General features: G+C 74.0%; 54 protein-coding genes and 1 pseudogene (2 of these 55 cut by a window edge). 26 read left to right on the top strand and 29 right to left on the bottom strand.

The genetic code is table 11. The features are described from left to right. On the bottom strand, window positions 1–917 hold the 5' portion of the coding sequence (locus tag ND486_RS28200) for an acyl-CoA synthetase (protein ID WP_251787345.1). It extends 622 nt beyond the left edge of the window; the window shows 917 of its 1,539 coding nt (coding positions 1–917); its start codon is at window positions 915–917; its stop codon lies beyond the left edge, outside the window. A gap of 137 nt (window positions 918–1,054) precedes the next feature. Between ND486_RS28200 and ND486_RS28195 the strand changes: the two genes are divergently transcribed. Continuing rightward, window positions 1,055–2,248, top strand: coding sequence for a TetR/AcrR family transcriptional regulator (locus ND486_RS28195; protein ID WP_251787344.1), 1,194 nt, complete (start codon window positions 1,055–1,057; stop codon window positions 2,246–2,248). A gap of 23 nt (window positions 2,249–2,271) precedes the next feature. Here ND486_RS28195 and ND486_RS28190 read toward each other — a convergent pair whose 3' ends face one another. Next, window positions 2,272–3,552, bottom strand: coding sequence for a cytochrome P450 (locus ND486_RS28190; protein WP_208823327.1), 1,281 nt, complete (start codon window positions 3,550–3,552; stop codon window positions 2,272–2,274). A gap of 1 nt (window position 3,553) precedes the next feature. Then, entirely contained in the window at window positions 3,554–3,964 is a 411-nt protein-coding gene (locus ND486_RS28185) for an SCP2 sterol-binding domain-containing protein (protein ID WP_224393046.1), read from the bottom strand. Between the two features lie 125 nt (window positions 3,965–4,089). Here ND486_RS28185 and ND486_RS28180 point away from each other — a divergent pair, with 125 nt between their 5' ends. The 7 genes and pseudogenes from ND486_RS28180 to ND486_RS30100 all read left to right on the top strand — a co-directional run. Continuing rightward, a complete protein-coding gene (locus ND486_RS28180; RefSeq protein ID WP_251787343.1) occupies window positions 4,090–4,632 on the top strand; it encodes a TetR/AcrR family transcriptional regulator in 543 nt (180 codons plus the stop codon). Between the two features lie 65 nt (window positions 4,633–4,697). Further along, window positions 4,698–5,192 (top strand): nuclear transport factor 2 family protein, encoded by a 495-nt coding sequence (locus tag ND486_RS28175; RefSeq protein ID WP_251787342.1) that lies wholly within the window; start codon window positions 4,698–4,700, stop codon window positions 5,190–5,192. 44 nt (window positions 5,193–5,236) lie between these two features. Next, window positions 5,237–5,998, top strand: coding sequence for an enoyl-CoA hydratase/isomerase family protein (locus ND486_RS28170; RefSeq protein ID WP_251787341.1), 762 nt, complete (start codon window positions 5,237–5,239; stop codon window positions 5,996–5,998). A gap of 82 nt (window positions 5,999–6,080) precedes the next feature. Beyond that, window positions 6,081–7,721, top strand: coding sequence for a class I adenylate-forming enzyme family protein (locus ND486_RS28165; RefSeq protein WP_251787340.1), 1,641 nt, complete (start codon window positions 6,081–6,083; stop codon window positions 7,719–7,721). Next, entirely contained in the window at window positions 7,718–8,647 is a 930-nt protein-coding gene (locus ND486_RS28160; protein WP_251787339.1) for an SDR family NAD(P)-dependent oxidoreductase, read from the top strand. The genes ND486_RS28165 and ND486_RS28160 overlap by 4 nt, the downstream gene beginning before the upstream one ends. Window positions 8,648–8,676: 29 nt before the next feature. Beyond that, window positions 8,677–9,471, top strand: coding sequence for an enoyl-CoA hydratase/isomerase family protein (locus ND486_RS28155; RefSeq protein ID WP_251787338.1), 795 nt, complete (start codon window positions 8,677–8,679; stop codon window positions 9,469–9,471). After that, window positions 9,468–9,764: pseudogene (locus ND486_RS30100) on the top strand (nuclear transport factor 2 family protein); the annotation flags it as partial. The gene ND486_RS28155 and the pseudogene ND486_RS30100, both read left to right, overlap by 4 nt. Window positions 9,765–9,835: 71 nt before the next feature. Here the strand turns inward: ND486_RS30100 and ND486_RS28150 are convergent. Together ND486_RS28150 and ND486_RS28145 are read right to left on the bottom strand one after the other, a co-directional pair. Then, entirely contained in the window at window positions 9,836–10,918 is a 1,083-nt protein-coding gene (locus ND486_RS28150) for a phosphotransferase family protein (protein WP_251787337.1), read from the bottom strand. Next, a complete protein-coding gene (locus ND486_RS28145; RefSeq protein WP_251787336.1) occupies window positions 10,915–12,162 on the bottom strand; it encodes an acyl-CoA dehydrogenase family protein in 1,248 nt (415 codons plus the stop codon). Before ND486_RS28145 ends, ND486_RS28150 begins: the two co-directional genes overlap by 4 nt. 138 nt (window positions 12,163–12,300) lie before the next feature. Between ND486_RS28145 and ND486_RS28140 the strand changes: the two genes are divergently transcribed. Both ND486_RS28140 and ND486_RS28135 read left to right on the top strand, forming a co-directional pair. Then, a complete protein-coding gene (locus tag ND486_RS28140) occupies window positions 12,301–13,131 on the top strand; it encodes an IclR family transcriptional regulator (protein WP_251787335.1) in 831 nt (276 codons plus the stop codon). After that, window positions 13,128–14,318 carry an aminoglycoside phosphotransferase family protein gene (locus tag ND486_RS28135; protein ID WP_251787334.1) on the top strand — a complete coding sequence of 397 codons (1,191 nt, stop codon included), beginning with the start codon at window positions 13,128–13,130 and terminating at the stop codon, window positions 14,316–14,318. Before ND486_RS28140 ends, ND486_RS28135 begins: the two co-directional genes overlap by 4 nt. A 16-nt stretch (window positions 14,319–14,334) precedes the next feature. On the opposite strand, the gene ND486_RS28130 is transcribed toward ND486_RS28135, so the two are convergent. Continuing rightward, a complete protein-coding gene (locus ND486_RS28130; protein ID WP_251787333.1) occupies window positions 14,335–15,309 on the bottom strand; it encodes a nitronate monooxygenase family protein in 975 nt (324 codons plus the stop codon). Between the two features lie 105 nt (window positions 15,310–15,414). Here ND486_RS28130 and ND486_RS28125 point away from each other — a divergent pair, with 105 nt between their 5' ends. Then, window positions 15,415–16,206, top strand: a complete 792-nt coding sequence (locus ND486_RS28125; protein WP_251787332.1) for a coniferyl-alcohol dehydrogenase — start codon at window positions 15,415–15,417, stop codon at window positions 16,204–16,206. On the opposite strand, the gene ND486_RS28120 is transcribed toward ND486_RS28125, so the two are convergent. Beyond that, window positions 16,203–17,438 carry a bifunctional 3,4-dihydroxy-2-butanone-4-phosphate synthase/GTP cyclohydrolase II gene (locus tag ND486_RS28120; protein WP_251787361.1) on the bottom strand — a complete coding sequence of 412 codons (1,236 nt, stop codon included), beginning with the start codon at window positions 17,436–17,438 and terminating at the stop codon, window positions 16,203–16,205. The two genes, ND486_RS28125 and ND486_RS28120, sit on opposite strands and share 4 nt — an antisense overlap. 192 nt (window positions 17,439–17,630) lie before the next feature. Between ND486_RS28120 and ND486_RS28115 the strand changes: the two genes are divergently transcribed. Then, entirely contained in the window at window positions 17,631–18,134 is a 504-nt protein-coding gene (locus ND486_RS28115; protein ID WP_062396876.1) for a flavin reductase family protein, read from the top strand. On the opposite strand, the gene ND486_RS28110 is transcribed toward ND486_RS28115, so the two are convergent. After that, window positions 18,123–19,118 (bottom strand): helix-turn-helix domain-containing protein, encoded by a 996-nt coding sequence (locus ND486_RS28110; RefSeq protein ID WP_251787331.1) that lies wholly within the window; start codon window positions 19,116–19,118, stop codon window positions 18,123–18,125. The genes ND486_RS28115 and ND486_RS28110 overlap by 12 nt on opposite strands. A 224-nt stretch (window positions 19,119–19,342) precedes the next feature. Here ND486_RS28110 and ND486_RS28105 point away from each other — a divergent pair, with 224 nt between their 5' ends. Then, complete coding sequence (locus tag ND486_RS28105) at window positions 19,343–20,821, top strand: aldehyde dehydrogenase (protein WP_251787330.1); 1,479 nt, start codon at window positions 19,343–19,345, stop codon at window positions 20,819–20,821. 53 nt (window positions 20,822–20,874) lie between these two features. Continuing rightward, window positions 20,875–22,053, top strand: coding sequence for an LLM class flavin-dependent oxidoreductase (locus ND486_RS28100; RefSeq protein WP_251787329.1), 1,179 nt, complete (start codon window positions 20,875–20,877; stop codon window positions 22,051–22,053). 112 nt (window positions 22,054–22,165) lie between these two features. On the opposite strand, the gene ND486_RS28095 is transcribed toward ND486_RS28100, so the two are convergent. The 10 genes from ND486_RS28095 to ND486_RS28050 are packed head-to-tail and all read right to left on the bottom strand — an operon-like array spanning window position 22,166 to window position 29,974. Further along, complete coding sequence (locus ND486_RS28095; RefSeq protein WP_251787328.1) at window positions 22,166–23,554, bottom strand: aldehyde dehydrogenase family protein; 1,389 nt, start codon at window positions 23,552–23,554, stop codon at window positions 22,166–22,168. 6 nt (window positions 23,555–23,560) lie between these two features. Continuing rightward, window positions 23,561–24,424 carry an SDR family oxidoreductase gene (locus tag ND486_RS28090; RefSeq protein WP_251787327.1) on the bottom strand — a complete coding sequence of 288 codons (864 nt, stop codon included), beginning with the start codon at window positions 24,422–24,424 and terminating at the stop codon, window positions 23,561–23,563. A gap of 43 nt (window positions 24,425–24,467) precedes the next feature. Next, a complete protein-coding gene (locus tag ND486_RS28085; RefSeq protein ID WP_251787326.1) occupies window positions 24,468–25,280 on the bottom strand; it encodes an enoyl-CoA hydratase/isomerase family protein in 813 nt (270 codons plus the stop codon). Then, a complete protein-coding gene (locus ND486_RS28080; protein WP_251787325.1) occupies window positions 25,277–26,050 on the bottom strand; it encodes an enoyl-CoA hydratase/isomerase family protein in 774 nt (257 codons plus the stop codon). Before ND486_RS28080 ends, ND486_RS28085 begins: the two co-directional genes overlap by 4 nt. Beyond that, window positions 26,047–26,265 carry a hypothetical protein gene (locus ND486_RS28075; protein ID WP_251787324.1) on the bottom strand — a complete coding sequence of 73 codons (219 nt, stop codon included), beginning with the start codon at window positions 26,263–26,265 and terminating at the stop codon, window positions 26,047–26,049. The genes ND486_RS28080 and ND486_RS28075 overlap by 4 nt, the downstream gene beginning before the upstream one ends. Beyond that, a complete protein-coding gene (locus ND486_RS28070; RefSeq protein WP_251787323.1) occupies window positions 26,265–26,753 on the bottom strand; it encodes an aromatic-ring-hydroxylating dioxygenase subunit beta in 489 nt (162 codons plus the stop codon). The genes ND486_RS28075 and ND486_RS28070 overlap by 1 nt, the downstream gene beginning before the upstream one ends. Further along, window positions 26,750–28,030 (bottom strand): aromatic ring-hydroxylating dioxygenase subunit alpha, encoded by a 1,281-nt coding sequence (locus ND486_RS28065; protein ID WP_251787322.1) that lies wholly within the window; start codon window positions 28,028–28,030, stop codon window positions 26,750–26,752. The genes ND486_RS28070 and ND486_RS28065 overlap by 4 nt, the downstream gene beginning before the upstream one ends. A 26-nt stretch (window positions 28,031–28,056) precedes the next feature. Continuing rightward, window positions 28,057–28,512, bottom strand: coding sequence for a MaoC family dehydratase (locus ND486_RS28060; RefSeq protein ID WP_251787321.1), 456 nt, complete (start codon window positions 28,510–28,512; stop codon window positions 28,057–28,059). Between the two features lie 3 nt (window positions 28,513–28,515). After that, a complete protein-coding gene (locus ND486_RS28055) occupies window positions 28,516–28,707 on the bottom strand; it encodes a ferredoxin (RefSeq protein ID WP_251787320.1) in 192 nt (63 codons plus the stop codon). A gap of 13 nt (window positions 28,708–28,720) precedes the next feature. Further along, window positions 28,721–29,974, bottom strand: a complete 1,254-nt coding sequence (locus tag ND486_RS28050) for a cytochrome P450 (RefSeq protein ID WP_251787319.1) — start codon at window positions 29,972–29,974, stop codon at window positions 28,721–28,723. 149 nt (window positions 29,975–30,123) lie between these two features. Here ND486_RS28050 and ND486_RS28045 point away from each other — a divergent pair, with 149 nt between their 5' ends. The 4 genes from ND486_RS28045 to ND486_RS28030 all read left to right on the top strand — a co-directional run bounded on the left by ND486_RS28045 (window position 30,124) and on the right by ND486_RS28030 (window position 34,516). Continuing rightward, the gene (locus ND486_RS28045; protein WP_208823282.1) at window positions 30,124–30,921 is read left to right on the top strand and encodes an SDR family NAD(P)-dependent oxidoreductase; all 798 of its coding nucleotides are present in this window, start codon (window positions 30,124–30,126) and stop codon (window positions 30,919–30,921) included. Window positions 30,922–31,002: 81 nt separating this feature from the next. Further along, on the top strand, window positions 31,003–32,169 hold the full coding sequence (locus ND486_RS28040; protein ID WP_251787318.1) for an acyl-CoA dehydrogenase family protein: 1,167 nt from the start codon (window positions 31,003–31,005) through the stop codon (window positions 32,167–32,169). Between the two features lie 4 nt (window positions 32,170–32,173). After that, window positions 32,174–32,815: a TetR/AcrR family transcriptional regulator gene (locus ND486_RS28035; protein WP_251787317.1), complete on the top strand. Its 642-nt coding sequence runs from the start codon at window positions 32,174–32,176 to the stop codon at window positions 32,813–32,815. Between the two features lie 72 nt (window positions 32,816–32,887). After that, the gene (locus ND486_RS28030; RefSeq protein WP_251787316.1) at window positions 32,888–34,516 is read left to right on the top strand and encodes a class I adenylate-forming enzyme family protein; all 1,629 of its coding nucleotides are present in this window, start codon (window positions 32,888–32,890) and stop codon (window positions 34,514–34,516) included. 55 nt (window positions 34,517–34,571) lie between these two features. On the opposite strand, the gene ND486_RS28025 is transcribed toward ND486_RS28030, so the two are convergent. Next, on the bottom strand, window positions 34,572–36,260 hold the full coding sequence (locus tag ND486_RS28025; RefSeq protein ID WP_251787315.1) for a class I adenylate-forming enzyme family protein: 1,689 nt from the start codon (window positions 36,258–36,260) through the stop codon (window positions 34,572–34,574). Between the two features lie 85 nt (window positions 36,261–36,345). Next, window positions 36,346–37,509 (bottom strand): CaiB/BaiF CoA-transferase family protein, encoded by a 1,164-nt coding sequence (locus ND486_RS28020; protein WP_251787314.1) that lies wholly within the window; start codon window positions 37,507–37,509, stop codon window positions 36,346–36,348. A 53-nt stretch (window positions 37,510–37,562) separates the two neighbouring features. On the opposite strand from ND486_RS28020, the gene ND486_RS28015 reads away from it, so the two are divergent. Together ND486_RS28015 and ND486_RS28010 are read left to right on the top strand one after the other, a co-directional pair. Continuing rightward, window positions 37,563–38,207: a TetR/AcrR family transcriptional regulator gene (locus ND486_RS28015; protein ID WP_251787313.1), complete on the top strand. Its 645-nt coding sequence runs from the start codon at window positions 37,563–37,565 to the stop codon at window positions 38,205–38,207. 56 nt (window positions 38,208–38,263) lie between these two features. After that, window positions 38,264–39,589: an FAD-dependent oxidoreductase gene (locus ND486_RS28010; RefSeq protein WP_251787312.1), complete on the top strand. Its 1,326-nt coding sequence runs from the start codon at window positions 38,264–38,266 to the stop codon at window positions 39,587–39,589. Window positions 39,590–39,647: 58 nt separating this feature from the next. Here ND486_RS28010 and ND486_RS28005 read toward each other — a convergent pair whose 3' ends face one another. Continuing rightward, the gene (locus ND486_RS28005) at window positions 39,648–40,685 is read right to left on the bottom strand and encodes an MBL fold metallo-hydrolase (protein ID WP_251787311.1); all 1,038 of its coding nucleotides are present in this window, start codon (window positions 40,683–40,685) and stop codon (window positions 39,648–39,650) included. A gap of 46 nt (window positions 40,686–40,731) precedes the next feature. On the opposite strand from ND486_RS28005, the gene ND486_RS28000 reads away from it, so the two are divergent. Further along, entirely contained in the window at window positions 40,732–41,529 is a 798-nt protein-coding gene (locus ND486_RS28000) for an enoyl-CoA hydratase/isomerase family protein (protein WP_251787310.1), read from the top strand. 25 nt (window positions 41,530–41,554) lie between these two features. On the opposite strand, the gene ND486_RS27995 is transcribed toward ND486_RS28000, so the two are convergent. The 3 genes from ND486_RS27995 to ND486_RS27985 are packed head-to-tail and all read right to left on the bottom strand — an operon-like array spanning window position 41,555 to window position 45,138. Then, window positions 41,555–42,721, bottom strand: a complete 1,167-nt coding sequence (locus tag ND486_RS27995; protein WP_251787309.1) for a thiolase family protein — start codon at window positions 42,719–42,721, stop codon at window positions 41,555–41,557. After that, on the bottom strand, window positions 42,721–43,872 hold the full coding sequence (locus tag ND486_RS27990) for an acetyl-CoA C-acetyltransferase (RefSeq protein ID WP_251787308.1): 1,152 nt from the start codon (window positions 43,870–43,872) through the stop codon (window positions 42,721–42,723). The genes ND486_RS27995 and ND486_RS27990 overlap by 1 nt, the downstream gene beginning before the upstream one ends. Before the next feature lie 21 nt (window positions 43,873–43,893). Further along, entirely contained in the window at window positions 43,894–45,138 is a 1,245-nt protein-coding gene (locus ND486_RS27985) for an NAD(P)/FAD-dependent oxidoreductase (protein WP_251787307.1), read from the bottom strand. 90 nt (window positions 45,139–45,228) lie between these two features. Between ND486_RS27985 and ND486_RS27980 the strand changes: the two genes are divergently transcribed. Next, the gene (locus tag ND486_RS27980; RefSeq protein WP_251787306.1) at window positions 45,229–46,020 is read left to right on the top strand and encodes an enoyl-CoA hydratase/isomerase family protein; all 792 of its coding nucleotides are present in this window, start codon (window positions 45,229–45,231) and stop codon (window positions 46,018–46,020) included. After that, on the top strand, window positions 46,017–47,225 hold the full coding sequence (locus ND486_RS27975) for an enoyl-CoA hydratase-related protein (protein WP_251787305.1): 1,209 nt from the start codon (window positions 46,017–46,019) through the stop codon (window positions 47,223–47,225). The genes ND486_RS27980 and ND486_RS27975 overlap by 4 nt, the downstream gene beginning before the upstream one ends. On the opposite strand, the gene ND486_RS27970 is transcribed toward ND486_RS27975, so the two are convergent. Further along, a complete protein-coding gene (locus tag ND486_RS27970; protein ID WP_251787304.1) occupies window positions 47,212–47,796 on the bottom strand; it encodes a TetR/AcrR family transcriptional regulator in 585 nt (194 codons plus the stop codon). The genes ND486_RS27975 and ND486_RS27970 overlap by 14 nt on opposite strands. A 106-nt stretch (window positions 47,797–47,902) precedes the next feature. On the opposite strand from ND486_RS27970, the gene ND486_RS27965 reads away from it, so the two are divergent. Both ND486_RS27965 and ND486_RS27960 read left to right on the top strand, forming a co-directional pair. Beyond that, window positions 47,903–49,084: an acyl-CoA dehydrogenase family protein gene (locus tag ND486_RS27965; protein WP_251787303.1), complete on the top strand. Its 1,182-nt coding sequence runs from the start codon at window positions 47,903–47,905 to the stop codon at window positions 49,082–49,084. Then, window positions 49,081–50,091, top strand: coding sequence for a phosphotransferase family protein (locus ND486_RS27960; protein WP_251787302.1), 1,011 nt, complete (start codon window positions 49,081–49,083; stop codon window positions 50,089–50,091). The genes ND486_RS27965 and ND486_RS27960 overlap by 4 nt, the downstream gene beginning before the upstream one ends. Before the next feature lie 32 nt (window positions 50,092–50,123). On the opposite strand, the gene whiA is transcribed toward ND486_RS27960, so the two are convergent. Then, entirely contained in the window at window positions 50,124–51,023 is a 900-nt protein-coding gene (gene whiA, locus ND486_RS27955) for a DNA-binding protein WhiA (protein ID WP_251787301.1), read from the bottom strand. A gap of 466 nt (window positions 51,024–51,489) precedes the next feature. Between whiA and ND486_RS27950 the strand changes: the two genes are divergently transcribed. Further along, on the top strand, window positions 51,490–53,853 hold the full coding sequence (locus ND486_RS27950) for an FdhF/YdeP family oxidoreductase (RefSeq protein ID WP_251787300.1): 2,364 nt from the start codon (window positions 51,490–51,492) through the stop codon (window positions 53,851–53,853). Between the two features lie 19 nt (window positions 53,854–53,872). Here ND486_RS27950 and ND486_RS27945 read toward each other — a convergent pair whose 3' ends face one another. The 3 genes from ND486_RS27945 to ND486_RS27935 form a co-directional block, all read right to left on the bottom strand. Further along, window positions 53,873–54,559, bottom strand: a complete 687-nt coding sequence (locus ND486_RS27945; RefSeq protein ID WP_251787299.1) for an SDR family oxidoreductase — start codon at window positions 54,557–54,559, stop codon at window positions 53,873–53,875. After that, window positions 54,556–55,017, bottom strand: a complete 462-nt coding sequence (locus tag ND486_RS27940) for a MarR family transcriptional regulator (protein WP_251787298.1) — start codon at window positions 55,015–55,017, stop codon at window positions 54,556–54,558. Before ND486_RS27940 ends, ND486_RS27945 begins: the two co-directional genes overlap by 4 nt. Before the next feature lie 69 nt (window positions 55,018–55,086). Beyond that, window positions 55,087–55,883, bottom strand: the 3' portion of a protein-coding gene (locus ND486_RS27935; protein ID WP_251787297.1) for a 2-methylaconitate cis-trans isomerase PrpF family protein. 331 nt of this gene lie beyond the right edge of the window; the window shows 797 of its 1,128 coding nt (coding positions 332–1,128); the start codon falls outside the window, past its right edge — the gene reads right to left on this strand; the stop codon is at window positions 55,087–55,089.

The following is a 55,883-nucleotide window of genomic DNA, read 5'->3' as shown; positions in this document are numbered from 1 at the left end:
TACTCGACCAGGATCGGGCCCCACCAGTCGATCATCGCCTGCTTGACGTCGACCGGGCACGGCGCCGCCGCGTGCACGGCCACCCGCAGCGAGGAGACGTCGGCCGCGTCCCGCTGCTCCTGCGGCAGGTGCAGCATCCGCACGAACATCGTCGGCACGAACTGGGCGTGGGTGACGCGGTGCCGGGCGATCGCGTCCAGTGCGGCGGCCGCGTCGAAGCGGCGCAGCATCACCACGGTCCCGCCGTGCGCGTGCACGGCGCCGCACCAGCGCAGCGGCGCGGCGTGGTAAATCGGGGCCGGGGTGAGGTAGACGGTGTCCGGGCCGACGCCGAACGCCTGGCCGATCAGGCCGACCAGCGGGTCCCCGATCTCGGTGAAGGGCACCGGCGGCAACGGCGGGCGCACGCCCTTCGGGCGCCCGGTCGTGCCCGACGAGTAGAGCATCGGGGCGCCGTGCGGCTGCTCGGCCGGCGCGACGTCCGACGCCGCGGCCAGTGCCTCCTCGTAGGAGCCGAAGCCGTCGACCGGGCCGTCGTAGGACAGGAGCAGCCCGGGCCGGACGCCGGTGGCCAGCACCGCCTTCGCGACGTCGGCCTTGCCCGCCGAGACGACGAGCGCGGCCGCCCCGGAGTCGGCGACGATGTAGCCCGCCTCCTCGGCGACGAGGTTGTGGTTGATCGCGGTGACGTAGAGCCCCGAGCGCATCGCGGCCCAGTAGACCTCGAAGACCCGCAGGTTGTTCTCGCTCAGCAGGGCGACGACGTCGCCCGGACGCAGGCCGGCCTCCCGCAGGACGTTCGCGAGCCGGACCGAGCGCTCCTCCAGCTCCGCATAGGTCACCCGCTCACCCGTCTCGGCGAGGATCGCGGCGATCTTGTCCGGGTTCTGTGCGGCATGGGCGCCGGGGTGGGTCACGGATCCTCCACGTCGGTGTGGTCGCCGTCGACGACGACAGTTTCTAACTCGGATAAAATAGTGGGGACGGGCCGCACCGGCAACGATCCGGCGGTGCCGGGTCTTCTAGAGTCGTCCCGGCCGGAGGGGGGTGGGACGTGGCCGCACCGCATGCAGCACCGCGGCGCCGGATGCAGGCCGCCGAGCGCCGCGCCCAGCTCGCCCGCACCGCGGCCGCCCGGTTCCATCTGGTCGGCTACCACCAGGTGTCCCTCGGTGACGTGGCCGCCGACGTGGGGCTCACCGGCCCGGCGGTCTACCGGCACTTCCACAACAAGGAGGCGCTGCTCGCCGCAGCCCTCGACGGCGGGATCGACGAGGTCGCCGCGGCCGTCGAACTGCACCTCGAGAGTCCGCTCGAGGACCTGGTCGACGCGTTGACCAGGGTCGCCCTGGACCGGCCCGACCTGTGGACGCTGCTGCAGCGCGAGGTCCGGTTCCTGGGCCCGGAGACCCGCGAGGCGGTGCGGGAACGGCTGCGCAGCCGGCTCGAGCTGCTGTCGCACCGCCTGCGACGTGACCGTCCGGAGCTCACCGAACGTGCCGCCGGGGTGCTGGTGACCGGGGCGCTGGGTGTACTGGCCACCCCGTCGTCGACCGGCACCAGCCTCGACGGCGACCAGGTGCGCGCCGTGCTGGCCTCGGCCGCGCTGGCCTGCCTGCGCTCCACGCCGCCCGCCGGGAGTCCGCCGGGCGGTGCACCGGTCGACGAGGGCATCGTCGCGCCCGACGGTGATGCCGTCTCGCGGCCGCAGGAGATCGTCGACCACGCCGTCGAGCTGTTCCACACCCGCGGCTACGCCGGGGTGAGTCTGGACGACATCGGCGCCGCGGTCGGGATGGCGGGCCCGAGCCTGTTGCACCACTTCGCGACGAAGGCCGACATCCTGAGCGCCGCGTACGACCTGGGCTCGGAGCGGCTGCGGGCCGAGCAGCGCGCCCGGCGCGCCCACCCCGGCTCGGTCGACCTCGCCGGGCTGGTCGACCGCTACGTGGGGTTCTGCCTGGCCAACCGCGCGCTGCTCGGCGTCTACGTCTCGGAGTTCCACCACCTGCCCTCCGACGCCCGGGAACGGACCGCCGCCGCGGTCCGGACCGAGCTGCGCGACTGGACCCGATCGCTGCTGGCCTACTTCCTCGACCTCGACGAACCGACCGCGCGCCTGCGGGTGCGGGCGGCGGTGTCGGCGGTCAGCGACCTGACCCGGCTCACCTCGTCGGCACACGGCAGACCGGCGGTGCGCGCGGAGGTCACCGCGGTCGCGCTGGCCGTACTGCGCGACGGCGACTGACCCCGCCCGGCCCGCACCGGGCCTCATCGCGGTGTGAACACGCACCGCTGCCGTCGGATCCCGTTGATGAACGTGCTGACCAGCCGGTCCGGCTCGCCGTCGGCGCGCAGGTCGGGCAGCCGGTCGTAGAGCTCGCGGACGATCCAGCGCAGCTGGGTCTTCGCCAGGTGCGAGCCGAGACAGAAGTGCGGCCCACCGCCGCCGAAGGCCACGTGCGGGTTCGGCGTGCGGGACAGGTCGAACTCCAGCGGCCGCTCGAACACCTGCTCGTCGCGGTTGCCCGAGCCGTAGAACAGCGTGACCCTGTCCCCGGGCTCGATCACCTGTCCGCCCAGCTCGACGCGCTCCAGCGCGGTCCGCCGGAACGTCATCACCGGGCTCGCCCAGCGCACGAACTCCTCGACCGCCGTCCCGATCCGGGCGTCGTAGTCGGCGAACAGCCACTCCCGCTGCTCCGGGTGCTCGGTCAGGGCGCGGACCGTGTGCGTGGTGGTCTGCTTGGTGGTGTCGTTGCCGGCCACGCACAGCAGCACGAAGAACGACCGGATGTCGTCGTCGGTGAGGTGCTCGCCGTCGACCTCGGCTGCCACCAGCGCCGAGACGAGGTCGTCGCGGGGGCTCTCCCGCCGGGCGTCGATGACGTCCTGGCAGGCGCCGTGCAGCGTGACGATGCCGTTGAGCATCACCGTCGCCGCGTCGGAGCCCTCGGTGCCCTCGTCGTCGCCCCAGGCGACCATCGACTCGGCCGCCGCGGCCACCTCGTCGCGGCGGTCGGGCGGGATGCCGATCATCTCCGAGATCGTCCACATCGGCAGCCGCGCCGACACCGCGGAGACCAGCTCGACCTCGCCCCGGTCCCCGACGTCCGCGACGATCTCGCGGGCCTGCCGGGCGATCTGCTCCTCGATCCGCTGCACCCGTCGCGGGGTGAACACCGACGCGACCAGCCTGCGGACCTTCCGGTGCCGGGGGTCGTCCATGGTGAGGATCGAGGTGGCCATCTCCAGGACCTCCTCGGGGAACTCCTCGACGAGCACCCCGCCGGTGGCCGAGGAGAAGACGTCGGCCCGGCGGCTCACCGTCGCGATGTCCGCCGCCCGCACGACCGCCCAGTAGCCGGGCGAGCCGTCGTCGCCGTCCATCATCGGGCTGTGCACCGGCCGCTGCCAGGAGACGGGCGCCTCGGCGCGCAGCCGGGCGAAGGTGTGCTCCCGCTCCTCGGGGGCCAGCCGCCAGAACTCCTCGGAGGAGACGTCGAGCGGGTGGTGGGCGCGCCCGGTCGCGGGCGCGGTGGTGCCGCCCACCTCAGCCCACGACCAGGTCGGCGCGCCCGCGGTCGGTGAGCATCGCCGTGTAGCGGGGGTAGAGGCTCTTCGCGATCGGCGAGAGCTTCAGCAGCTGCGCCGCCGAGCCGCCGACGGTGATCTTCCCGCGGGCCATCGCCAGCGGCAGGCTGACCTTGCCCTGCCAGTACTGGTTGGCGGTGTCGGCGCTCATCGCCAGCGTCGCGTCGGAGTCGACCGCGGCCGCCGGGCCGGTGGTGATCTCCTTCGTCGCGAAGTCGACACGGACCGTCGTCTCGGGGTCGGTGTAGTCCATCCGCAGGCTCATGCCGGTCGCGGCGAGCTTCGGTCCGATGGCCTGGTCGGCCATCGCCTCCTCGAAGATCCCACCCAGGAACTCGTGCACCTCGTCCGGCGACCGGAACCCACCCATGACGTCTCCTTCGACATCTCTGCGGCTGTGACCTAGCGGAAGTTAACATAGAGGTTTCTATGTCGGAAGGGTCCGCACGCGGCTGCGATGCTGACCCGGCCCGACCCGCACCCGAGGAGCCGCCCGTGCCGCAGTACGTCGGCCGCGAGGACTACTACGCGGCAGCCGTCGAGATCCTGTCCGGATCCGGCTCCCGCGACCTGTCGATGACCGCCCTGCACCGCCACCTCGGGGTGTCGAGCGGGTCGTTCTACAACTGGTTCCGCAACTGGCCGGACTTCGTCACGCAGTTCCTGGAGCACTGGGCCGCGCGGACCGAGGAGATCGCCCGCGAGGCCGCGGCACCGCTCGCGCCGCTGGAGCGCCTGGAGCTCCTGCGCCGGCTCGCCCGGACGGTCCCGCACGACGCGGAGGCCGCGATCCGGGTCTGGAGCACCGGCGACCCGGCCGTCGCGGCGGCACAGCGGGAGGTGGACCGGCGCCGCCGGGAGGTCGTCCGGGCCGCCGTCGTCGAGGCCGGGGCGGGCGCGGACGCCGACGAGCTGGCCGAACTGTGCCTGTCGATGATCGTCGGCGCCCAGCTGCTGCACCGCCCGGTCGACGTCGAGGCGCTGGACCGGCTGCTCGCCCGGTTCGTCGAGCTGGTCCGCACTTCCGCTATAAGTTAATCGTCGCTAGGGTGATGTCACGCGGCCCGCACCGGCGCGGGCCTCCGAACCGACGAGGAGCCGCCGTGCCGGCACCCCAGACCGAGGCCTTCCTGCGTGACTTCTCCCGCCGCTGGCTGGCGGCGTGGAACTCCCACGACACCGAGCGCGTGCTCGAGATCCTGCACCCCGGCATCCGCTGGGAGGACACCGTCTTCTGGCCGGAGGTGATCGACGGGCGTGACGGCATGCGCGCCTACGTCGACCGGATCTGGGCGGTCATGCCCGACGTCGCCTTCGACGAGATCCAGACCTTCACCGCACCGGAGGACGGCCGGGCCCTGTGCCTGTTCCGCCAGTACGGCCACGGCCCCGCGAAGCTCGCCCCCGACGCGACCTTCAGCACCTACGGCTGCGACATCTTCCTGGAGTTCACCGACGGGCTGCTGTCGTCCTACCTCGCCCAGTACGAGATCACCGAGATGATGCGCCAGCTCGGCGCGCTCCCGCCCCGCGAGGACCGCATCGGCGGCGCGTACCTGCTGTCGCTGCTGGGCCGCAGCCCCGCGGCCACCCGCTGACCCGGCCCCTCCCCCACCGTTCCCCGCACCCGAGGAGTACCCCCATGGCCGACGACGAGGCCGTCCGCACCACCGTCGCCGACGGTGTCGGCACCATCACCTTCAACCGCATGCACCGGCGCAACGCGCTCAGCCTGGAGCTGTTCGCCGCGCTGGGCGACCAGCTCGACGCGTGGCGGGCCGACGACGACGTCGCCGCGGTCGTGGTCACCGGGGGCGAGGAGGCGTTCTCCGCGGGCCTCGACCTCGACCTGCAGTCGGCGTTCACCGAGGACTCCCGCGACGAGTACTCCGCCATGTGCCTGCGGGTCTACGGCGCGCTGCTCGACTACGCCAAGCCCACCATCGCCGCCTGCGCGGGCCCGACCCTGGGCGGCGGCTGCGACATCGCCGTGTTCTGCGACATCCGGATCGGCGCGGAGAACGCCGTGTTCGGGTTCCCGCAGATCAAGTTCGGGCTGACCCCGTACTTCTCCCCGCTGTGGAAGATCGTCGGGCTCAGCCAGGCCAAGCTGCTCACCTTCTCCGGGGACCGGATCGACGCCGCGGAGGCGCTGCGGATCGGGCTGGTCGACCGCCTGGTGCCGACCGGTGGCGTGGTCGGCGCCGCCACGGAGCTGGCCCGGTCGATCGCGGCCACCACCACGCGCTCGGCGATGATCAACAAGGAGCTGGCGCTGCGCTCGCCCACGATGGACCCGATCAGCGCGCTGTCGTTCGAGACCTCCGCCTACCGGGAGGTCATCCGCCACCCCGACGTGCTGGAGCGGATCGGCGAGGCGTTCGGTCGCCTCCGCCGCCGCTGATCGGCCGTTCGGACCCTGACCGAGTGATCCGTCACTAGATACGGTGACGGATCACGTCGGTTCGAGCCGTAGGAGCACGTCGATGACGACTGCCACCCCCTCCGCCAGCACCGCCTACCGGTACGCCGGCTACCGCGCGTCGGGTCTGTGGACCGCGACCACACTGGCCGACCTGGTCCCCCGGGCGGCCGCCCGCCACCCCGAGCGGGAGCTGTTCTGCTTCGAGGGCCGCCGCGTGAGCTACGGCGAGTTCGAGCGCTGGACCCGCGCGATCGCCCAGGACCTCGTCCGGCGCGGCGTGGCCCCGGGCGACCGGGTCCTGGTCCAGCTGCCCAACCGGCTCGAGGCGCTCGCGGTGCAGGTCGCGGCGTTCCGGGCGGGCGCGGTGGACGTGCCCGTCATCCCGATCTACCGCGAGCACGAGATGCGCCAGATCGTCGCCGACTGCCGCCCCGCGGTGGTGTGCACCGTCGACGCCCTCGGCCCGCGCGACCCGGCCGCCGAGCTCGACGGGCTGCTCGACGAGGCGGGCCTCGACCCGGTGGTGCGCTACCTCGTCGGCGGCGGGCGCCCCGGATGGGTCGCGGTCCCCGACGCGGCCACGGCCGTCGACGAGCCGCTCACGGTCACCCGCGGGCCCGCCGACCCCGCGCTGCTGCTCTACACCTCCGGGACCACCGCGGCGCCGAAGGGGGCGCTGCTGTCGCACCGCGCCGTCGTCGCGCACCTGGTCAACTTCCGCGACGCGCTCGGCGCCGGGGAGCACACCGTCACCCTCGCCGCGACGCCGCTGTCGCACCTGGGCGGCTTCGTCGCGGCCGTGGTGTTCCCGGTCTTCCTGGGCGGCCGCTCGGTGGTGATGTCCGGCTGGCGGCCCGACGACGCCGTCGAGCTGATCGAGGCCGAGCGGGTCACGCTGATGATGGGCGCGACCGTGTTCGTCGCCGACCTCGCCGAGCGCTACCGGACCCGGCCCGAGGGCCACCGGCTCGACACCTACGCCTGCGCGGGCGCCGCGATCGCCCCGGAGATCGTCGACCGGGCGTCCGAGGCGGGTGTGCGGGTGGTGCGGGCCTACGGGATGACCGAGACCGCGGGCGTCCTCGCGATCGCCGCCGCGGACGACCCGCTGGAGCGCAGGCGGGCCTGGGACGGTCGGCTGCTGCGCGGGATGGAGATGACCGTCGTCGACGAGGACGGGGCGCTCGTCCCACCCGGCACCGTCGGCAGGCTGCGGATCCGCGGCCCCCAGCTGCTGGAGTGCTACACCGACCCGGTCGTCACCGCCGAGCAGCTCGACGACGACGGCTGGTTCTCCCCCGGCGACGTCGGCCGGGTCGACGACGAGGGCTGGGTCCAGATCGTCGGGCGCACCAAGGACATCGTGAACCGGGGCGGCGAGAAGTTCTCCACGATGGACATCGAGCTGGCGATCGCCTCGGCCCCCGGGGTCCGGCGGGTCGCGGTCACCGCCGTGCCCGACGAGCGTCTCGGGGAGGCCGTCGGCGCCTGGGTGGTCCTCGACGACGACGCCCGCGCGGCCGGCGTCGACCCGCTGCTCGACCACGTCGCCGGGCAGCGGCTCGCACGGGCGAAGACCCCCGTCGAGTGGCACGTCGTCGCCGACATCCCGGTCACCGCGACCGGCAAGATCCGCAAGCACACCCTGGCGGGGCTGCCCGACCTCGACCTCTGGTCCGCCCACCGCACGGCGCCCGCGTGAGCACGACCGACGCCGGCCGGTTCGCCGAGGGCACGGTCGCGCTGGTCACCGGGGCCGGCCGGGGGCTGGGCGCGGAGTACGCGACCGCGCTGGCCGCGGCCGGTGCCACGGTCGCCGTGCACGCCCGCACCGCCGACGCGGCGGGCGCCGTCGTCGCGCGGATCCGCTCCGGCGGCGGCCGCGCGCACCCGGTGACCGGGGACGCCCGCGACGGACGCGCCCTGGTCGACGACACCGTCGGCGCGCTCGGCCGGCTCGACGTGCTCGTCGTCAACGCCGGGGCGACCCGCGACCGCGCGGTCCCACGGCTCACCGACGACGACTGGGACACCGTCGTCGACGTGCACCTGCGCGGCAGCTGGACGGCCTGCTCGGCGGCCTGGCCGCACCTGCGACCCCGGGGCGGGGCGATCGTGCTGACCACCTCGGGCGCCGGGCTGCACGGCAACCCGGGCCAGGCCGCCTACGCGGCGGCGAAGGCCGGGGTCCTCGGGCTGGCCCGGACGCTGGCCGCCGAGGGCGACCGGTTCGGGATCCGGGTCAACGCCGTCGCCCCGATGGCGCTGACCTCGATGACCGAGGAGGTCTTCCGCGACCGTCCCGCGCAGGCGCTGCGGGCCGCCGACGTCGCCCCGTTCGTCGTCGCGCTGGCGCTGCCGTCGTGCCCGTTGACGGGCGAGGTCGTCGAGACCGGCGGCGGCTGGGCCTCGGTGCTGCGCTGGGAGCGCTCGCACGGCGTCCGCCTCACCGGCTCCGACGGCCGGCCGCCCGGACCGGCCGAGGTCGCCGCGCACTGGGCCGGGGTGACCGACTTCGCCGGTCGCCCGCCCGACCACCCCACCGCCACCGCCGACTCCCTCGCCGCCGCCTGCGACGCGGCCCGCGGGACCGGCGCCACCCGACCCGGGACCGAGGCCTGCTGCTGAGCGCGGCGGGCGACACTGGAAGGACACGCGTGACCGAGTACCGCTACCTGAGGACCTCCGTCGAGAACGGGGTCGGCATCCTGCAGCTCGACCACCCGGAGAAGCGCAACGCGCTGGGCTGGGAGCTGCACGAGGAGATCGTCGCCGCGCTCGCGGCCTGGGCCGAGGACGACGACGTCGCCTGCGTCCTGCTCATCGGCAACGAGGACTTCTTCTGCGCCGGCTGGGCACTCGACGTCCTGCAGGACACCACCGGCGACGACCGGACCCGGTTCACCGACCTGGCCTACAAGCTGATGGTCGCGATCTACGACTACCGCAAGCCCACCGTGGCGGCGGTCGCCGGCGTCGCCCCCGGCTACGGCATGGACCTGGCCAACATGTGCGACATCACGATCGCCTCGGAGAACGCCGCGTTCGGGTCGACGCAGGTCAAGTACGCGATGAACGGCTTCTACCACGCGATCCTGCGCAGGACGAACACGCAGCGGGCCCGCCGGATGTTCTTCACCGGCGACCCGATCGACGCCCGGGAGGCGCTGCGCTGCGGGCTCGTCGACGAGGTCGTGCCGGTGGGGACGCTGCGCGAGTCGGCCCTGACGCTGGCGACGCAGATCGCCGAGCACGGCAGCGAGCTGACCACGGTGCTCAAGGAGGTCGCGCTGCGCGCGTCGCACATGGACCACGTCGCCGCGACCGCCTACGAGCTGCGGGTCACCCACGACCTGCTCCAGCGGGGGCTGTTCACCCGGCGGATCGCCGAGGGGCTGGACCGGCTGCGCTCGGGCACCAGCAAGGCCACCGAGCGGCTGGCCCGACCGTGAGCACCCCGCACCCCGCCGACCCGGCCTTCGCCTCCGCCTACGGCGCCGCGTGGACCGCCGATCCGGACGCGCTGCTGTCCTTCTTCGCACCGGACGGCGTGTACCGCGACATCGCGCTCGACGGCACCTACCGCGGCCGCGACGAGATCGCCCGGTTCCACCGGTTCATGCTCGTGTTCGCCCCGGACTCGCACATCGAGTTCGGCGAGACCTGGGCCGGCGACGGACGGCTCACCTCGCGGTGGGAGTGGTCGGGCACGGTCCGCGGGCCGCTGCGGCTGCGGTCCGGGGAGCTCGTCGACGTGGCGGGCGCCCGGTTCTCGGTGCCGGGCCGCCGTCGGCACCTACGGCGACGACGGCCTGCTCACCGCGCACGACGACTACTGGGACCTGGCGAGCGTGCTGCACCAGGTCGGGGCGCGGATCGGGTCCCCGACCCGGTCCCCGGCAGCAGGCTGAGGGAGCCCTCGACCAGGTCGCGGACGGACCGCTCCACCGCGTCCGGGTCGAGCACCCCGTGCCCCCCGAGCGCGCCGGACCGCCGCCGGACGAGGACCCCCTGCAGCAGCGTCGCCGCCGTCCAGTGGGTCAGCGCCCGGTAGCGGTCCAGCCCGGACAGGTCCAGGCCGGTGCGGGCGGCGTAGTCGGCCGCGAGCTCCGCGCGGTCGCCGAAGCCGCCGGCCCGGGTCGGGCTCGGGATCGCGACGGCGGGCTCGCCGGGGCCGCGCCAGTCGTCGAGGAGCCAGGCGAGGTCGACCAGCGGGTCGCCGTGGGTGCACAGCTCCCAGTCCAGGACGGCGGTGACCCGGCCGCCGTCGACGAGCAGGTTCGCGAGCCGGTAGTCCCCGTGGACGACGGCGAGCCGCTGGGCCCGCGGCGGCGCGGCGGCGATCCGCCGGTGGGCCTCCCGCCAGGCCGCGTCGACGCTCCCGGGCGCCGACCCCGCCCAGGCCTCCCAGTTGCGTGCGGCGCGCCGGACCCGGCGCGCGAACAGCTCGTCGGCGCGGCCGCGGACCGGCCCGATCCGCTCCGGATCGACGCCGTGCAGCCGGGCCAGCACCGCGACCACGTCACCGGCCAGCGCGCGCCGCCGCGGCACGGGCAGCACGTCGGCGTCGGCCTCCCGGGCCAGGACCGTGCCCGGCGACCGCTCCATCACGAAGAACTCCCCCGGCACGCCGTCGACTCCGGATCCCGACGCGACGACGGCCGGGACCGGGACCGGTCCGCCGGCCAGCCCGCGGAGGACCCCGGCCTCCCGCAGCGCGTCGTCGGCGGCCGCCCCGGCCGGGCGGTGGCGCAGGACCCACGCGCGACCGGCGGCGTCGGTGACCAGGCTGGTGACGTTGGACTGGCCGTCGCCGATCCGGTCGACCCGCAGCGGCCCGGTGGTCTCGACCCGGTCGCCCAGCCACCGCGCGAGCGCGTCGGGGTCCGGGCCGCTCACGACGTGCCCGCCCGCCGGCCGAAGCCGAACAGCTCGCGGGCGATCGTGCGGACCTGGATCTCCTCGGTGCCCTCGGTGATGCGGTACCGGCGGTGGTGGCGGTAGATGTGCTCGAACGGCACGTCGCGGGTGTAGCCGAGCCCTCCGTGCACCTGCATCGCCCGGTCGGCGGCCTCGCAGGCGAGCCGGTTGGCCCGCAGGTTGCACATCGACACCTGCTCCGACGGCGCGACCTTCCCGTCGGTGTCCATCGCCGCCGCGGTCGCCCGGACCAGCGCACGCACCAGGGTGGCCTCGGTGTGCAGCTCGACCAGGGGCCACTGGACCGCCTGGTTCGACGCCAGCGCGCGCCCGAAGACCTCCCGCTCGCGGGCGTGGGTCACCGCCGCGTCGATGCAGAACCGGGCCGCGCCGAGGCTGGACGCGGCCTGCCGGATGCGGTTCTCGTGCACGAACAGCAGCGCGAGGTCGAGCCCGGCGCCCGGCTCGCCGAGCACCGCGGAGTCCGGGACGCGGACGCCGTCGAGGGTCACGTCGGAGTGGTCGGTGGGCATGGCCATCGTCCAGGCGTGCCGCTCGACCCGGAACCCGGGTGTGTCGGTCGGGACGACGAACGCGGTGATGCCGCGGGCGTCGCCGGGCTCGCCCGCGGTACGGGCGAACACGACGTCGATGCCCGGGCGGTGCATGCCGGTGTTGAACCGCTTCGACCCGTCGATCACCCAGTCGCCGTCGCGGCGCACCGCGCGGGTGCCCATCCAGGTCGCGGCGCTGCCGTGGCCGGGCTCGGTCAGCCCGAACCCGCCGCTCACCTCGCGCCGGACCAGCGGCTCGATCCACTCGCGCTGCTCGGCGGTGCCCGCCCGCCAGAGCAGCTCCACCAGCGGGAAGTTCCCGACGCAGCTGGTCTCGGACTGCAGGTCGCTGTGCAGCCCGACGGGCCTGGCCGCGAGGTGCTCACGGACCTGCGCCATGGCGAGGGTGGACCCGTCGGCGCCGCCGAGTGCGGCGGGCAGCGCGAACCGGTACAGCCCGGCCCGGTCCGCGCGGCGGGTCATCTCCGTCAGCAGCTCCTCCCACTCCCGCGCCGGGACCCCGCCGTGGTCGAGGTCGGTGCGGGCGAACTCGCGGCGGTGGTCGAAGAACTGCGGGTGCTCGCGTTCGAGCGGGGCCAGCTCGTCGGCGGCGAAGCGGTCGATGCGGTCGAGCAGGTCCTGCGTGGCCGGGTCGGGCGTCGCGGTCATGGTCGAGGTCTAGCGGCCCGGAGCACCGGCGACGCACCATCGTCCGGTTATCCCGGACGGCACTCGTCGTCGCCGGTCCGGTTCCGCCACGCTCCGCAGCACCGGCTCGACGCCGAGCCGTACCGCCAGGGAGGACCCGTGCTGAGCACGATCGCCAGAGCCGGATCGGTGCTGGGACTGTTCACCCACGACCGTCCGGAGTGGGGTCCCCGCGAGGTCGCCGCGCGGCTGGAGCTGCCGCGCTCCACCGCGCAGGAGCTGCTCGCGAGCCTCGCCGGGATCGGGCTGCTGGAGCGCACCGACACCGGCCGCTACCGGCTGGGCTGGCGGCTGCTGGCGCTGTCGCGCACCCTCGTGCACGGCGCGGGCTTCGACGGCGGCGCCGGTGCGGTGCTGCGCGAGCTGGCCGCGGCGACGGGTGCGACGAGCCGCCTCGGCGTCTGGGACGGCCGCTACGTCGTCCCGGTGTCGGCGGTCCATCCCGAGGGAGGGGTCCGGCTGCCGGGTGTCGGCAACGGCGGCCGGCTGCCCGCGCACTCCACCGCGCTGGGCAAGACGATCCTGGCCCACCGCCCGCGCGGCGAGGCGGTCGAACGCGCCCACCAGGGCTTCTCGGTGTTCACCCCGCACACGATCCACCGGCTGGACGCCCTGCACGCCGAGCTGGACCGGATCGTCCGCGACGGCGTGGGCGTCGACGCGCAGGAGACCTTCCTGGGCGTCGGCTGCGTGGCCGCCCCGGTGCGCGACGGCTCCGGGCGCGTCGTCGCGGCCGTCAGCGTCTGCGTCGCCGACGACCGGCTCGCCGCCCGCAGGCCCGACCTCGCCACCGCCGTGCTCGGCGCCGCCCGGCGCCTCGGCACCGTCGCGTGGGACACCGGCCCCGAGCTCGGGCCGGTCATCCGCGGGGTGGTGCCGACGCTCCCCTGCCCCGACGACCCCGAACCGCCTCCGGAGGACCCCCGATGACCAGCCCCCTGACCGACATCGCCGGCTCGATCGGCCGCGTCGTCGTCCACATCACCCGCGAACGGCTCGGCGCGGACCGCCGGACCGCCGACCCCGCCGTCGTGCCGCCGTCGGCGCGGGCGGTCACCCCGCAGTGGCTGACCGGTGTGCTCTGCCGGGACGTCCCGGGCGCGATGGTGATCGACGTCGAGGCGGGCGAGGGCCACGCCGGGACCAGCGCCCGGCTGCCGCTGCGGGTCGTGTACAACTCCGTCGGCCAGGCCGCGGGCCTGCCGACCAGCCTGTTCACCAAGGCCACGTCGACGTTCACCTCGCGGCTGCTGATGGGCGTCACCGAGATCGTCGAGGGCGAGGCGATCTTCTACAACCGCGCCCGGCCGACCCTGGACCTGCGCAGCCCACGCGCCTTCTACGCCGGCTACGACCCGCACACCTACCGCTCGCTGCTGCTGCTGGAGGACCTCGGCACGCAGGGCTGGACGTTCCCGGCCCCGATGACGAACACCGTCACCCGCCGCGACGCCGAGACGATGGTGGAGCAGCTCGCGACCTACCACGGCGGGCTGTGGGACAGCCCCCGGCTGCGCGCCGGCGGGGACCTCGCCGGGCTGCGCGGGGCGACGGCGTGGCAGGAGAAGCTGAACCCGATCTCCTACCGCAAGCGCACCCTGGTCGGCCTCGAACGCGCCCGGCACGTGGTGCCCGACGAGGTGTACGCCCGGCGCGGCGGGATGCACGACGCGTTCATGCGGGCGCTGCACCTGCACGACCTGACCCCGCAGACACTGCTGCACCAGGACGTGCACCTGGGCAACTGGCTGCGGGACCCGGACGGCGCGATGGGTCTCTACGACTGGCAGTGCGTCGCGCGCGGGAACTGGGCCCTCGACGTGTCCTACGCACTGAGCGTCGCGCTGCCGATCGAGGACCGCCGTGCCTGGGAGGCCGACCTGCTGCGGCACTACCTCGACCGGCTACGCGCGCACGGGGTGGCCGAGCCGCCGTCGTTCGACGAGGCGATGCTCGCCTACCGGCGGCAGCCCCTGCACGCGCTGACCCTGGCGCTGTTCTCGATCGGCGGGACCCGGTTCGAGAACAGGCTCCAGCCGCAGGGCTACATGGTGTGGGCGATCGAGCGGATCGCCCGCTTCGTCGCCGACATGGAGACCTTCGACGTGCTGCGCTGAGCCGGGCGGGGCCCGCTCAGCGGGCCCCGGCCATCCCGGCCAGCCGACCGGCGATGATCTCCTCCGCCTCGGCGACCATCCGGCCGATCAGCTCGGCGCAGGTCGGCACGTCGCGGATGATCCCCTGCACCATCCCGACCGACCAGATCCCCGCGTCGAGGTCGCCGGTCTCGTAGACGGTCGCGCCGCGGCGGCCCGCGACCAGGTGCCGGATGTCGTCGAACCGGGCACCCGCCGCCAGCTTCTCCACGACCTCGGCGGACACCGCGTTGGCCGCCACCCGGGCGGTGTTGCGCAGCTGCCGGAAGATCAGCGCCGTGTCGCGCTCGCCCGCCTCGACGATGCGGGCCTTGACCGCGTCGTGCACACCGGACTCCCGCGTGCACAGGAAGCGGGTGCCCATGTTGACCCCGTCCGCGCCGAGCGCGAGCGCCGCGACCAGGCCGCGGGCGTCGGCGATGCCACCGGAGGCGAGGAACGGGACGTCGAGGACGTCGGCCGCGGCGGGCAGCAGCACCAGCCCGGGGACGTCGTCCTCGCCGGGGTGCCCGGCGCACTCGAAGCCGTCGATCGACAGCGCGTCGACGCCGAGGTCCTGGGCCTTCTGCGCGTGCCGGACCGAGGTGCACTTGTGCACGACGACGATCCCCGCGTCGTGCAGCGGCCCCAGGTGGGCGACCGGGTTGGCGCCCGCCGTCTCCACCACCGGGACACCCTCGTCGATGATCACCTGGCGGTACTCGTCGTAGGGCGGGGAGTCGATGGTCGGCAGGATGGTCAGGTTCACCCCGAACGGCTTCGCGGTCAGCTCGCGGCAGCGGCGGATCTCGGCCCGCAGGTCCTCCGGGGTGGGCTGGGTGAGGGCGGTCAGGAAGCCCAGCCCGCCCGCCTCGGCGACCGCCGCGACCAGCGGCGCCCGGCCGACCCACTGCATGCCGCCCTGCACCACGGGGTGTTCCACCCCGACGAGCTCGGTGAATCGCGTCCGCATCGACGTCTCCCTCGGTGGGTCGTGGTCGAGGGTCGTTGACCCTCACTGTCAAGTTAATCTAGGTTAGAAACAACGGGGCGTCACCGGCGACATCGGAGGGATCACATGGACGTACAGGGACTGCGCTGCCTGGTGACGGGCACCGCGTCGGGGATCGGCGACGCCGTCACCCGACGGCTCGTCGAGGGCGGCGCGACCGTCGTCAGCCTCGACCGCAACAAGCCCTCCGCCGAGGTGGACCAGCACGTCGGGGTCGACCTGGCCGACCCCGCGAGCATCGACTCGGCACTGGAGCGGATCGAGGGCACCTTCGACGTCCTCGCCAACATCGCGGGCGTCCCCGGTACCGCCCCCGGCGACGTGGTGTTCAGGGTGAACTTCCTCGGGATGCGGCACCTGACCGAGTCGATGTTCGACCGGATGAACACCGGCGGGTCGATCGTCGTGGTGTCCTCGACCGCCGGTTTCGGCTGGCCGGCCCGGCTGGAGACGATCCGCGAGGTGATGGCCACCGACACCTTCGACGAGGGCGCGGCCTGGTTCGCGGCGCACCCGCAGCAGGGCAACGCCTACACCTTCTCGAAGGAGGCGGCGACCGTCTACACCCTGGCCATGGGCGGGGCGGTGCGCGAGATGAACGAGCTGCGCATCAACGCGCTGCTGCCCGGCCCGGTGGAGACGCCGATCCTCGCCGACTTCGAGGAGAGCATGGGCAAGGACACCCTCGACGGGGTGCGGGAGTTCCTGGGCCGGCACGCGACGGTCGACGACATCGCGCCCGCCGTGGTCTTCCTCGCCTCGCGCGACTCGCGCTGGCTGAACGGGTCGACCGTCACCGCCGACGGCGGCATCACCGGTGCGGTCGCGGCCGGGCTGGTGCCCGCCCCGGAGATCTAGCCCGTGTACTCGCCCAGCCCCAGGGCATGGCCCATCCGCTGCTGCTTGGTGCGCAGGTAGCGCAGATTCTGTGCGGTGGGCTCGGACGGCAGCTCCACACGGCCGACGATCTCCAGGCCGTGCCCGTCGAGCCCGCCGTACTTGGCCGGGTTGTTGGTGATCAGCCGGAGCCGGGTGATCCCCAGGTCGGCGAGGATCTGCGCGCCGATGCCGTAGGAGCGCGCATCGACGGGCAGGCCCTGGACGGTGTTGGCGTCGAGGGTGTCGAGGCCCGTCTCCTGCAGGGCGTAGGCCCGGATCTTGTGGGCCAGGCCGATCCCCCGCCCCTCGTGTCCACGCAGGTAGACCACGGCTCCCGCGCCCTCGTCGGCGATCGCGCGCAGCGCCTGTTCCAGCTGCTGGCCGCAGTCGCAGCGCAGCGACCCGATGATGTCGCCGGTGAGGCACTCGCTGTGCACCCGCACGAGCGCGCCGCCCGGGCGGCGGGACGCCTCGGCGACGTCACCGTGGACCAGCGCGAGGTGCTCGGTGCCGTCGACCAGGGAGCGGTGGGCGACCGCGCGGAACTCGCCGAACACGGTCGGCATGGCGGCCGAGGCGACCTGCTCGACCAGCCGCTCGGTCGCCCGCCGGTGCCGCACGAGATCGGCGATCGCGAGCACCGGCAGGTCGTGCTCGGCCGCGAACGCCCGCAGCACGCCGCCCCGGGCCATCGAACCGTCCGGAGCGACGATCTCACCGATCACCCCGACCGGCTCCCGCCCGGCGAGCCGCAGCAGGTCGACCGTCGCCTCGGTGTGACCGGCCCGGACCAGCACCCCGCCCGCGCGGGCGCGCAGCGGGAACACGTGCCCCGGCCTGCACAGGTCCGCGGGCCGGGTCGACGGGTCCGCCAGCGCCCGCAGCGTCACCGCACGGTCGGCGGCCGAGACCCCGGTCCCGGCCCCGGTGTGGTCGACCGACACCGTGAAGGCGGTGCCGTGGGCGTCGGCGTTGTCCTCGACCATCGGGGGCAGCTCCAGCGCGTCCGCGCGCTCCGCGGACATCGGGGCGCACACGATGCCGGTCGTGTGCCGGACGACGAACGCGAGCTGCTCGGCCGTCGCGGTCGCCGCGGACAGCACGAGGTCGCCCTCGTCCTCCCGGTCGGCGTCGTCGGTGACGATCACCATGCCGCCTGCCGCGAGCGCCGCCACCCCGCGCCGGACGGCGGCGGCACCTGGCAGGGACATCGGGTTCGGGTTCACGTCCGGCTCCTCACATCGGGCACGTCATCGGGCCGGGCGACCGTAGGACGCGACGGCGACGGACCGATATCCGCAGGCGGACGGCGCACAGCCGCTGCGCGCGGCCTGCGGTCGGCGGCTCTCCCGCGGCGACGCACGGATATCGGGCGGCCGCGCCGCGGCCCTACCGTTCGGTCCATGGACGAGACCCCGCACACCGAGGTGCCCCCGATCGACCCCGGCCGCATGCGCTCGGTGCTGGGTCACTTCGCGTCGGGGATCGTGGTGGTCACCGCGCTCACCGCGGACGGGCCGGTCGGGTTCACCTGCCAGTCCTTCAGCTCGCTGTCGCTGGAGCCACCGCTGGTCAGCTTCTGTCCCGCCCTGACCTCGACCACCTGGCCGCGGATCCGCGAGGTGGGTGCGTTCTGCGTGAACGTGCTGGCCGACGGCCACCGCGAGCTGAGCTCCGCCTTCGCCCGCTCGGGCACCGACAAGTTCGCCGGCGTCACCTGGGACCCGGCGCCGTCGGGCGCACCGGTGCTCGCCGGCGTGGCCGCGTGGATCGACTGCACCCTGGAGGAGCAGTACCCGGGCGGGGACCACACGATCGTCGTCGCGCGGGTGCACGACCTGGGCGCCGACCCCGTCCGCGCGCCACTGCTGTTCCACCGCGGCGGCTACGGCGCCCTAGCCCCGTAGCGTGTCGCGCGGGAGCTCCCCGAACCGTTCCCGGTACTGCTGGGCGAACCGGCTCGGGTGGAAGAAGCCCCAGCGCAGCGCGATCTCCTTCACCCCCGTGACGGTGGGATCGCTGCGCAGCAGCTCCCCGCGGACGTGGTCGAGCCGCACCCGGCGCAGGTAGGCCATCGGGGACTCGCCGAGCTCCTGGGCGAAGGACGCGTGCAGCGTGCGCACGCTCATGCAGCCGACCCGCGCGAGCTCCTGCGGGGTCAACGGCTCGTCCGCGTGCTGCTCCATGTAGTCGAGCACCGGGCCGAGCCGCCCCCGGCGGACCGGGTCGTCCGGCGCGGCGAGGGCGTCGGAGTACTGGTGGCGGCCGGCGTACAGGAGCTGGCTCATCACGAACGCCTCGAGCTGCTCACGGGCGATGGGCATCTCGGCCAGACCTCCCGGCCGGTTCAGCTCCCGGGCCAGGAACTGCACCGAGGACAGCAGGGTCCGCCCCGCGGGCGAGGAGAAGTCGAGACCGAAGTCGAACTCCACCACGTCGTGCACCGGCCGGTTCAGCTGCTCGCCCAGGTGGGTCTCCAGGCTGCGCCGCGAGATCTTGAGGATGTACTGCTCGGCGTCGGGTGACCAGCGCACCGTCGTCGTCCGGTCCGGCAGCAGCGTGAGCCCGGACGCCCCGGCGGCCGTGGCGGCCCGCGACCCGTCGCTGCGCTGGGCGATCGTGTTCCCGGCGACCGTGAGGTTGATGTGGTACGTGTCCTCGGTCGGCGGCATCACGAGCTTGGCCGCGGACTTGTAGGTCAGGAAGCCGACGGTGAACATCCGGTCCGAGGTGGCGTTCAGCGTCATCTCGAGCTGGTCGGTCGGTGCCGTCAGGTCGTGGTCGAGATAGACCCGGGACACCGCCTCGCGCGCCTGCTCGAGGTTGCGCGTGTCGAGGACCGGGTAGCGGCCGAGGTGGTGAGCGGCCGCGCGTGCGTCGGGGGCGTCCATCGGCTCCTCCTGATGCCGTCCCGTCGTCGGTGGCGAGCGGTCGAAGAGTCCCCTGACGATAGAGCCTGGTGGGCGCCCTGCCCAGCCGATCACCGCGGCCGGTCAGCCGTTCCCGGAAGCTCGCGCGGAACGGCTCCACGTGTGCCACGCGCGGATAGTCGACGGCCCCGGGCCGCTCGTAGCGTCCCCACCCGTCAGGACGGGCACGCGCCAGGAGGTCGACGATGACATCGCCGCTGCAGGAGTTCCGGCAGTTCATCCACGGGAGGGCGGTGGACGCCCGGTCCGGTGCGACGTTCGCGTCGCTGAACCCCTTCACCGGGGAACCGTGGGCGCGGCTGGCCGACGGCGGCGCGGAGGACGTCGACGAGGCCGTCGCCTCGGCGCGCGCCGCGTTCGAGGGCGAGTGGGGTGCCATGACCGGCTTCCAGCGCGCCGCGATCCTGCGCCGGTGCGGCGACGCGATCGCCGCGAACGCCGAGCGCCTGGCCCGGCTGGAGGTCAGCGACTCCGGCAAGCTGCTGCGCGAGATGCTCGGCCAGCTGAACGCCCTGCCCCAGTGGTACTACTACTTCTCCGGGCTGGCGGACAAGATCGAGGGCCGCACCGTCCCGCCGGTGAACCCGAACTACTTCGGCTTCACCACCCGCGAGCCCGTGGGCGTCGTCGCCGCGATCACGCCGTGGAACAGCCCGCTGCTGCTGCTGACCTTCAAGCTCGCCCCCGCGCTCGCCGCGGGCTGCACGATGGTCGTCAAGCCGTCCGAGCACGCCCCGGCCTCCACCGTCGCGTTCGCCGAGATCCTGCACGAGGCGGGGCTGCCCGCCGGGGTGCTCAACGTCGTCACCGGCTGGGACCGCGCCTGCGGCGAGGCGCTGGCGTCGCACCCCGGAGTGGACAAGGTCGCGTTCACCGGCTCGTCGGCGACCGGGGCGAAGGTCGCGCAGGCGGCGGTGGCCAACTACAACCGGGTCACCCTGGAGCTGGGCGGCAAGTCCCCGCAGATCGTCTTCCCCGACGCCGACCTCGACGCCGCGGCGAACGGCCTGGTGGCGGGCGTGTTCGCGGCCACCGGGCAGACGTGCATGGCCGGCTCCCGGCTGATCGTGCACGCCGACGTGCACGACGCCCTGGTGGAGAAGGTCGTCGCGCGGGCCGAGGCCATCGTGCTCGGCGACCCCACCGAGGCCGCCACCGAGATGGGCCCGGTCGCGAACCGGCCGCAGTACGAGAAGGTGCTCGGCTACCTGCAGGGCGCGGCCGCCGAGGGCGCGACCTTCGCCTGCGGCGGCGAGCCCGACGCCGAGCGCGGCGGACTGTTCGTCCGGCCCACGGTCGTCACGAACGTGTCCCCGGAGAACACGATCGTCCGTGAGGAGGTGTTCGGGCCGGTGCTCGCCGCCTACACCTTCACCGACGAGGACGAGGCGCTGAAGCTCGCCAACGACACCCCGTACGGGCTCGCCGGCGCCGTGTGGACCAAGGACGTCCACCGCGCCCACCGCGTCGCGAGGAAGCTGCGCGCGGGCACCGTCTGGGTCAACGCCTACCGCGTGATCGCCCCCAACATGCCCTTCGGCGGCTTCGGCGCCTCCGGCATCGGCCGGGAGAACGGCGTCGACGCGGTCCACGAGTACACCGAGAACAAGTCCGTGTTCGTCGAGCTGACCGGCGGGACGCGCGACCCGTTCCAGCTCGGCTGACACCCCTCCCGCGCACGACTCCCCCGCCCGGCACGACGTCGAAGGAGACGACCATGACCGTGACCGCCAACGAGCGCCTCGGGCTCGCCCCCACCGATCCCCGCCCCGCCTCGGAGACCCGGCCCGCGGCCGACCGCACGACGACGAACCCGCTGTTCGGCGACCAGAAGATGAAGCTGGGCCTGTTCGGCAGCAACTGCTCGTACGGGTTGATCATGAGCCACGCCCCGTCCAGCTACGAGATCACCTGGGACCACACCAAGGAGATCGCCCAGCGCGCCGACCGGCTCGGGTTCGACGTGCTCGTCCCCGTCGCCCGCTGGAAGGGCTTCGGCGGGTCCACCAACTTCAACGGCAACTGCTTCGAGACCTACACCTGGGCCGCCGGGGTCGCCGAGGCGACGGAACGGATCGCCGTCGCGGCGACCTCGCACCTGCCGACGATGCACCCGATCGTCGCGGCCAAGCAGGCGACGACCGTCGACCGCATCTCCGGCGGCCGGTTCGCGCTGAACATGGTGATGGGCTGGGTGCCACCGGAGATGGAGATGTTCGGCTCCGAGCAGCGCGAGCACGACGAGCGCTACGCCTACGGCCAGGAGTGGCTGGACTTCGTGAGCAGGCTCTGGACCGAGGAGGGCACCTTCGCGATCCACTCGAAGTACTTCGACGCCGAGCTGCTCGAGGCCTACCCCAAGCCGCACCAGGGGCCGCGGCCCGCGCTGATCAACGCGGGCAACAGCCCGTCGGGCATCGAGTTCTCCGCCCGCAACGTCGACTTCAACTTCGCCTCGCTCGACACCCTGGACAACATCAAGGCCTACACGACGGCGCTGAAGGAGAAGGCCCGCACCGAGTACCGGCGCACGATCCACGCCATGACCTACGGCCTCGTCGTCTGCAGGGACACCGAGGAGGAGGCGAAGCGCGACTTCCAGCAGGTCGTCGACGAGGGCGACTGGGGCGCGGCGGGCAACGTCATCAAGATCGCCGGCTCCGGTGCGTCGCAGTCCTTCGACCACGCGGTGAAGAAGATGCAGGAGCGCTTCATCGCCGGGTGGGGCGGCTACCCGATCGTCGGGACCCCGGAGCAGGTCACCGAGGAGCTCGGCAGGCTCAACGAGGCGGGCATGGAGGGCATGATCTTCGGCCTCGTCGACTACAACGAGGAGCTGAAGTACTTCGGCGACAACGTCATGCCGCTGCTCAAGCAGGCCGGCCTGCGCCACTGACCGGTCCCGGCGCCGCTGCCGCCCGGGCCGCGCGGTCGGCCCGGGCGGTGAACCGCAGGACCGGCGACGACACCAGCCGGGGCGCCTCGCCATCGGCACGTGCCCGACGGGGTCAAAAGAAGCGGCGCAGCAACGCCATCTTCCGGTCGGTGTAGGGCGGGTACATCAGCGCGGGGTCCGGCTTCGCGGGCTTGGCCAGCACCGCCTTGCGGTGGCTGAACGCGTGGAAGCCCCACTCGCCGTGGTAGGCGCCCATCCCGCTGGTGCCGACGCCGCCGAAGGGCAGCTGCGGAACCAGGCAGTGCATGGCCAGGTGGTTGATCACCACGCCGCCCGAGCTGGTCCCGGCGAGCACCGTCTCCTGCGCGGCCCTCGACCCGGTGAACAGGTACAGGCCCAGCGGTTTGGGCCGGGCGTTGACGAAGCGCATCGCCTCGTCGAGCGAGCCGACGGTGAGCACCGGCAGGATCGGGCCGAAGATCTCGTCGGCCATCACCGCGGAGTCCGGGTCGGGATCGACGACCACCGTCGGCTCGATCGCGTGCGTGGCCGCGTCGGTGCCGCCGCCGGCCGCCACCTCGCCGCCGTGACCGTCGAGCAGGGCGGCCAGGCGGCCGAACTGCCGGTCGTCGACGATCGGCTGCGCGGCCGGTTCCCCGGCCCGGAACTCCCGCAGCGTGGCGACGATGCCGGCGACCAGACGGTCCCGTACCCCGGCCTCGACCAGCACGTAGTCCGGTGCGATGCAGGTCTGCCCGGAGTTGAGCAGCTTGACCCAGGCGATCCGCCGGGCCGCGACGTCGATGTCGGCGTCCGCGGTGACGATCACCGGGCTCTTGCCGCCCAGCTCCAGCACCACCGGGGTGAGGTGGGCCGACGCCGCCTCCATCACCTTCTTCCCGATCCCCGGCCCGCCGGTGAAGAACGCCAGGTCCAGGCCCTGCGCGAGCAGCTCCTGGGTCACCGCGGCGTCGCCCTCCAGCACGGCGACCGCGTCCGGGTCGAGGTACTCCGGGATCAGCCGGGCGAGCAGCGCCGAGGTCGCGGGCGCGTGCTCCGACGGCTTGACCACGACGGTGTTCCCGGCCGCGACGGCCGCGACCAGGGGGCCGAGGGTCAGGTAGACGGGGTAGTTCCAGGGGCCGATGACCAGCACCGTGCCCAGCGGCTCGTACTGGTAGAAGCCGCGACCGGGCAGCATCGACAGCGGGAGCGAGGTCCGCCGCCTGCGCATCCACCGCTTCAGGTGCCTGCGCGCGAAGGCGGCCTCGGCCGCGGTCGAGGCGATGTCGCCGAGCCAGGCGTACGGGGCCGGTCTGCCGAGGTCCTGCGCGAGGGCGGCGGCGATGTCCGGCTCCCGCTCGGTCACCAGACGCTCGATGCCGCGCAGCTGGCGCAGCCGCCACGCCAGGGGCCGGGTCCGCCCGGCGGCGAAGGTGCTGCGCAGCCGGGCCACGGTGGCCTCGGCGCCGCCCTCGACGTGGGTCACGGTGCTGGTCACGGCGGATCAGCCGACCGGGTTGGTGCCGGGGACGGCGCCGTCGAGGTCGACGATCTCGGCGAACCGGTCGCCGACCTGGTCGATCGTGGGCACCTCGGCGAAGGTGACGCCCTTGGTGCGGAACTGGGCGACCCGGTGCACCTCGCCGCCGCCGGCGACCAGGACGCTGCCGGTCTCGGTGCACTCGTCGGTCAGCAGGTGGCCGACGACCGGCGCGACGTGCGCCGGGGAGAGCTTCGCCAGCATCTCCGGCGGCGCGATGTCCTCCGTCATCCGGGTCGCCGCCATCGGCGCGATCGCGTTGGCGGTGATGCCGCGCTTGCGGCCCTCGATGGCCAGGGTGTTGATCAGACCGATCAGCCCGCCCTTGGCGGCGCCGTAGTTGGCCTGGCCGAAGTTGCCGTAGATCCCCGAGGTCGAGGTGGCGACGACGACGCGGCCGTGACCCTGCTCGCGGAAGTGCGGCCAGGCCGCGTGGATCACGTGGAACGCGCCGTAGAGGTGCACCTGCTGCACGGCGTCCCAGTCCTGGTCGGTCATGGTGTGGAACGACCGGTCGCGCAGGATTCCCGCGTTGGCCACCACCCCGTCGATCCGGCCGTAGGCGTCCAGCGCGGTGGCCACGACCGCCGCGCCGCCCTCGGGGGTCGCGACGCTGTCGTGGTTCGCCGTGGCCTCGCCGCCCTCGGCCCGGATCTCGGCGACGACGGCGTCCGCCGCGGTCGACCCGCTGCCCGTGCCGTCGCGGGACCCGCCCAGGTCGTTGACGACGACCTTCGCGCCCGCCCGGGCCAGGACCAGCGCGTACTCGCGACCGAGGCCGTTGCCCGCCCCGGTGATCGCGACGACGCGCCCCTCGACTCCTGCCATGCCTGCCGTGCTCCTTCGTCGTGGATGGATGGGTGCGACCGCGTCAGCGGCCGGTGAAGCGGGGGCTGCGCCGTTCCAGGACGGCGGCCAGCCCCTCGCGGGCGTCGGCGGTGCCGGACAGCTCGGAGACCGTGCGGGCCTCCTCCGGCAGCTGGGCCTCGACCCGGTTGCCGAGCCCGGACCAGACCAGGCGCTTGACCGCGCCGAGCGCGCGCGGCGCCCCGGCCGCCAGGGTCCGGGCGACGGCGAGTGCCTCGTCGTGCAGCGCGTCGTCGGCGACGACGCGGGTGATCAGCCCGATCTCCGCGGCCTCGGCCGCGGTCAGCGTGGGGTTGAGCAGCAGGATCTCCATCGCCTTGCGCAGCCCCACGAGCTGCGGCAGCGTCACCGAGGAGCCCGCGTCGGGCGCCATCCCGACCCGCGCGGCGCCGGACATGAACTTCGCCGACCTCCCGGCGAGCACGATGTCGCTGGCGCACACCAGACCCAGTCCCCCGCCGCCCGCAGCGAAGCCGTGCACGGCCGCGACGACCGGGACGGGCAGCGCGAGCAGGGCCTGGGCGACGTTCTGCAGCCAGGCGGTGGCCTCGCGCAGGTAGTCGGGCAGCGCCTCGCCCTTGGCGGCGAAGGTCTTCACGTCGCCGCCGGCGCAGAAGTGCGGGCCCTCCCCGGTCAGCAGCAGCACCCGCAGGCCCGCCTGCCCGGTCGCGGTCATGACGGCGTCGTAGAGGGCGCGCAGGAACTCCACGTTCATGCCGTTGGACGCCTCGGGCCGGTTGAGCCGCAGCCGTCCGACGCCGTCCTCGTCGAGGTCGAAGAGCACCTGTGCGGTGCGGGTCGTGTCGGTGGTCGTCACGTCCGTGTCCTTCCGGTGAACCGGTCGATGCCCGCGCCGGCCCGTTCCCCGCCCAGGTGGGCGAGGGTCGAGGCGAGCTCGGCGGCGAGGCCGTCGGTCAGGGTCCCGTGCAGCCCGCCCCGGACGAGGTGCTTGATCCGGGCGAGCGCGTCGCGGTCCTTGCCGAGCAGGTTCGCGACGGTGCGCTCGACGAGCGCGTCGAGCTCGGCGGCCGGGGCGCAGGCCCACGCCAGCCCCCAGTCGACGGCGTCGCGGCCGGAGAGCCGCTCGCCGAGCAGGATGTGGCCGAGCGCGCGGGGCGTCCCGACGATGCGGGGCAGCCGCTGCGACCCGCCGCCGCCGGGGATCATCCCGAAGTTCGCGTGGTTGTCGGCGAGCACCGCGTCGTCGCGGACGAGGGCGATGTCGACGGACTGGAGCAGCTCGAACCCGCCCGCCATCGCGTACCCCTCGACGACGGCGACGACCGGCACCGGCAGCGTCGCGATCAGCTCGCAGGCGCCGACGAAGGTCTCGAAGAGCGGGCGCAGCGCCTCGGGCCCCTGCTCGCGGAGCCGGGAGACCTCGTGGAAGTCCCCGCCCGCGCAGAAGTGGCCGCCCGCGCCGCGGACCACGACGACGTCGGCGGTCCCCGCGGCCGCGGCGAGCCCGTCGTGCAGGGCGCGGGCCAGCTCCACGGTGATCGCGTTGCGGGCCTGCGGCCGGTTGAGGGTCAGGGTCGCGATGCGGCCGTCGGCGCGGTCGTCGAACCGGGTCAGGACGGTGCTCACGTGTCCTCCCGCCAGCGGTCCGCGGACGGGTCGAGCAACGTGTGCAGGTGCCCCTCGGGCAGCCACACCAGCGTCTCGAGCTCCAGGGCGTCGAGGTAGCGGACGCGGCCGGTGCGCAGGTCCTCGATCCGCAGGCGGCGGCTGTTGGCGTCGTCGTCGACCCGGACGCTGACCTCGGCGAACTCGTTGCCGACGATGTCGGGGGCGATCTCCATCAGATCAGGAACGACAGCGTCGCGATCGCCCGGGCGTTGTCGACCAGGGCGACCTTCTTGTAGGACAGGGCGAGCTCGCCGTCGACGACGCGGAGCCGGTAGGTGGTCCGCCCGGCCCACAGCCGGTTGCCCCGCTCGCGGGACTCGACGAGGACGAAGTTGGCGCCGACCTCGGTGTCCCCGGTCTCCGGGACGGTCCCGAGGATCTCCACGTTGGACACCACGCGCCGCAGCCGCGACGCCGGCACCTGGGAGTGCCGGCGCCCAGTGCGGTACTGCCTGATGCGGGTGGCGATCCGGTTGCGGTTGTCGTGGATGATCGACATCTGGGTCATGCGGTCGGCGTCGTCGTCGTTGGCGGGCACCCAGTAGAGGGCGTCCGGGGTCCAGAGCGCCTCCCAGTCCTCGTAACGGTGCTCGTCGGCGTAGCGCGCCTCGCGGTAGAGGAACTGCTCGACGGTGCGCAGGTCCAGCTCGGTGGTGGTCATCGGCCCTCCGTCATCAGCCGGGTGTAGTGCCGCCAGAACCCGCGCATGCCGGTCTCGTCGGTGGCGCCGCCGACGGTCAGGCCGCGCTCGTCGACGGTCTCGCGGTCTGCGCCGCGGCGGATGTCGAGCCACTCCGGGCGCAGCTCGGCGACGCCGGCCTGGTTGCGCTCGTACATCTCGGTGTCGTCGGCGAGCAGCATCCCGGCGGGCCCGACCGAGCCGATGCACTGCTGGAGCATCCGCCGGTTCATCTCCGGCGCGCCCTTGAGCTGCACGGCGGTGACGTGCTGGACGGTGAGGTCCGCGGCCAGCGGCTGGATCGTGAACAGCTGGATCTCGGCGATGAACAGGTTCGGGAAGATCATCACGTGCGGTCCGCCCTCGACCAGGATGTCGTGGGCGTCCGGGCCGTAGGTCCCGCGCATCCGGGCGGAGTAGTCGGGGACCTTCTCCTCGGTGGTGCCGAACCAGCCCAGCGGCGTCCCGAGGCGGCGGAACTCCGGGCGCAGGTCGTTCTCGCTGTGGCCGCCCCCGAGGTCGCGGGTGACGGCGGTGGACTTCTCGCCGTAGAGGGCGCCGATCCCGCTCTCGGCGACGCTGAAGATCGACGCGTGCACGAACTGCGGGTGGTAGCCGTCGGTCTCGTTCTCTGCGAGGAGCTTCCAGTTGGCCTGCGCCCGGTGCTGCAGGAAGCCGGCGGTCAGCTCGATCTCGCCGTCCGGGGAGAGCCGGACCAGCCGGTCGATCTCGCCCTTCGCCTCGCCGAGGTGCTCGTCGAGCGTGGGGCCGTCGGGGGCGAAGCTGCCGAACACGAAGCCCTGGTGGACCCCGACCCGGGCGACGCGGCCGAGCCCGAGGTCGAGCTTCCCGCGGCCGCCGTAGCCCTGCGGGAACGGGTAGCCGAGCATCCGGCCGTCGTTGCGGTAGGTCCAGCCGTGGTACGGGCACCGGAAGGAGCTGGAGTTGCCCGCCTGCGCCTCGCAGACCAGGTTGCCGCGGTGCGCGCACCGGTTGAGCAGCAGGTGCACCTCGCCGTCGGCCGTGCGCGTCATGATGACGTCCTGCGGGCCGATGGACTTGCGGACGTAGTCGTTCGGTGCGGCGATCTCGCTGACGTGGCCGACGTAGACCCAGGTCCGGTACCAGATGCGTTCCAGCTCGTCGGCGAAGATCTCCGGCGAGGTGTAGAGCGAACCGTGCACCCGCCGGGGCTCGATCAGCTCCTCGTAGAGAGCCGCGGGGGGACGCGGCGCGCCGGCGGGGGCGGTCGGGGTCACTGTCGGTTCCTCTCGTTCACAGCTGGTCAGGGATAGAGCCGGCCGACGCTCTCGATGACGCAGGCGGGCTTGGCCGAGCCCTCGACCTCGAGCGTCGAGCGCACGGTGACCGCGACGAAGCCCTCGCCACGGCGCACCGACGCGATCTCGGCGGCGAGCCGGACCTTCGAGCCGACCGGGACGGGGGCGGGGAAACGGACCTTGTCGAGCCCGTAGTTGATGCCCATCCGGACGTTGTCGACGGTGTAGAGCTCGTTCAGCAGCCGCGGCAGCAGCGACAGGGTCAGGAAGCCGTGCGCGATGGTCCCGCCGAACGGGCCGGACGCGGCCCGCTCCGGGTCGGTGTGGATCCACTGGTGGTCGCCGGTGGCCTCGGCGAACAGGTCCACCCGGCGCTGGTCGATCTCGGTCCAGTCGGTGGGCCCGAAGGACTCGCCCTCGGCGGTCAGCAGCTCGTCGACGGAGGAGAACACCCTGGTCATCGCTCAGCCCTCGATCCGCAGTGCCTCGGTGGGGCAGGCCCGGCAGGCCTCCTCCAGCTCCGTGCGCTGCGCCTCGTCGGCCTCGGCCCGCAGCAGGTTCAGCGAGCCGTCGTCGGCGACCTCGAAGAAGTCGGGGGCCAGTGACTCGCAGAGCCCCAGCCCGGTGCACTTGTCGTAGTCGACCACCACGCGCATCGGTGGTTCCTCCTCACAGGTTGAGCGTGCACGGCATGGACTTCACGCCGTCCACGAAGTTGCCGACGAGCTGCACGGGCTCGCCGGTCCGCAGGTCGGGCACCCGGCGCAGCAGCTCACCGAACAGGGCGCGCAGCTGGGTCCGCGCCAGCATGTTGCCCATGCAGAAGTGCGGCCCGCCGCCGCCGAACCCCACGTGCGGGTTCGGTGAGCGGGTGACGTCGAAGGTGTGCGGGTCGGTGAACACCCGCTCGTCGCGGTTGCCCGAGGCGTAGAACATGACGACCCAGTCGCCCTCGCGGATCTGCTGCCCGTGCAGCTCGACGTCGCGGGTGGCGACCCGGCGGAAGGTCATGACCGGGCTGGCCCAGCGGACGAACTCGTCGGTCGCGGTGCCGATCGTGCCGTCGAAGTCGGCCTGGAGGATCTTCCGCTGGTCGGGAAAGCGGGTGAGCGCCTCGGCGGTGCGGCTGATCGTGTTGCGGGTGGTGTCGTTGCCGGCCACCGACAGCAGCACGAAGAACGCCGCGATCTCCTCCTCGCTCAGCTGCTCGCCGTCGACCTCGGCCTGCACCAGCGCGGTCATGAGGTCCTCGCCCGGGTTCTCGCGCCGGTCGTCGGCGAGCTCCAGACCGATCGTGATCAGGGTGACCAGCGACTGGTTGAGCAGGTCGGCGGGCTCCAGACCGGCGCGGACGTCGGAGTCGGCCCAGGAGACCATGCCGTCAGCGGCGTGCGCGGCGTCCTCGCGGCGCGCGACGGGGAGGCCGCACATCTCGTAGATCGTCCACATCGGCAGCCGCCGGGAGACCTGGTCGACGAAGTCGCAGTCCCCGGCCTCGATCAGGTCGTCGACGATCCGGCGGGCCTGGTCGGCGATCTGCGCCTCGATCTTCTTCACCTGGCGCGGGGTGAACGCGGCGCTGACGAGCCGGCGCAGCTGGGTGTGCCGTGGAGCGTCGGTCGCGAGGAAGGAGCTGGCCGCCTCCAGGATGTCGCTCGGGACGTCCTCGATCATCACGCCCTGCCCGGAGCAGAAGGTCGCCGGGTCCTTGCTGACGGCCTGGATGTCGGCGTGCCGGGTGATCGCCCAGAAGCCGGCGTCGTCCTCCTGCGGCAGCATCGACCCCTCGGCGGGGCGCTGCCAGCTGACCGGACGCTCGTCGCGCAGGATCCGCAGCCGCTCCTCGCGTCCCTCGGGGGTCAGCGACCAGAACTCGAGCGACCCCACCGATACCGGGTCGTGGTCGGGCCGGGACTGCGCCATTGCTCCCCCAGGACGTCTCGTTTTTAACATTGATTAATCTCGCGCAAGAGGACATCACGGCCGTCCGTCCGGTGTCAAGACGGCGACGCCGCGGCCGTACCGGTGTTGAATCCCGCGTCGAAAGACCGGGTCGGAGAACGGGAGACACAGTGGATCTGGGACTGCGCGACGCACGGGTCGTCGTCACCGGGGCGGGGGCCAACATCGGGCGGGGCATCGCCCGGGTCCTGGCCGCGGAGGGGGCACGGGTACTGGTCGTCGACATCGACGGCGAGCAGGCCGAACGGGTCGCGGGCGAGCTGCGCGACCTCGGCGCACCGGACGCGGCCGCATGCGCGACCGACCTGACCGCCGAGGGCGCGGGCGCCCGGGTGACCGCGCAGGCGGTGGCGGCCTGGGGCGGGGTGGACGTGCTGGTCAACAACGCCGGGTGGAGCAGGCCCGGCTGGTTCGCCGAGCAGACCGACCGCGACCTCTGGCGGCGCACGGTCGAGGTGAACCTGTTCGCCGCGATCGACTGCACCCAGGCCGTGCTCGGTCCGATGCGCGAGGCCGGCCGGGGCGCGATCGTGTTCCTGTCCAGCGACGCCGCCTACGGCGCCGTCCGCCAGGGCATCTACGGCGGCACCAAGGCGGCACTGATCTCCCTGGCCCGCACGGTGGCGCGGGAGAACGGCCGGTTCGGGATCCGCAGCAACGTCGTCGCCCCCGGGCTCGTCCTGCCCCCCGAGGACGACCACGTGGGCCCGAGCTCGGTCTGGGCGGGCGGGGCGGACGCACTGTTCGCACCGGACCAGGTCGACGCGATCGTCCGCACCCAGGCGCTGCGCCGGCGCACCACCCCGGCCGACGTCGGCAACGCGGTCGCCTGGCTGGCCTCGGAGACCGCGGCGCACCAGGTCACCGGTCAGGTCGTGGCCGTCGGCGGCGGCTCGTCGATGCCCTGAGCCGCTTCGGCCGCGTTGACGGGGCCCCACCCTATTACCTATTCTGAATTAGAAAAATATCCGGGCCCCGAGGAGACACCGATGCCCAGCTCGCTGATCGTCGCCGACACCGAGGAGCGCGCGGCACTGCGCGACGCGGTGGCGACCCTGGTCGGTCGCTACGGCCACAGCTACTTCATGGCGAAGGCGAAGGCCCACGAGGAGCCGACCGAGCTGTGGAAGGAGCTCGGCGCGGCCGGGTTCCTGGGCGTGCACCTGTCCGAGGCCTACGGCGGTGGCGGCGGCACCATGAGCGACCTCGCCGTGGTCGTCGAGGAGGCATCGTCGCAGGGCGTCCCGCTGCTGATGATGGTCATCTCCCCCGCTATCTGCGGGTCGATCATCGACGTGCACGGTTCGCACGAGCTCAAGGAGCGCTGGCTGCCGGGGATCGCCGACGGTTCGCTCAAGATGGCGTTCGCGATCACCGAGCCGGACGCGGGCTCGAACAGCCACGAGATCACCACCACCGCCCACCCCGACGGCGACGGCTGGCGGATCCGCGGGCAGAAGTACTGGACCTCGGGCATCGACGAGGCCGACGCCGTCCTGGTCGTGACCCGCCGGCCCGAGCCGGGACCGGGCGGGCGCCACCCGCTGTCGCTGTTCGTCGTGCCGACCGACGCCGAGGGGCTGACCTGGCAGACCATCCCGGCGGCGTTGCAGCAGCCCGAGCACCAGTTCACCGTGTTCCTCGACGACGTGCGGGTCGGTCCCGAGGCGCTGATCGGCGACGAGGGCAACGGCCTGCGCCAGGTGTTCGCCGGGCTCAACCCGGAGCGGATCACCGCGGCCTGCATCTCGAACGGCATCGCCCGCTACGCGCTGGACAAGGCCACCGGTTACGCCTGCGACCGGCAGGTGTGGGGCGTGCCGATCGGCTCCCACCAGGGCGTCGCGCACCCGCTGGCCGAGGCCTACATCGGGACCCAGCTGTCGCGGCTGATGACCTACCGCGCCGCCGAGCTGTTCGACGCGGGCGCCGACGCCGCGGAGGCGTCGAACATCGCGAAGTTCGCCGCGGCCGACTCCTCGCTGCGCACCCTGGACCAGGCGATCCAGAGCCACGGCGGGAACGGCCTGTCGCTCGAGTACGGCCTGGCCGACCTGTGGTTCGTCGCCCGGATGCTCAAGACCGCGCCGGTCAGCCGGGAGATGGTCCTGAACTTCGTCGCCCAGCGCAGCCTGGGCCTGCCCGCGTCGTACTGACGCCGTGCCCCGCGCCCACACGGTCCGGACGGCGGGCGTCCGGGGCCCCGGCGAGAAGTCGGCGCGGACCCGGCGCCGGATCCTGGACGCGACGGCGTCGCTGCTTGCGACGCGCGGGTACGCCGGGACCCGGCTCGCCGACGTCGCGCGGCTGGCCGGGGTCCGGCCGCCGGCCGTCTACTACTACTTCGACTCCCGCGAGGACCTGGTCGAACAGGTCGTGGTGGCGGGCATGGTCCGCAACCTGGAGCACGTGCGGGCGCGGGTGCAGGAGCTGCCGGCCGGGGCGACGGCGATGGACCGCATCTGCTGCGCGGTCGAGGCCCACCTGCAGGTCGTGCTCCGCATCTCCGACTACACGGTCGCCTCGATCCGCAACACCCAGCAGCTGCCCCCGGAGGTCCGTACCCGGCAGCTGGCGGAGCAGCAGCGCTACAGCGACTTCTGGCGCGATCTCGTCGAGGCGGCCCGTGACGCGGGCGAGCTGCGGGACGGGCTCGACCCACGGGCGGCCCGGATGCTGGTGCTCGGCGCACTCAACTGGGCGTGCGAGTGGTGGACCCCCGGGCGCGGCTCGCTGAGGTCCCTGGTCCGGACCGCCCGGACGATCGTCCGGCGCGGGCTGTCGGCCCCGACCGGCGGTTGACCCGGCCCGAATTTTATCTAGATTCATTTATTCCACCGGTCCACGCCCTCTCCCGCCCCACGGAGGCCCGTCATGAGCACGCAGGCCGTCAGCTCCACCCCCACCCCGGCGACCGGGCGCTCCGAGTGGTTCGAGGGCCCCGGGCCCGGCCTCGTCGAGGGCACGGTCGGCGGGCTCCTGCGCGAGCAGGCCGCCGCGCATCCCGACACCGTCGCGCTCGTCGCGACCCGGCACGACGGCAGCACCGGCCGCTGGACCTACGCCGAGCTGCTCGACGAGGCGAGCCGGGTCGCCGGGACCCTGCTGGAGCTCGCCGGGCCCGGCGGACACGTCGCGCTCTGGGCGCCGAACGTCGCGGAGTGGACGATCGTCCAGTACGCGGCGGGCCTGGCGGGGGTCGTCCTGGTGGCGCTCAACCCGGCCCTGCGCCCGGGCGAGCTGGAGTACGCGCTCACCCTGTCCCGCTCGACGGTCCTGCTGCACGCCGACCGGGTGCGCGACCACGACCTGACCGGCGTCGTCGCCGACGTCGTGCCGCGGGTGACCGGTCTCGCCCATGTGGTCAGCCTGTCCGACACCGACCGGCTGCACGGCACGCCGCTGGACGGCGGCTCGCCCGACATGCCGGAGCGCAGCACGCCGGGCTCCCCGGCGATGATGCAGTTCACCTCGGGGACCACCGGGCACCCCAAGGGCGTGCTGCTGGCGCACCGCTCGCTGCTGAACAACGCCCGGCTCACCATGCACACCGCCGAGGCCCGCGACGGCGCCGTGGCCGTCGCGCCGTTGCCGACCTTCCACACCGCGGGCTGCGTCATCTCGACGCTGGGCCCCGCGGTGCTGGGCGGCACGGTGGTGCTGATCGAGCGGTTCGAGCCCGGTGCCGTGCTCGAGGCGATGCGTGCCGAGCACGCGACGATCCTGATGAGCGTGCCGACGGTGCTCGGCGCGGTGCTGCACGAGGCGCGCCGACGCGACGAGCAGGCCCCGGCGCTGGACACCGTCCTGGTCGGCGCCGCGACCGTGCCCGGCTCGATGATCACCGCCGTCCGCGAGACCTTCGGCGCCTTCGTGCACAACCTCTATGGACAGACCGAGCTCTCCCCCGTGCTGAGCCTGACGCGGCGCTCCGACACCGCCGACGACCTCGTCCGCAGCGTCGGCCGCCCGCTGCCGCACACCGGGGCGCGGATCGTCGACCCCGCCAACGGCGGGGTCGTGCCGCTCGGCACCGTCGGCGAGGTCTGCGCCCGCGGCTACAACCAGATGCTCTGCTACTACGGCGACCCCGGGGCCACCGCGGCGACCGTCGACGACGAGGGCTGGGTGCACACCGGCGACCTCGGCTCGATGGACGAGCGCGGCATGATCACCCTGACCGGGCGACTGAAGGAGCTCATCATCCGCGGCGGCGAGAACATCGCCCCCGCCGAGATCGAGGTCGCGCTGGCCGAGCACCCGGCGGTGGCCGCGTCGGCCGTGGTCGGCCTGCCGGACCCCACCTGGGGGGAGATCGTCGCCGCCGCGGTGGTGACCCACGAACCGCAGGAGCCCGGGTTCACCGACGAGCTGGCCGCGCACTGCCTGGAGCGGCTCACCCCGTACAAGGTGCCGGTGCGGTGGTTCCTGGTCGACGACCTGCCCATGACCCCGTCGGGGAAGGTGCAGAAGTTCGTGCTGCGCGACCGGCTCGACGGCTGAGCGCACCGGCAGGTCGGGCCGGGCCCCGGGGGTACCCCGGGGCCCGGCCCGTTCCTCAGCCCAGCACCTCGGCGGCGCGCCGGGCGAGCCGGAACTTCTGGACCTTGCCGGTCGGGGTGGTCGGCAGGTCCTCGGCGGTGGTCACCAGCACGTGCTTGGGCACCTTGAACCGGGCGAGCTTCTCCCGGCAGAGCGCCAGCACCGCGTCCGGGTCGACGGTCGCGCCCGGCTCCGGGACGATCCACAGGCACCCGACCTCGCCCCACCGGTCGTCCGCGACGCCGACGGCGTAGGCCTGGCTGACCCCGGGGTGGCGGGTGACCAGCTCCTCGATCTCCTTGGGCATCACCAGCTCGCCGCCGCTCTTGTAGAGCTCCTTGCTGCGGCCGGTGATCTCGAGGTAGCCGTCGTCGCGGACGCGGCCCAGGTCGCCGGAGAACACCCGGCCCCCGCGCAGGGCGGCCGCGGTCTCCTCGGGCTTGTCCCAGAACCCGAGCATGTGGGTGGGCCCGGACGACACCAGCTCCCCCTCCGTCCCGGCCGGCAGCTCCTCGCCGGTCATCGGGTCGCAGGTCCGGTAGTGGCACAGGTCGCCGTCGTGGTCGGGCAGCCCGGCCACCCCGGCGCGCTTGACCCGCCCGACGGTGGCCGAGTGCCGCTCCAGGGAGTCCTCGGGCAGCGTCATCGTCATCGCGCCGCCGCACTCGGTCATCCCGTAGCCGGTGGTGATCTCGGAGATCCCCAGCTCGGCGCGCACCCGCTCCCACAGCCACACCGGCGCGGGCGCGGCGCCGGAGAGCACGGCGAACACCGAGGACAGGTCGCGCGCGGAACGGTCGGGATGCTCCAGCAGGGCGACGGTCATGGTGGGCACGCACAGGATCTCGGTCGCGCGGTGCCGCTCGATGCCGTCGAAGTAGTCGGCCGCGGAGAACGCCAGCCGCGGGACGATCGCCCCGCCCACGAACATGGCCGCGACCAGGCCTTCGACGTAGCCGAACATGTGGTAACAGGGCAGTGAGAACAGGATGCGGCGCCCGTCCTCGAACCCGCGGGTCAGCGCGGAGGCGTAGCCGGTGCGCAGGACGGCGTCGTGGGTGACCATCACCCCCTTCGGCGACCCCGTGGTACCCGAGGTGTAGAGGATGTCGCCCAGGTCGTCCGGGGCGACCCCGGTGGATCCGGCCGCGACCGGCTCGCCGAGGGCACCCAGCTCCTCCACCGTCGTCACGCCGGGCCGGGCCGGGTGCACCGTCGGCAGCTGGACGACCGCGCGCAGGTCCGGGAGCTCGGTGGTGGGGCCGTGCTCCCAGCCGGGGGCCACCTCGTCGAGCAGGGCGAGGTGGTCGAGGTCGCCGTAGCCGGTCATCGTGACGAGCACCGTGCAGCGGGACTGGCGCAGCACGTAGGCGAGCTCGTCACGGCGGTAGAGGAAGTTGAACGGGATGGCGACCGCGCCGGCCCGCGCGACCGCGAACTTCAGCGGGACGAACTCCAGGTGGTTGGCCATGAGCAGGCCGACCCGGTCACCCGGGCGGACACCGAGCGCGGCCAGCCCGCCGGCAAGCCGGGCCGTCCACCCGGCGGCGCCGGCGTAGTCGAGGGTGCGGTCGTCGGTGACGACGAGCGGCCGGTCGGGGAACTCGCGGGCGCAGTCGTCCAGGAACCCGTCGAGCGTGCGGGGCTGCCACGCCGGGTGGCGCGCCTCCAGAGCCGCTCGGCGGTGCGCGATCGGGGCGGGCATCGTCGGCCTCCTCGTCATCGTTTAATCGCTCGTAGATTAGAGAGAACGGACGGAGCGGACAATCGTCCGGACGGCGCACCCGCCCCTAAACCTCCTGCGCCGCGCCGGAGGCGAGCAGGGCGTCGACGTCGAGGCCGGCACCGGCGAGTACCGCGCGGGTGTCGCGCCCGCGGGCCGGCGGCGCGGCGGGTGCGGCGACGGGGTGGCCGGAGAACCGGGGCGCCGGGCCGGGCTGCAGCACCCCGCCGGTGTCGGTCACGCTCCCCCGGGCGGCGACGTGCGGGTGGGCGGCGGCCTCGCGCAGCCCCAGCACCGGTGCGACGCAGGCGTCGGTACCGTCGAAGACGGCGGTCCACTCGTCGCGGGTGCGGGTGGCGAAGCGCGCGGCGAGCGCGGCCCGCAGCGCGGGCCACCGGCTCCGGTCCTGCTGGTCCTCCGGCGCCGCCACCTCGCGCGGGATCTCCAGCAGCCGCAGCAGCTCGGCGTAGAACTTCGGCTCCAGTGCCCCGACCGCCATGTACCCGCCGTCGGCCGTCGCGTAGACCGCGTAGAACGGGGTGCCGCCGTCGAGCATGTTGACCCCCCGCCGGTCCTCCCAGCGGCTGGAGCCGAGCATGGCGTGGATCGCCGCGAGCAGGTGCGACGCGCCGTCGACGATCGCGGCGTCGACGACCTGGCCGCGCCCGGTGCGCTCGGCCTCCAGCAGCGCCGCGAGCACCCCGATCACCAGGTAGGTGGACCCGCCCCCGAAGTCCCCGACGAGGTTGAGCGGGATCTGCGGCGGGCCCCCGGCCTCGCCCATGGCGTGCAGGGCACCGGTCAGCGCGATGTAGCCGATGTCGTGGCCCGCGGCGTGGGCGAGCGGACCGTCCTGACCCCAGCCGGTCATCCGGCCGTAGACCAGCCGGGGGTTGCGCGCCCACAGCGCGTCCGGCCCCAGCCCCAGCCGCTCGGCGACGCCCGGCCGGTTCCCCTCGACCAGCACGTCCGCGCGTCCGGCGAGGGTCAGCACGGCCTCCACCGCCTCGGGGCGCTTGAGGTCCAGCACGACCGACCGCTTGCCGCGGTTGAGCACGTCCGCCGGGGGCGGCGCCGTCGAGAGCGGCCCGGCCGCGGGCCGGTCGATCCGGATCACCTCGGCGCCGAGGTCGGCCAGCGCCATGCAGGCGAACGGCCCCGGCCCGATGCCCGCCAGCTCGACGACCGTCCGGCCGGCCAGCGGTCCACGACCGCGCTCCACCTCGTCCATGCCACGCCTCCAGTTTATTTTTTCTTACTACGATTAGACAGTAGCCTGACGCCATGACGGACGGACCGGACCGGCGACGGGGTCCGCGCGGCGCGGACCCCGGGTCCGCGCCGCGCTCGGCGCGGACCCGCGAACGGATCCTCGACGCCGCGGCGGTCGTGCTGAACCGCAGCGGCTACGCCGGCACCCGGCTGCTCGACATCGCCGGGCTCGCCGACCTCCGGGCCCCGGCGATCTACTACCACTTCGCCTCCCGCGACGAACTGGTCCAGGAGGTCGTGCAGGTCGGGCTGCGGCGCACGATGGCCCACGTCCACGACGAGCTCGCCGCCCTCCCGGACGGGACCCCGCCGATGGACCGGATCGCCACCGCGGTGCGCGCCCACCTCGAGATCGTGCTGCGCGACTCGGAGTACGCCGCCGCGGCGATCCGCAACGCCGCCCAGCTCCCGCAGGGCATCCGCGACGTCCAGCTGCGCGACCGGCGCCGCTACGGCGCCCTGTGGCGCGGCCTGGTCGACGACGCACGGGCCGCCGGGCAGCTCGACCCGGAGCTGGACCCGCACGCGGCGCGGATGCTGGTGATGGGGGCGCTGAACTGGGCGCCGGAGTGGTGGCGCCCCGACCGCGGCGACCTCGCCGACACCGTGCGCACCGCACAGACGATCGTGCGGGAGGGTCTCGCACCGGACGGTTGACCCGGCCTCGGCGTTAATTTACTGTCGATTAAAGAATCGACCGAAGGAGATGACCCGTGGCGCCCATCGAGTCCGACACCGCGTTCGACGCGCTCGTGGTGGGAGCGGGGGCCGGTGGCCTGTTCGCCGCCGCCCGGCTGGCCCACGCCGGCTACCGCACCCTCGTCGTGGAGCGGCTCGACAAGGTCGGCGGTCGCGCCTCGACCACCGACATCGACGGCTTCCTCGTCAACGACGGGGCCATCGTGATCGAGGTCGGCGGGATCACCGAGGAGACCTTCGCCGAGGTCGGCGCCGAGTTCGACGTCCGCACCCCGCAGGTCCCCGTGCTGTACCGGGTCGGCGGGAAGAACCTCGACGTCACCCGGGGCGGCTGGGGCATGCTGCTCTCCCAGCTCACCCGGCAGGGCGCGAAGCTGCTCTCGGGCATCGGCGCCGCCCGCTCCGACGACGACGCGCTGCCCGGCAGCGAGATGTCCACCGCGGAGTGGGTCGGGAAGTACTCGAAGAACGAGGCCGTCCAGGGCGTGTTCCGCAACATGTGCGCCTCGGTGTTCGCCGTCGGCTCCGAGGAGCTGCCCGCGCGGGTGTTCCTCACCTACTTCACCCGCAAGTCCGCGTTCAAGCGGTTCGGGTTCTGCCCCGCCGGGACCATCGGCGTCTGGCAGTCGCTGGCGGATTCCGTCGTCGGCAACGGCGGGCAGGTGTGGCTGTCCTCGGAGGTCGAGCGGCTGCACGTCGCCGACGGCCGGGTCACCGGCGCCACCGTCGTGCGCGACGGGGAGCGGACCGAGGTCACCTGCCGGGTCGCGGTCAGCGACACCGGTCCCGCGGGCACCGTCGCCATGGTCGGCGAGGAGAACCTGCCGGCCGACTACCGCGAGCAGGTCCGGATCAAGGACCGTCCGTGCTCGATGCTCGCGGTGAACTTCGCCAGCCGTGAGCGCCTGGTGGACGTGCCGGGAATGCTGCTGTTCTCGAAGTCCGAGCGGCTCTGCTACGTCGCGAACTTCACCGACACCTGCCCGGAGATGGCCCCCGACGGCTGGAACCTCTACGTCGCGGCGTCGGTGCCCGAGCCCTCGGTCGGCGACTTCGACGCCGACGCCGAGGTGGCGCTGCTGAAGAAGGACCTCCAGGAGCAGGTCCCCGGCTTCGACGGCGCCCGGATCCTGTCCGTGGCCGTCATGCGCGACGACTGGCCGCCGCAGCGCGCCGTCGCCGGGTACGACCTGACCTCGGAGACCCCGATCGCGAACCTCTGGAACGTCGGCGACGGCGTCAAGGAGTACGCCAACGGTGGCACGACGGCGTGCGCGGAGACCGCCAAGCTCGTCACCGAGCGCATCCTCGCGGACTTCCCGCTCACCGCGACCGTCTGACCTCCGCTCCCCGCCGACGCGCCGTCACCCGTGCCCGGGTGGCGGCGCGTCCGGCATCTCAGGTGGCGGCGTAGCGGCGGACGCCGTCGGCGCCGTCGGCCGCGACGAGCTCCCCCGCCATGACGAGCACGTCGAGGTGGGCCGCGATCTCCAGCACCGCCAGCGCCGCGTGCTCGGTCGCCAGCTGCGACACGTGCTGCGCGCGCCGGGTCCAGGGCAGCGCCGCGGCGACCGCCCAGGCCGTGTCGTCCCCGGCGCGGACCCGGCCGGCCGCGGCGGCCAGACGCTGCTCGTGGTGGGCCAGCAGCTCGTCGACGCGGGTGTGCACGCTGCGCGTCACCGGTCCGTGCGCGGGGAGCAGCAGGGCGTCGGGCAGGTCCCGGACCAGCCGCAGCGAGTCCAGGTAGCTGCGCAGCGGGGCGGGCTCGGGGGCGCGCTCGTAGCCGATCGAGGGCGTGATGTGCGGGAGCACGTGGTCGCCGGCGAACAGCGCGCTCCGTGCGGTGTCGCGCAGCACGACGTGTCCGCGGGTGTGCCCCGGGGTGGCCCGCACCTCCAGGCCCCCCCGCCCCGTCGGGACGGTCCCGCCGTCGTCGAGCCAGACGTCCGGCGGACCCCACGGGGTCGTGTCGGACCGCTCGATCGCCGCCACCAGCGCGGCGTACTCGCGTGCGAGGTCCGGTGCCCCGGCCCGGGCCACCAGCGGGGGCTGCGGGGCCGGGTGGGCGAGGGGGTGGGTCTGCGCGGTGACCGTCGGCTCCTCCCCGCGGCCCAGCAGGACCCGGGTCCCGTGCTCCGCCCGCAGGGTCAGCGCCTGGGTGTAGTGGTCGTGGTGGGCGTGGGTGACCACCACCTGCGCCACGTCGGCCGGGGCGTACCCGAGCGCGCGCAGCCCGCGGGCGAGGGCGTCGCCGTCGGCGCCGGCCCAGCCGGAGTCGACCAGCGTCGGGCCGTCGGCGCCCTCGATCACGTACACGTTGACCGCGCGCAGACCGTCGGTGGGCAGCGGCAGCGGGATCCGGTGCACCCCCGGCAGCACGGGGTGCGCCCCCGGCTCGGTCCAGTCCTGCGTCTGTTCGGCGAGCTCCACGGTCACACGGTCTCCTCTGTTTTCGAATCTGAGTTCAATGTAGGTTGCGGGGGTGACCCCGCGCTACGAGGACCTGCGGTACACGACCGGCGACGGGCTCGCCCGGATCGAGCTGCACCGGCCGGACGCCCTGAACGCCTGGACCCCGCAGATGGGCTCCGAGCTGCTGGACGCGGTCCGCCGCGCGTCGGCGGACGAGACGGTGCGGGCGGTGCTCGTCACCGGTGCGGGGCGCGCGTTCTGCGCGGGCGCCGACGTCAAGAACGCCCGCGACCTGACCCCCGACGGCGACCCGGACCTGTCGAGCCGGCTGCGCGAGATCTACAACCCGATCGTCACGGAGATCCGGGCCGCGCCCAAGCCGTTCGTCGCCGCGGTCCAGGGCGCCTGTGCCGGGCTCGGTGTGTCCCTCGCCCTGTCCTGCGACCTGCTCGTCGCCGCCGACGACGCCTACCTGCTGCTCGCCTTCGTCCGGATCGGGGTGATGCCCGACGGTGGCACGACCGCGTTCCTGGCCGAGCGGATCGGGCTGACCCGGGCCGCCGAGCTGTGCATGCTGGGCGACCGGCTGCCCGCCGGGACCGCGCTCCGGTGGGGCCTGGTCAACGCCGTGCATCCCGCCGGGCGCCTCGCCGAGGAGGCGGAGACCCTCGCTCGGCGGCTCGCGCAGGCGCCGACGGTCGCGCTGGCGAGCACCAAGCAGGCTCTCGGCGCCGCGGCCCAGCGACGCCTCGCCGACCAGCTGGAGCTGGAGGCGACGCTGCAGCAGCGCCACGCCACGACCCACGACTACGCCGAGGGCCGGGCCGCGTTCGTCGAGAAGCGGCGGGCCGTCTTCCGCGGGTGCTGACCCGGGGGGACGGCCCGCCCTCCCCTCAGAGCCGCTCGATGATCGTCGCGTTGGCCATGCCACCGGCCTCGCACATCGTCTGCAGGCCGTAGCGGCCGCCGGTGGCCTCCAGGTGGTGCAGCATCGTCACCAGCAGCCGGGTCCCCGACGAGCCCAGCGCGTGGCCGAGCGCGATCGCCCCGCCGCGCGGGTTGAGCCGGGCCGGGTCCGCGCCGAACTCGCGGGCCCAGGCCAGCGGGACCGGCGCGAACGCCTCGTTGACCTCGTAGGCGTCGATGTCGCCGATGCCCAGACCGCTGCGGGCCAGCACCGCGTGCGTGGCCGGGATCGGCCCGGTCAGCATCATCAGCGGGTCGTCGCCGACCACGGAGAACGCGTGGAACCGGGCGCGCGGGCGCAGGCCCAGCTCCACGGCGCGGCGCTCGCTCACGACCAGCACGGCGGACGCACCGTCGGTCAGCGGCGATGAGTTGCCCGGGGTGATCTTCCAGTCGACGTCCGGGAAGCGGGCGAGGGCCCCGTCGGTCCGGAACGACGGCCGCAGCGCGGCGAGGCCCTCGGCGGTCGTCGTGCCGCGGACGGTCTCGTCGGTGACCAGGTCCGGTGCCTCCGGGACGGCGACGACCTCGGCGTCGAACCCGCCCTCGGCCCAGGTCGCCGCGGCCCGGCGGTGCGACTCGGCGGAGTAGGCGTCGAGCTCGTCGCGGTCGAGCTTCCAGCGCCGGGCCACGAGCTCGGCCGAGATGCCCTGGTTGACCAGACCGTCCGGGTAGCGGGCCGCGTGCCGGGCCCCGGCGCCGGCGCGCGCGCTGCCGATCGGCACCGCGCTCATCGACTCCACCCCGGCCGCGATCACGACGTCGTGCACCCCGGCCATCACCGCCTGCGCGGCGAACGCCGCGGCCTGCTGGCCGGACCCGCACTGGCGGTTCAGGGTGGTGCTCGGCACGCTCTCCGGGAACCCGGCACCGAGCACCGCGTTGCGCCCGATGTTGCCGGCCTGCTCCCCCACCTGCTGGGCGCAGCCGACGATGACGTCCTCGACCAGCGCCGGGTCGATGCCCGCCCGCTCGACCAGCGCGACGAGCTGGCCGGCGAGCAGATCGGCCGGGTGCACCCCGGACAGCCCTCCCCCGGCCTTGCCCCTGCCGACCGGGGTCCGGATCGCCTCGACGACGACGGCGGTGCCCATCAGAGCCGCTCGATGATCGTGACGTTGGCCTGGCCGCCGCCCTCGCACATGGTCTGCAGGCCGTAGCGGCCGCCGGTGCGCTCCAGCTCGTGCAGCATCGTCGTCATCAGCCGGGCTCCGGTGGCGCCGAGCGGGTGGCCGAGCGCGATGGCCCCGCCGTTGGGGTTGACCGTGGCCGGGTCGGCGCCGGTCTCGATCAGCCAGGCCTGCACGACCGAGGCGAACGCCTCGTTGATCTCGACGGTGTCGATGTCGCCGATCGTCAGGCCGGTCCTCCGGAGGGCGTACTCGGTGGCCGGGATGGGCGCGGTCAGCATCCACACCGGGTCGGAGCCGCGGACCGACACGTGGTGGATCCGCGCCCGCGGGGTCAGCCCGTGGTCGCGTACAGCGGCCTCGGAGGCGATGAGCAGCGCCGCCGTGCCGTCGGAGACCTGGCTGGAGACGCCCGCGGTGAGCCGGCCGCCCTCGGTCAGGGGCTTCAGGGCGGCGAGCTTCTCCAGGGAGGTGTCGGCCCGCGGGCCCTCGTCCCGGACGACCTCGCCGAAGGGCACGATCTCGCGGTCGAACCGACCCTCGTCGATCGCGGTGAGCGCGCGGCGGTGGCTCTCCAGCGCGAAGACCTCCATGTCCTCGCGGGAGAGGTTCCACTTCTCGGCGATCATCTCCGCGCTGCGGAACTGGCTGATCTCCTGGGAGCCGTAGCGGGCCTCCCAGCCGACGCTGCCCGTCCACGGGTCGGTCGCCCCGAACGGCTCGCCCGCGCCGAACGAGGACAGGATCGGGTACTGGGACATGACCTGCACGCCACCGGCGACGACGAGGTCCTGGGTGCCCGCCATGACCGCCTGCGCGGCGAACGAGACCGCCTGCTGGCTGGACCCGCACTGCCGGTCGACGGTGGTGCCGGGCACGGACTCGGGCAGTCCGGCGACCAGGGCCGCGGTGCGCGCGATGTCCCCGGCCTGGGCGCCGATGGCGTCCAGGCAGCCGTAGACGACGTCGTCGATCGCGGCCGGGTCGACGCCGGTGCGCTCCACCAGCGCCCGGATCGGGTGCGCGCCGAGGTCCGCGGGGTGCACCGCGGCCAGGCCGCCCTTGCGCCGGCCCACCGGGGCCCGGACGGCGTCGACGATGTAGGCCTCGCCCATGGGTTCCTCTTCCTGCGTCGATCAGTGGCCCGCCGCGACGGCCGCGGCGTTGCGCTCCTCGGCGAACGCGAGTGCGTCCGCCCAGCTCGTGCGGCATCCGATGCGGACGCGGTACTTCATGACGTCGGCGCGACGGTCGAGCGTCAGCGCGCCGGTCAGCCGGTCCCCGGTGCGGTACAGGGCCACGAAGCGGCCCTCCTCCACCGAGCCGGAGACGACCCGGATCTCGTCGGCGGCGGCGACCCCCACGAACTGGATGCGGCTGGAGTACCAGTCCGACCAGAAGTAGGGCACCGTCTCGTACGGCGTCGCCGCGGCCGGCTCGAGTGCGTTCCGCGCGGCGCGGGCGCCCTGCTCCGCGGCGCTGGTCCAGTGCTCGATGCGCATCAGCCCACCGGTCGGCAGGTCGGCGAACAGCGGGTTGCGCCAGCGGACGACGTCGCCCGCGGCGTACACCCCGGGCAGCGCGGTCGCCAGCGTCTCGTCGGCCAGGACACCGTCCTGCAGCCCGACGCCCGAGCCCTCCAGCCAGTCGGTGTCCGGGGTGGCCCCGATCCCGGCGACGACCAGGTCGGCGGGCAGCACGGTGCCGTCGCTCAGCCGGACGCCGGTGACCCGGTCGGTCCCCTCCACCGCGTCGACGCCGACGCCGCAGCGCAGGTCGGTGCCGTGGGCCTCGTGCAGCCGGGACAGCGCCGCGCCCATCTGCTCGCCGACCGCGCGCACCAGCGGGGTGGGCAGCGCCTCGACGATGGTGGCGGGCAGTCCCCGCCTGCGGGCGCCGGAGGCGACCTCGGAGCCGATGAACCCCGCACCGACGACGACGGTGCGGGCGCCCGCGTCGAGCGCGGCCCGCACGGCGGCGGCGTCGTCGAGGGTGCGCAGGGTGTGCAGCCCGGCGAGGTCGCCGGGCAGCCTGCGGGCCCGCGCACCGGTGGCGACCACCAGGGCGTCGTAGCCGATCCGGCGGTCGCCGAGGACGACCTCGCGGGCGTCGGCGTCGAGCCCGGTCGCGGGCGCACCCAGCTCGAGGTCGACGCCGAGATCGGAGCGCAGGTGCTCCTCCTCGCGGAAGCGGACGTCGGGGGCCTCGCAGTCCTCGAGGTAGGCCTTCGACAGGGGCGGCCGGTCGTAGGGCAGGTGCGGCTCGGCGCCGACCAGCGTCACCGGGCCGGCGTGGCCGGCGTCGCGGGCGGCCTCAACGGCCCGCAGACCGGCGAGGGACGCCCCGACGACCACCAGACGGGGACCGGAACGCGGCGGCATCGCAGCACCTTTCGTCGAGCAGATTTGAATCGAGAATAAACTTATGCCAGATTCGACGTCAACGCCGGGGACGCCGTTCGGGAGGACGCGATGCACGCAGACCGAGCCACCTACCGGGTCGCCGAGGGGGTGGCCGAGATCAGGATGACCCGCCCGGACGCGGGGAACGCGATCGATCCGGCCATGGTCGAGGCGCTCGACGCCGCGATCCGCACCGCGGAGACCGACGACACCGTGCGGTGCGTGCTGCTGACCGCCGACGGCCCGGCCTTCTGCGTGGGTGGTGACCTGCGGTTCTTCCGCAGCCACCTCGACGCGCTGCCCGAGCACCTGGACTCGATGATCAGCGCCTGGCACCGGTCGGCCCTGCGCAGGCTGTCCGCGCTGCCGGTGCCCGTCGTCGCCGCCGCCCGCGGCGGGGTCGGCGGCGGTGGGCTGGGCCTGCTGTGGGGCGCCGACGTCGTGGTCCTCGCCGACGACGCCAAGCTGGCGACCGGCTTCACCCGGCTCGGCATGACCGGGGACGGCGGCAGCTCCTGGTACCTGCCGCGGCTGGTGGGCCTGCGCCGCGCGCAGGACCTCATGCTGCGCTCGACACCGGTCGGCGCCGCCGAGGCCCTGGAGTGCGGGCTGGTCTCGCGGGTGGTGCCCGGCGCCGAGCTCGAGGACACCGGCCGGGCGCTCGCCCGGGAGTTCGCCGCCGGGCCGACCTGGGCCTACGGCGGGATCAAGCAGCTGCTGCGCGACAGCGGCGACCGCACGCACGCGGACCAGCTCATGGCCGAGTACGAGCTGATGACGGCCGGCGCCGGCCGCGCCGACGTCCGGGAGGGCATCACCGCGTTCGCCGAGCGCCGCGCCCCGGAGTTCGACGGCCGATGACCGCAGGAGAGGACACGATGGGCACGACCGACGACGAGACCGTGGTCCGCCGCCTCTACCCGGCGCTGGCCGAGGGCGATCGGGAGACCCTCGACGCGATCCTGCACCCCGGCTTCGTCGGCGTGCTCGCGGACGGGATGCCCGGCGGCGTCGGCGGTGAGCACCGCGGTGCCGAGGCGATGCGCCGCGACGGCTGGGGCGGCATCGCCCGGAACTTCGCCGCCCGCGCCGAGCCGGAGCGGTTCACCCCGACCGCCGACGGCCGGATGCTGGTGAGCGGGCGCTACCGGGGGCGCGGGCGTCGCGGCGGCGGTGTGCTGGACGCGGCGTTCACCCACGTCGTCACCGTCGCCGACGGCAGGCTCACCCGGCTCGAACAGCTCACCGACACCGCGCGGTGGGCCGCGGCCGCGCCGCCGTACACGACCCTCGACGTGCGGGTCGCCGACGGCGTCGCGACCGTGCGGCTGGACCGGCCCGGGAAGCACAACGCCGTCGACGCGACGATGGGCGCCGAGCTCGCCCGGGCCGTCGACGCGCTCGCCCGGGACACGACGGTGCGCGCGGTCCTGCTGACCGGCGGGGAGAAGGTCTTCAGCGTCGGCGGCGACGTCGGGCTGTTCACCGGCTGCCCGCCCGAGGAGCTGCCCGCGCTGCTGCGCGACCTCACCGACCTCTACCACCCCGCCGTCGAGCGACTGTCCACGATGGACGCACCGGTCGTCGCCGCGGTGCACGGCGCCGCCGCCGGGGTGGGGCTCGGCCTGGTGTGCGCCGCGGACCTCGTCGTCGCCGCGCAGGAGGCGGTGTTCACCACCGCCTACGGCGGCATCGGGCTGACCTCCGACGCCGGGGTGTCCTGGTTCCTGCCCCGGCTGGTGGGCCTGCGCCGGGCGCAGGAGATGTTCCTGACCGGGCGCCGGCTCACCGCGGCCGAGGCGCTGGACTGGGGCCTGGTGACGACGGTCGTCCCCGACGGCGAGGTCGACGCGGCGGCACGCGAGCACGCGGCGTCGGTCGCCGCGGGGCCGACGCGGGCGTTCGGCGCGGTGCGGCGGCTGCTGCGCCGGAGCGGCGACACCGACCTGCACACGCACCTGGCCGACGAGCAGGACTCGGTCGTCGAGGCCGGACGCGGCAGCGATCTCCTGGAGGGCGCGCGGGCGCTGGCCGAGCGCCGGCGGCCCCGGTTCACCGGGGCCTGAGCGCGGCGGGCCCGGCCCCGACGAGGCGCAGCGCGAACTCCGCGAGCTGCCAGGCGACCTCGTTCTCCCCCGGGCCCGCGTCGTCGCGGAACCACACCGCGACGCCCATCCCCTGGTCGAGGATCGCGTACGACGCGAGCTGCGGCGACGCGACCGAGAACACCCCGGCGTCGGCGCCGTCGGCGATCAGCCGCCGGAAGCGGTGCTCGTAGTCGGCGCGTCTGGCGAGGATCTCCGACCGGTGCGGTTCGGTCAGGCTGCGCAGCTCCCGGTTGCCGACGAAGGCCTCCACCCGGTTCCGGGCGTGGAAGCGCACGTGCGCCTCGACGGCGCGGCGCAGCCGTTCGACCGGGTCGTCGATCCCGGCCACCGCGGCGTCGTGCTCGCGGATCAGCGCGTCCATGGTGGCGTCGATGACCGAGGCGAGCAGCTCCTGCTTGGAGCGGACGTGCTTGTAGAGACTCGGCCCGCGGATCCCGACGGCGGCTCCGATGTCGGCCATCGTCGTCGCCTCGTAGCCGCGGCGGGCGAACTCCGCCAGCGCCGCCGACCGGATCTCATCGCTCCGCACGGCTAGCAGTCTATAGCCGTGATGTGAGATGTGGCTCCCTACGCTGTCCTCGGCTGCCGCGATGCTGCTACAAGATGGCTAATAGTCATTAGCCGATGGAGGAGACATGGCGGTCGACCTCGCCCAGGACGCGCACGTGCAGGACCTCGCGGAGCGGACGGCACGCTTCGTCCGGGAGGTGGTGGTCCCGGTCGAGGAGGCCCACGGCGGCGTCCTGCCGTCGGACGGGGAGCGGGTCCGGCTGCAGGACGCCGCCCGCGCCGCGGGGGTGTTCGCCCCGCACGCCGCCCCCGAGTTCGGCGGGCACGGCCTGGACATGTGCGGCCGCGCCGCGGTGTTCACCGAGGCCGGGTACTCGCTGCTCGGCCCGATCGCGCTGAACATCGCCGCGCCCGACGAGGGCAACATCCACCTGCTCGAGCGGATCGCCTCGGAGGACCAGAAGGTCCGCTACCTCGCCCCGCTCGCCGCCGGGGACGTGCGCTCGTGCTTCGCGATGACCGAGCCCTCCCCCGGCGCCGGGTCCGACCCCGACGCACTGTCCACCACGGCCACCCGGGTCGACGGCGGCTGGCGGATCGACGGCCGGAAGTGGTTCATCACCGGCGCCGACGGCGCCGCGTTCGCCATCGTCATGGCCCGCACCAGCGGCGTGCCCGGTGACCGTGGTGGTGCGACGATGTTCCTCGTCGACGCCGACAACCCCGGCATGACGATCGGCCGGCACATCCCGACGCTGGACGAGTCGCTCTACGGCGGGCACCTGGAGGTCGGGTTCTCCGACTGCCGCGTCACCGACGACGCCGTGCTGGGTGAGGTCGACGAGGGCTACCGCTACGCCCAGGTCCGTCTCGGCCCGGCCCGGTTGACCCACTGCATGCGCTGGCTGGGCATCGCGCGCCGCGCCCAGGACATCGCCGTGGCCTGGGCGGCGGAGCGGCAGGTGTTCGGGTCACGGCTGGCCGACCTCGGCATGGCGCAGGCGATGATCGCCGACAACGAGATCGACATCGCCGCCGCGCGCGGGCTGGTCCTGCGCGCCTGCTGGGAGCTCGACCAGGGCCGCCCCGCCGGGATGGAGGTCTCGATCGCCAAGACCTTCACCGCGGAGGCCGTGTGGCGGGTCGTCGACCGGGCCCTGCAGCTCAACGGCGGCCGCGGCGTCTCCGGGGACGTGCTGCTGAGCCGGTTCCTGCGCGAGGTGCGCCCGTTCCGCATCTACGACGGCCCCTCGGAGACCCACCGCTGGTCGATCGCCCGCCGCACCGTCGCGCGGGCCACCCGATGACCCCCGACGGCCTGGACCTGACCGCGCTGGACGCGTTCCTGCACCGGCACGTCGACGGCTACCGCGGCGGGGTCACCGCCGAGCTCGTCTCCGGCGGGCGGTCCAACCTCACCTACCGGGTCACCGACGGGGAACACGTCTGGATCCTGCGCCGCCCCCCACTCGGCACGCTGACCCCGTCCGCGCACGACATGGGCCGCGAGTACCGGGTCGTCGCCGCCCTCGCCGGGTCCGGGGTCCCGGTGGCACCGGCGGTCGCGCTGGCCGACGCGTCGGTGCTGGGGGTGCCGTTCGCGCTCACCGGGTTCGTCGACGGGATCGTGGTGCGCAGTGAGGACGACCTCGCCGCCCTCGACGACGCAGGCGTGCGGGCGACCGCGTTCTCCCTGGTCGACACCCTCGCCGCGCTGCACGCCGTCGACGTCGCCACCGGCCCGTTGTCCGAGCTGGGCCGCCCCGCCGGGTACCTGCGCCGCCAGGTCGAGCGCTGGTACGGCCAGTGGCAGCGCGTCGCCACCCGCGAGCTGCCCGACGTGGACACCCTGCACGGTCTGCTCGAGGCGAGCTGCCCGGCCGAGAGCGACCACGCCGTCGTGCACGGGGACTTCCGTATCGACAACGCCATCCTCGACCGCGACGACCCCACCGTGGTGCGCGCCCTGGTCGACTGGGAGATGGCCACCCTCGGCGACCCGCTGGCCGACCTGGCCCTGCACGTCGTCTACGGCGACCCCGTGTTCGCCCCGGTCCTGGCCGGGGCCGCGGCCTCCACCAGCCCCCGGATGCCGGGTGCCGACGAGCTGGTGGAGCGCTACGCCGCGGCGTCCGGGCGCGAGCCGCGGGACTGGGCGTTCCACCGCGGCCTGGCCTACCTCAAGGTCGCCGTCATCGCCGAGGGCATCCACGCCCGGCACCTGCGCGGCGACACCCGCGGCGACGGGTTTGCGACCGTGGGCGAGGCGACCGCACCGCTGGCCGCGGCCGGGGTCGTCGCGGCCCGCGGCTGAGCGACGGCGGGCCGGGCCGTCGGGCAGGGCGCTCAGCGGGTGAGGCGCTCGGTGTGCTCGAGCAGCCGGCGCAGCCGCCCGGCGATCGCGTCCTTGGTCATCGGCGGGTCGGCGAGGCGGCCCAGCTCCTGCAACGACAGCTCCGGGTTGCGGGCCCGCAGCAGGCCGGTGGCCAGCAGTCGCTCGGGCACCCCTGCGGGCGGGTCCGCCAGCAGCGCCTGGACGCGCAGGGTCGTCATCGCCGCGGCCTGGGAGGCGCGCTCCCGGTTGGCGTCGTGCAGCGCGCCGCTCACCGGCACCTCCCCGGTCCCGCGCCGCAGGTCGGGGGTCCACGCCTGCGCCGCGCGCGGCGCACCCATCCGGCCGAGCACCGCGCGCACGTCGACGGGGTCGCGGACGACGACGCGGTCGCCGTGGATGCCGGGGCGGGTCAGCGCGGCGACGCCGAGGCGCCGGGCCGCTCCGGTGAGCGCCATCGCCGTCTCCGGGGACGGGCAGAGCAGCTCCAGCCCGGCCCGGCCGCGGCCGCCGAGCGCCCCGGCCGCCAGGAACGCGGCGCGCCAGGCCCCGGCCAGGACCGCGTCGTCGCCCGCGACGACCGGCGGCGGCAGGCCGCGCACCCAGCGGCCGGTGCTGTCGCACAGCCGGGTGCGACGGGCCAGCTCCGGGACCCGTGCGACGACCCGGAGGGACTCGGCCGACAGCCGGACGACGGGGATCTCGAACAGGTCGGTGATCTGCCGGGCCAGGCGACCGACGGCGCGCGCGCACCCGGCGGGGACGTCCAGCACCGGGACCGATGCCGCCCCGACGGTCCGGTCGAGGGTCCCGGCGCAGGCGAACCGGAGTGTCGTCGCCGCCTCCGCACGTCCGATGTCGGCCCGCGCGGGGCGGTGCCGGAACAGCTCGTCCCGGACGTCGAGGATGTCCACCTGAGGCTCCTTCGGATCCGATCGGCGTGCTCCGCCGGTGCGGGCTCGGCCCCGCGACCGTCGGACGACGCCCCGGCCGAGGGGACGGCCGGTCCGGGACGTACCGCCCTGGCGGGGGCGACGCGCCTCGGACCGGCCGGTGCCGCACGCCGGGCTCCCGGTCGGCGTGCACCACATCCCGGACAACGATCGACCGCCGCGGGACGAGGCGGATCCGCTTGCCCGCCACGACAACCGGGCGACCGGGGACGCCGGGCGCGGCGACCGGGACGACCGGTGGTCGACGGACCGCCGACCGGTGACCCTGCGTGATCTTCTCCCCGGGGGCGGCCCCGGCGCACGCCACCGGTCCGGCCCCGATCGGGTCCGTGGACGGTTGGGATCGCTCCGGCCGGGTAGCGCGTCCACAGCGGGCGCGCCCCCGACGGGGCGCCGCCCGACGGTCGTCGAACGCGGAGGTAGCCCCATGGACGGACACAGCGACGACTACTCGGAGGCCGACCTGGAGGTCGGCACGCCCGAGGACCACGCCGTCGGGGCGACGGCCGTCGCGGTGTCGATGAAGCGGTCGCTGGAGCGGATGGGACCGTCCCGCACCGCGCGCACGCTGCTCGAGCTGAACCAGGCCGAGGGCTTCGACTGCACCAGCTGCGCCTGGCCGGACCCCGACCCCGGGCACCGCTCGGTGGCCGAGTTCTGCGAGAACGGCGCGAAGGCGATCGCCGAGGAGGCGACGACGCGGCGCGCGACCCCGGAGTTCTTCGCCCGCCACAGCGTCGCCGAGCTCGACGAGCGGTCGGAGTACTGGCTCGGCCAGCAGGGCCGGATCACCCATCCCATGGTCCGGCGACCGGGCGGGACCCACTACGAGCCGATCGGCTGGGACGCGGCGTTCCGGCTGATCGGCGACGAGCTGAACGACCTGGACGACCCCGGCGAGGCCACCTTCTACACCTCCGGCCGGGCGTCCAACGAGGCCGCGTTCGTCTACCAGCTCTTCGCCAGGGCGTTCGGGACGAACAACCTGCCCGACTGCTCGAACATGTGTCACGAGTCGACCTCGATCGCCCTGCAGGAGTCGATCGGGATCGGCAAGGCCAGCGTGACGCTGCCCGACCTGCTCGAGGCGGACGTGATCGTCATCGCCGGGCAGAACCCGGGCACCAACCATCCGCGGATGCTGACCCAGCTTGAGCACGCCAAGCGCAACGGCGCCACGATCCTCACGATCAACCCGCTGCGCGAGGCCGGGCTGATGCGGTTCAAGAACCCGCAGACCCCGACGGGCGTCCTCGGACGCGGCACCGACATCTCCGACCTCCACCTGCCGGTCCGGGTCAACGGCGACCTCGCGCTGTTCCAGGCCATCGGCTCACTGCTCGTCGAGTGGGACGCCCTGGACCACGAGTTCCTCGACCGGCACACCAGCGGCTTCGACGCCTGGCGCGACCACGTCGCCGCGATCGACCGCGACGCCGTCACCCGGTCCACCGGGCTGTCCTGGGCCGACATCACCCGGGCCGCGGCCCTGTTGCGGGACTCGCGCAAGACCGTCTTCTGCTGGGCGATGGGTCTGACCCAGCACCGCAACGGCGTCGCGACGATCAAGGAGGTCGTCAACGTCGCCCTGGCCCAGGGCAACATCGGCCGTCCGGGCGCCGGGCTCTTCCCGGTCCGCGGCCACTCCAACGTCCAGGGCGACCGGACGATGGGCATCTGGGAGCGCGTCCCGGACTCCTTCCTCGACGCCCTGCAGGCCGAGTTCGCGTTCGACCCGCCCCGTGAGCACGGCCTGGACACCGTCGACAGCATCCGGGCCATGCGTGACCGGAAGGTCAAGGTCTTCGTCGGCCTCGGCGGCAACTTCCTGCAGGCCGCACCGGACACCGACGTCACGACCGCGGCGCTGACCGGCACCCGGCTGACCGTGCAGATCTCGACGAAGATCAACCGGTCGCACCTGCACGGCGGCCGGACCGCGCTGATCCTGCCCACCCTGGGCCGGACCGAGCGCGACGTCCAGGAGTCCGGACCGCAGTTCGTCTCGGTCGAGGACTCCACGTGCTCCGTGCACTCGTCCCGCGGCCCGCTGCCGCCGGCGAGCCCGCACCTGCGCTCGGAGGTCGCGATCCTCACCGGGATCGCCGAGGCCACCCTGGGCGACCGGTACGGCATCGACTGGGCGGCGATGCGTGGGGACTACCGCCGCATCCGCGACCACATCTCCCGCGTCGTGACCGGCTGCGAGAGCTACGAGGTGAACGTCCGTCGCCCCGGTGGGTTCGTGCTGCCGCACCCGCCGCGGGACTCGCGGACCTTCGAGACCGGGTCCGGACGCGGCGAGTTCGCGGTGTCGCCGATCGAGGTCCTCGAGGTGCCCGACGGGCACCTGCTGCTCCAGACCCTGCGCAGCCACGACCAGTTCAACACCACCATCTACGGCCTGTCGGACCGCTACCGCGGCATCGAGGGCGGGCGCCGGGTCGTGTTCTGCCACCGCGAGGACATCGCCGCGCTCGGGTACTCCGAAGGCGACCACGTGGACCTGATCACGCGCTGGGAGGGCGACGAGCACGTGCGCTGCGCGTCCGACTTCCGCCTGGTGGCCTACGACGTCCCGCGGGGTACCGCGGCGGCGTACTACCCGGAGACAAACCCGCTGGTCCCGCTCGACGCCACCGCGCTGAAGAGCAACCAGCCGGCGTCGAAGTCGGTGGTGGTCCGGCTCGGCGTGGCCGGGAGCGAGGAGTGCGACCCGCGGGGCGCCCAGGGAGCGGTCGGCGACGACAACGGCCACAAGTCCCGGCCGGAGGTGTCGCACCTGTCCTGACCGTGAGGCGTGCCGGGGCTCACCAGGGGACGACCGCGCCGGTGTGGTCGAGGAACTGCAGGCCGCCGTCGTGCGCGTGGCCCACCAGGACCTCGGCCACCCCGCGCGCGCTCTCCGCGACGGTCAGCCGGGCCCCGGGGCCGCCCAGCTCGGTCTGCACCCACCCCGGGTGCAGGAGCAGCAGGGTGCGCGGGTCCTGCGCCGTCCGGGCGGCGTAGCTGCGCATGAGCTGGTTGAGCGCGGACTTGCTCGCCCGGTAGACCTCGTGCCCGCCCCGGGTGTTGAACCCGATGCTGCCCTGCCGCGACGACATGACCCCGATCGTGCCGGTGGGCGGGACCAGCGGGGCGAGCCCCTCGACGACCCGCATCGGGCTCAGCGCGTTGGTCACCATGACCTCGACGAACACCTCGGTGGGCACCTGCGCGGCCGGCACGTCGGCGTCGGTGATGCCGGCGTTGACGAACAACAGGTCGATCCGGCGGTCGCCGAGCCGCTCGCGCAGCGCGTCGATCTGCCCGGTGTCGGTGATGTCGAGGTGCTCGACGGTCACCCGCCTGGTCCGGTCGGCGAGTGCCGCGAGGGCCTCCGGGGTCTCACCACGCACGGTGGCGACGACGTCGAACCCCCGCTCGGCGAGTTCGCCCGCCAGGGCGAGCCCGAGTGAGCGCGAGGCCCCGACGACGAGTGCGGTGCGGTCGGTCATGTCTGCTCCTGGGTGTCGGTGCGGGGGTCGCCGGCGAGCCCGTTCTCGATCCGGCGCAGCAGGACGACGGCCGCGTCGATCCCCGCGGGGTCGTCGGCGACCCCGTCGAGCAGCTCGCTCCAGATGCGACGCAGCTCGCGCAGGTTCTGCTCGGCGCGGTCGGTCGGGTACAGGAGGACCCGGCGCGCGTCGTCGGGGTCGGACACGCGCCGCACCAGGCCCTTGGCCTCGAGGTTGCGCAGCGCGCGGCTGGTGTTGCTGGAGATCAGCCGGGTCGCCCGGGCGACAGCACCGGCGGTGATGCCCGGCTCCCGGTCGACTACGCGCATCACCGCGCTCTCCAGCGGGGTCCAGCTCTGCCCGGCGAACGCGGGCTCCTTCGACGCATGGATGAGCCTGCCGACCGCGAGGATGCGGTCGGCCAGCTCGAACAGCCGGGTCTCCTGGTCGTCGTCCACACCACCACGGTACACAAGTATCTGTCGTACGACAGATGTCTTCTGACAGTCTTAGTCGGTCGGGGTGACTCACCCGAGCGCGACCGCTCCCCGCATCAGCGGACGGGCGGTGCGGAACAGCGACGCCGACCGGACCGATACCTCCGGGCCCCGTGCCTCGACCTGCGCGTCCGCCGTGACCACGCCGGACGGGCAGCCGATACGCACCGGCGACCCGGTAGCGGGTCCGGCGGCGAGCTCGTGCACGAGGCCGCCCGGCAACCGGGCGGCGACCGCGCAGCACATCGCCACGGTGCCCGGGAGGGCCCGGTGCGCCCGGCCCATCGACACCGCCCGCACCAGCAGATCGGTGTCCCGGGCCGCGTACGCCGAGCCGTCGCCCGCGAGGAACCCGCGGGCCGGGGCGACCACCGCGATCTTCGGTGCCCCGAGCGGCGCGTCGGCCGGGTCGTCGCACAGTCCCATCGCGACGGCCCCGGCCCGGCGGACCGCGTCCAGCACCGGGAGCTCCGACGCGGCGTCGAGGGCCTCCGGGGTCTCGGCCCCGGTGAGACCCACGTCCGCGGCCGCCACGAACACGGTCGGCATCGCCGCGTCGACCAGTGAGACACGGACCGCGCCGGCGGCGGTCCGCAGCTCGTCGCACACCCGGCCGGTGGGCAGCAGCCGTCCGGTCCGGGAACCGGCGGGGTCGAGGTAGCGCAGCTCGATCGGAGCTCCCCGGCCCGCCACCCCCGGGATCCTCAGGCCGCCGGCGGTGTCGGCGACCCCGTCGGTCACCCGGAAGGTGGAGTGGATCAACGCCCCGGTGTCGGTGTTGCGCAGCCGGAGGGTGACCTCGCCGTCGGCCACGGCGACCAGTCCCT

It is taken from the genome of Pseudonocardia sp. DR1-2 (assembly GCF_023717215.1).
GTDB classification, from domain to species: domain Bacteria; phylum Actinomycetota; class Actinomycetes; order Mycobacteriales; family Pseudonocardiaceae; genus Pseudonocardia; species Pseudonocardia alni.
The sequence above is the reverse complement of the archived record's forward strand: the minus strand, read 5'-3'. Positions and strand labels throughout refer to the sequence as shown.

What these genes read in the sequence shown, in the direction of transcription:
- ND486_RS28040 (WP_251787318.1), top strand. Translation starts at nt 31,003, where the DNA reads ATGCCCAGCTCGCTGATCGTCGCCGACACCGAGGAGCGCGCGGCACTG.
- ND486_RS28020 (WP_251787314.1), bottom strand. Translation starts at nt 37,509, where the DNA reads ATGGACGAGGTGGAGCGCGGTCGTGGACCGCTGGCCGGCCGGACGGTC.
- ND486_RS28115 (WP_062396876.1), top strand. Translation starts at nt 17,631, where the DNA reads ATGGACGAGACCCCGCACACCGAGGTGCCCCCGATCGACCCCGGCCGC.
- ND486_RS27990 (WP_251787308.1), bottom strand. Translation starts at nt 43,872, where the DNA reads ATGGGCGAGGCCTACATCGTCGACGCCGTCCGGGCCCCGGTGGGCCGG.
- ND486_RS28060 (WP_251787321.1), bottom strand. Translation starts at nt 28,512, where the DNA reads ATGACCAGGGTGTTCTCCTCCGTCGACGAGCTGCTGACCGCCGAGGGC.
- ND486_RS28050 (WP_251787319.1), bottom strand. Translation starts at nt 29,974, where the DNA reads ATGGCGCAGTCCCGGCCCGACCACGACCCGGTATCGGTGGGGTCGCTC.
- ND486_RS28165 (WP_251787340.1), top strand. Translation starts at nt 6,081, where the DNA reads ATGACGACTGCCACCCCCTCCGCCAGCACCGCCTACCGGTACGCCGGC.
- ND486_RS28110 (WP_251787331.1), bottom strand. Translation starts at nt 19,118, where the DNA reads ATGGACGCCCCCGACGCACGCGCGGCCGCTCACCACCTCGGCCGCTAC.
- ND486_RS27995 (WP_251787309.1), bottom strand. Translation starts at nt 42,721, where the DNA reads ATGGGCACCGCCGTCGTCGTCGAGGCGATCCGGACCCCGGTCGGCAGG.
- ND486_RS27975 (WP_251787305.1), top strand. Translation starts at nt 46,017, where the DNA reads ATGACCGCAGGAGAGGACACGATGGGCACGACCGACGACGAGACCGTG.
- ND486_RS28105 (WP_251787330.1), top strand. Translation starts at nt 19,343, where the DNA reads ATGACATCGCCGCTGCAGGAGTTCCGGCAGTTCATCCACGGGAGGGCG.
- ND486_RS28055 (WP_251787320.1), bottom strand. Translation starts at nt 28,707, where the DNA reads ATGCGCGTGGTGGTCGACTACGACAAGTGCACCGGGCTGGGGCTCTGC.
- ND486_RS27980 (WP_251787306.1), top strand. Translation starts at nt 45,229, where the DNA reads ATGCACGCAGACCGAGCCACCTACCGGGTCGCCGAGGGGGTGGCCGAG.
- ND486_RS28100 (WP_251787329.1), top strand. Translation starts at nt 20,875, where the DNA reads ATGACCGTGACCGCCAACGAGCGCCTCGGGCTCGCCCCCACCGATCCC.
- ND486_RS27960 (WP_251787302.1), top strand. Translation starts at nt 49,081, where the DNA reads ATGACCCCCGACGGCCTGGACCTGACCGCGCTGGACGCGTTCCTGCAC.
- ND486_RS28120 (WP_251787361.1), bottom strand. Translation starts at nt 17,438, where the DNA reads ATGTCCCTGCCAGGTGCCGCCGCCGTCCGGCGCGGGGTGGCGGCGCTC.
- ND486_RS28030 (WP_251787316.1), top strand. Translation starts at nt 32,888, where the DNA reads ATGAGCACGCAGGCCGTCAGCTCCACCCCCACCCCGGCGACCGGGCGC.
- ND486_RS28015 (WP_251787313.1), top strand. Translation starts at nt 37,563, where the DNA reads ATGACGGACGGACCGGACCGGCGACGGGGTCCGCGCGGCGCGGACCCC.
- ND486_RS27950 (WP_251787300.1), top strand. Translation starts at nt 51,490, where the DNA reads ATGGACGGACACAGCGACGACTACTCGGAGGCCGACCTGGAGGTCGGC.
- ND486_RS27965 (WP_251787303.1), top strand. Translation starts at nt 47,903, where the DNA reads ATGGCGGTCGACCTCGCCCAGGACGCGCACGTGCAGGACCTCGCGGAG.
- ND486_RS27985 (WP_251787307.1), bottom strand. Translation starts at nt 45,138, where the DNA reads ATGCCGCCGCGTTCCGGTCCCCGTCTGGTGGTCGTCGGGGCGTCCCTC.
- ND486_RS28185 (WP_224393046.1), bottom strand. Translation starts at nt 3,964, where the DNA reads ATGGGTGGGTTCCGGTCGCCGGACGAGGTGCACGAGTTCCTGGGTGGG.
- ND486_RS28025 (WP_251787315.1), bottom strand. Translation starts at nt 36,260, where the DNA reads ATGCCCGCCCCGATCGCGCACCGCCGAGCGGCTCTGGAGGCGCGCCAC.
- ND486_RS28070 (WP_251787323.1), bottom strand. Translation starts at nt 26,753, where the DNA reads ATGACCACCACCGAGCTGGACCTGCGCACCGTCGAGCAGTTCCTCTAC.
- ND486_RS28090 (WP_251787327.1), bottom strand. Translation starts at nt 24,424, where the DNA reads ATGGCAGGAGTCGAGGGGCGCGTCGTCGCGATCACCGGGGCGGGCAAC.
- ND486_RS28145 (WP_251787336.1), bottom strand. Translation starts at nt 12,162, where the DNA reads ATGACCGCGACGCCCGACCCGGCCACGCAGGACCTGCTCGACCGCATC.
- ND486_RS28075 (WP_251787324.1), bottom strand. Translation starts at nt 26,265, where the DNA reads ATGGAGATCGCCCCCGACATCGTCGGCAACGAGTTCGCCGAGGTCAGC.
- ND486_RS28125 (WP_251787332.1), top strand. Translation starts at nt 15,415, where the DNA reads ATGGACGTACAGGGACTGCGCTGCCTGGTGACGGGCACCGCGTCGGGG.
- ND486_RS28170 (WP_251787341.1), top strand. Translation starts at nt 5,237, where the DNA reads ATGGCCGACGACGAGGCCGTCCGCACCACCGTCGCCGACGGTGTCGGC.
- ND486_RS27945 (WP_251787299.1), bottom strand. Translation starts at nt 54,559, where the DNA reads ATGACCGACCGCACCGCACTCGTCGTCGGGGCCTCGCGCTCACTCGGG.
- ND486_RS28135 (WP_251787334.1), top strand. Translation starts at nt 13,128, where the DNA reads ATGACCAGCCCCCTGACCGACATCGCCGGCTCGATCGGCCGCGTCGTC.
- ND486_RS28130 (WP_251787333.1), bottom strand. Translation starts at nt 15,309, where the DNA reads ATGCGGACGCGATTCACCGAGCTCGTCGGGGTGGAACACCCCGTGGTG.